46 protein-coding genes (2 of these 46 running past the window's edge) are annotated in these 57,671 nt (G+C 64.7%); 23 read left to right on the top strand and 23 right to left on the bottom strand.

Annotated elements, in window-relative coordinates:
• Positions 1-547: the 5' portion of an aminotransferase class IV family protein gene (locus EYF70_RS25725; protein WP_218943727.1), read on the bottom strand. Its footprint begins 263 nt before the window's first position; 547 of the gene's 810 nt are visible here — the first part of the coding sequence; the start codon lies at positions 545-547; the stop codon falls past the left edge of the window.
• Between the two features lie 94 nt (positions 548-641).
• On the opposite strand from EYF70_RS25725, the gene EYF70_RS25720 reads away from it, so the two are divergent.
• Positions 642-1,580, top strand: coding sequence for a LysR substrate-binding domain-containing protein (locus EYF70_RS25720; protein ID WP_131147924.1), 939 nt, complete (start codon positions 642-644; stop codon positions 1,578-1,580).
• Here the strand turns inward: EYF70_RS25720 and EYF70_RS25715 are convergent.
• Positions 1,567-2,004 (bottom strand): DUF2141 domain-containing protein, encoded by a 438-nt coding sequence (locus tag EYF70_RS25715; protein ID WP_131147923.1) that lies wholly within the window; start codon positions 2,002-2,004, stop codon positions 1,567-1,569. The two genes, EYF70_RS25720 and EYF70_RS25715, sit on opposite strands and share 14 nt — an antisense overlap.
• A gap of 190 nt (positions 2,005-2,194) precedes the next feature.
• On the opposite strand from EYF70_RS25715, the gene EYF70_RS25710 reads away from it, so the two are divergent.
• Entirely contained in the window at positions 2,195-2,728 is a 534-nt protein-coding gene (locus tag EYF70_RS25710) for a sterol desaturase family protein (RefSeq protein ID WP_218943726.1), read from the top strand.
• Here the strand turns inward: EYF70_RS25710 and crtB are convergent.
• The 7 genes from crtB to EYF70_RS25675 all read right to left on the bottom strand — a co-directional run bounded on the left by crtB (position 2,625) and on the right by EYF70_RS25675 (position 10,894).
• Entirely contained in the window at positions 2,625-3,617 is a 993-nt protein-coding gene (gene crtB, locus EYF70_RS25705) for a 15-cis-phytoene synthase CrtB (protein ID WP_131147921.1), read from the bottom strand. The genes EYF70_RS25710 and crtB overlap by 104 nt on opposite strands.
• Positions 3,614-5,104 (bottom strand): phytoene desaturase, encoded by a 1,491-nt coding sequence (locus tag EYF70_RS25700; RefSeq protein WP_131147920.1) that lies wholly within the window; start codon positions 5,102-5,104, stop codon positions 3,614-3,616. The genes crtB and EYF70_RS25700 overlap by 4 nt, the downstream gene beginning before the upstream one ends.
• Positions 5,101-6,294, bottom strand: a complete 1,194-nt coding sequence (gene crtY / locus EYF70_RS25695) for a lycopene beta-cyclase CrtY (RefSeq protein ID WP_131147919.1) — start codon at positions 6,292-6,294, stop codon at positions 5,101-5,103. Before crtY ends, EYF70_RS25700 begins: the two co-directional genes overlap by 4 nt.
• A complete protein-coding gene (locus EYF70_RS25690) occupies positions 6,291-7,595 on the bottom strand; it encodes a glycosyltransferase (protein WP_131147918.1) in 1,305 nt (434 codons plus the stop codon). The genes crtY and EYF70_RS25690 overlap by 4 nt, the downstream gene beginning before the upstream one ends.
• Positions 7,596-7,614: 19 nt before the next feature.
• On the bottom strand, positions 7,615-8,643 hold the full coding sequence (locus EYF70_RS25685) for a polyprenyl synthetase family protein (RefSeq protein WP_131147917.1): 1,029 nt from the start codon (positions 8,641-8,643) through the stop codon (positions 7,615-7,617).
• A 196-nt stretch (positions 8,644-8,839) separates the two neighbouring features.
• Entirely contained in the window at positions 8,840-9,751 is a 912-nt protein-coding gene (locus EYF70_RS25680) for a flagellin N-terminal helical domain-containing protein (protein ID WP_229420559.1), read from the bottom strand.
• A 189-nt stretch (positions 9,752-9,940) separates the two neighbouring features.
• Positions 9,941-10,894, bottom strand: coding sequence for an IS1595 family transposase (locus tag EYF70_RS25675; RefSeq protein WP_229420558.1), 954 nt, complete (start codon positions 10,892-10,894; stop codon positions 9,941-9,943).
• 152 nt (positions 10,895-11,046) lie between these two features.
• Between EYF70_RS25675 and EYF70_RS25670 the strand changes: the two genes are divergently transcribed.
• Both EYF70_RS25670 and EYF70_RS25665 read left to right on the top strand, forming a co-directional pair.
• On the top strand, positions 11,047-11,580 hold the full coding sequence (locus EYF70_RS25670; RefSeq protein ID WP_131147916.1) for a GbsR/MarR family transcriptional regulator: 534 nt from the start codon (positions 11,047-11,049) through the stop codon (positions 11,578-11,580).
• Positions 11,581-11,658: 78 nt separating this feature from the next.
• Complete coding sequence (locus tag EYF70_RS25665; RefSeq protein ID WP_131147915.1) at positions 11,659-12,603, top strand: TIGR01777 family oxidoreductase; 945 nt, start codon at positions 11,659-11,661, stop codon at positions 12,601-12,603.
• Between the two features lie 40 nt (positions 12,604-12,643).
• On the opposite strand, the gene EYF70_RS25660 is transcribed toward EYF70_RS25665, so the two are convergent.
• Positions 12,644-13,564 (bottom strand): hypothetical protein, encoded by a 921-nt coding sequence (locus EYF70_RS25660; protein WP_131147914.1) that lies wholly within the window; start codon positions 13,562-13,564, stop codon positions 12,644-12,646.
• Positions 13,561-14,085 (bottom strand): CcdC protein domain-containing protein, encoded by a 525-nt coding sequence (locus tag EYF70_RS25655; protein ID WP_131147913.1) that lies wholly within the window; start codon positions 14,083-14,085, stop codon positions 13,561-13,563. Before EYF70_RS25655 ends, EYF70_RS25660 begins: the two co-directional genes overlap by 4 nt.
• A 92-nt stretch (positions 14,086-14,177) precedes the next feature.
• Between EYF70_RS25655 and EYF70_RS31190 the strand changes: the two genes are divergently transcribed.
• Positions 14,178-14,345, top strand: a complete 168-nt coding sequence (locus tag EYF70_RS31190; RefSeq protein WP_165497535.1) for a hypothetical protein — start codon at positions 14,178-14,180, stop codon at positions 14,343-14,345.
• A gap of 207 nt (positions 14,346-14,552) precedes the next feature.
• Here EYF70_RS31190 and EYF70_RS25650 read toward each other — a convergent pair whose 3' ends face one another.
• A complete protein-coding gene (locus tag EYF70_RS25650) occupies positions 14,553-19,004 on the bottom strand; it encodes a translocation/assembly module TamB domain-containing protein (protein WP_131147912.1) in 4,452 nt (1,483 codons plus the stop codon).
• Positions 19,004-20,797: an autotransporter assembly complex protein TamA gene (locus EYF70_RS25645; protein ID WP_131147911.1), complete on the bottom strand. Its 1,794-nt coding sequence runs from the start codon at positions 20,795-20,797 to the stop codon at positions 19,004-19,006. The genes EYF70_RS25650 and EYF70_RS25645 overlap by 1 nt, the downstream gene beginning before the upstream one ends.
• 174 nt (positions 20,798-20,971) lie before the next feature.
• Between EYF70_RS25645 and queC the strand changes: the two genes are divergently transcribed.
• Positions 20,972-21,682, top strand: coding sequence for a 7-cyano-7-deazaguanine synthase QueC (gene queC, locus EYF70_RS25640; RefSeq protein WP_131147910.1), 711 nt, complete (start codon positions 20,972-20,974; stop codon positions 21,680-21,682).
• Between the two features lie 290 nt (positions 21,683-21,972).
• Here the strand turns inward: queC and EYF70_RS25635 are convergent, their stop codons facing one another.
• Positions 21,973-22,359, bottom strand: coding sequence for a hypothetical protein (locus tag EYF70_RS25635; protein WP_229420557.1), 387 nt, complete (start codon positions 22,357-22,359; stop codon positions 21,973-21,975).
• Between the two features lie 298 nt (positions 22,360-22,657).
• Positions 22,658-23,725 (bottom strand): porin, encoded by a 1,068-nt coding sequence (locus EYF70_RS25630; protein ID WP_174800430.1) that lies wholly within the window; start codon positions 23,723-23,725, stop codon positions 22,658-22,660.
• A gap of 326 nt (positions 23,726-24,051) precedes the next feature.
• On the opposite strand from EYF70_RS25630, the gene EYF70_RS25625 reads away from it, so the two are divergent.
• Together EYF70_RS25625 and EYF70_RS25620 are read left to right on the top strand one after the other, a co-directional pair.
• A complete protein-coding gene (locus EYF70_RS25625) occupies positions 24,052-24,573 on the top strand; it encodes a hypothetical protein (protein ID WP_131149344.1) in 522 nt (173 codons plus the stop codon).
• Positions 24,574-24,665: 92 nt separating this feature from the next.
• A complete protein-coding gene (locus tag EYF70_RS25620) occupies positions 24,666-26,075 on the top strand; it encodes a GAF domain-containing sensor histidine kinase (protein WP_131147907.1) in 1,410 nt (469 codons plus the stop codon).
• 88 nt (positions 26,076-26,163) lie between these two features.
• On the opposite strand, the gene EYF70_RS25615 is transcribed toward EYF70_RS25620, so the two are convergent.
• The 3 genes from EYF70_RS25615 to EYF70_RS25605 all read right to left on the bottom strand — a co-directional run bounded on the left by EYF70_RS25615 (position 26,164) and on the right by EYF70_RS25605 (position 29,768).
• The gene (locus EYF70_RS25615) at positions 26,164-27,177 is read right to left on the bottom strand and encodes an IS110 family RNA-guided transposase (protein WP_131147433.1); all 1,014 of its coding nucleotides are present in this window, start codon (positions 27,175-27,177) and stop codon (positions 26,164-26,166) included.
• A 229-nt stretch (positions 27,178-27,406) separates the two neighbouring features.
• Positions 27,407-28,906 (bottom strand): response regulator, encoded by a 1,500-nt coding sequence (locus EYF70_RS25610; protein ID WP_131147906.1) that lies wholly within the window; start codon positions 28,904-28,906, stop codon positions 27,407-27,409.
• Positions 28,907-29,018: 112 nt separating this feature from the next.
• Positions 29,019-29,768: a DNA-formamidopyrimidine glycosylase family protein gene (locus EYF70_RS25605; RefSeq protein ID WP_131147905.1), complete on the bottom strand. Its 750-nt coding sequence runs from the start codon at positions 29,766-29,768 to the stop codon at positions 29,019-29,021.
• Positions 29,769-30,370: 602 nt separating this feature from the next.
• On the opposite strand from EYF70_RS25605, the gene EYF70_RS25600 reads away from it, so the two are divergent.
• A complete protein-coding gene (locus EYF70_RS25600; protein WP_131147904.1) occupies positions 30,371-30,865 on the top strand; it encodes a DUF3016 domain-containing protein in 495 nt (164 codons plus the stop codon).
• A 124-nt stretch (positions 30,866-30,989) separates the two neighbouring features.
• Here EYF70_RS25600 and EYF70_RS25595 read toward each other — a convergent pair whose 3' ends face one another.
• Positions 30,990-31,433, bottom strand: a complete 444-nt coding sequence (locus EYF70_RS25595) for a thioesterase family protein (protein WP_131147903.1) — start codon at positions 31,431-31,433, stop codon at positions 30,990-30,992.
• A 67-nt stretch (positions 31,434-31,500) separates the two neighbouring features.
• Positions 31,501-32,196: a dienelactone hydrolase family protein gene (locus EYF70_RS25590; RefSeq protein ID WP_131147902.1), complete on the bottom strand. Its 696-nt coding sequence runs from the start codon at positions 32,194-32,196 to the stop codon at positions 31,501-31,503.
• 285 nt (positions 32,197-32,481) lie between these two features.
• Between EYF70_RS25590 and EYF70_RS25585 the strand changes: the two genes are divergently transcribed.
• A complete protein-coding gene (locus tag EYF70_RS25585; protein WP_131147901.1) occupies positions 32,482-35,283 on the top strand; it encodes a bifunctional diguanylate cyclase/phosphodiesterase in 2,802 nt (933 codons plus the stop codon).
• Positions 35,284-35,554: 271 nt separating this feature from the next.
• Here the strand turns inward: EYF70_RS25585 and EYF70_RS25580 are convergent, their stop codons facing one another.
• A complete protein-coding gene (locus tag EYF70_RS25580; protein ID WP_131147900.1) occupies positions 35,555-36,568 on the bottom strand; it encodes an alpha/beta fold hydrolase in 1,014 nt (337 codons plus the stop codon).
• Between the two features lie 227 nt (positions 36,569-36,795).
• Between EYF70_RS25580 and EYF70_RS25575 the strand changes: the two genes are divergently transcribed.
• The 7 genes from EYF70_RS25575 (at position 36,796) to EYF70_RS25545 (ending at position 47,459) form a co-directional block, all read left to right on the top strand.
• Positions 36,796-39,018, top strand: coding sequence for a DEAD/DEAH box helicase (locus tag EYF70_RS25575; RefSeq protein WP_131147899.1), 2,223 nt, complete (start codon positions 36,796-36,798; stop codon positions 39,016-39,018).
• 186 nt (positions 39,019-39,204) lie between these two features.
• Positions 39,205-41,019, top strand: a complete 1,815-nt coding sequence (locus EYF70_RS25570; protein WP_131147898.1) for a TnsB C-terminal domain-containing protein — start codon at positions 39,205-39,207, stop codon at positions 41,017-41,019.
• Between the two features lie 312 nt (positions 41,020-41,331).
• On the top strand, positions 41,332-42,921 hold the full coding sequence (locus tag EYF70_RS25565; protein WP_131147897.1) for a flavin monoamine oxidase family protein: 1,590 nt from the start codon (positions 41,332-41,334) through the stop codon (positions 42,919-42,921).
• On the top strand, positions 42,918-43,319 hold the full coding sequence (locus EYF70_RS25560; protein WP_131147896.1) for a c-type cytochrome: 402 nt from the start codon (positions 42,918-42,920) through the stop codon (positions 43,317-43,319). The genes EYF70_RS25565 and EYF70_RS25560 overlap by 4 nt, the downstream gene beginning before the upstream one ends.
• 12 nt (positions 43,320-43,331) lie before the next feature.
• A complete protein-coding gene (locus tag EYF70_RS25555) occupies positions 43,332-43,826 on the top strand; it encodes a RidA family protein (protein ID WP_131147895.1) in 495 nt (164 codons plus the stop codon).
• Positions 43,827-44,054: 228 nt separating this feature from the next.
• Complete coding sequence (locus tag EYF70_RS25550) at positions 44,055-46,526, top strand: TonB-dependent receptor plug domain-containing protein (protein ID WP_131147894.1); 2,472 nt, start codon at positions 44,055-44,057, stop codon at positions 46,524-46,526.
• Between the two features lie 105 nt (positions 46,527-46,631).
• On the top strand, positions 46,632-47,459 hold the full coding sequence (locus EYF70_RS25545; RefSeq protein WP_229420556.1) for an alpha/beta hydrolase family protein: 828 nt from the start codon (positions 46,632-46,634) through the stop codon (positions 47,457-47,459).
• 3 nt (positions 47,460-47,462) lie between these two features.
• On the opposite strand, the gene tssK is transcribed toward EYF70_RS25545, so the two are convergent.
• Complete coding sequence (tssK, locus tag EYF70_RS25540; protein WP_229420555.1) at positions 47,463-48,740, bottom strand: type VI secretion system baseplate subunit TssK; 1,278 nt, start codon at positions 48,738-48,740, stop codon at positions 47,463-47,465.
• A gap of 182 nt (positions 48,741-48,922) precedes the next feature.
• Between tssK and tssF the strand changes: the two genes are divergently transcribed.
• The 6 genes from tssF (at position 48,923) to EYF70_RS32030 (ending at position 57,478) form a co-directional block, all read left to right on the top strand.
• Entirely contained in the window at positions 48,923-50,725 is a 1,803-nt protein-coding gene (gene tssF, locus EYF70_RS25535) for a type VI secretion system baseplate subunit TssF (RefSeq protein ID WP_131147892.1), read from the top strand.
• Positions 50,689-51,705, top strand: coding sequence for a type VI secretion system baseplate subunit TssG (gene tssG, locus EYF70_RS25530; protein WP_131147891.1), 1,017 nt, complete (start codon positions 50,689-50,691; stop codon positions 51,703-51,705). The genes tssF and tssG overlap by 37 nt, the downstream gene beginning before the upstream one ends.
• Positions 51,696-54,485, top strand: coding sequence for a type VI secretion system Vgr family protein (locus EYF70_RS25525; protein ID WP_229420554.1), 2,790 nt, complete (start codon positions 51,696-51,698; stop codon positions 54,483-54,485). The genes tssG and EYF70_RS25525 overlap by 10 nt, the downstream gene beginning before the upstream one ends.
• A gap of 173 nt (positions 54,486-54,658) precedes the next feature.
• Positions 54,659-56,455, top strand: a complete 1,797-nt coding sequence (locus tag EYF70_RS25520) for a phospholipase D-like domain-containing protein (protein WP_229420553.1) — start codon at positions 54,659-54,661, stop codon at positions 56,453-56,455.
• A complete protein-coding gene (locus EYF70_RS25515; RefSeq protein ID WP_131147890.1) occupies positions 56,421-57,293 on the top strand; it encodes a tetratricopeptide repeat protein in 873 nt (290 codons plus the stop codon). The genes EYF70_RS25520 and EYF70_RS25515 overlap by 35 nt, the downstream gene beginning before the upstream one ends.
• A complete protein-coding gene (locus tag EYF70_RS32030) occupies positions 57,209-57,478 on the top strand; it encodes a DUF6396 domain-containing protein (protein ID WP_371861746.1) in 270 nt (89 codons plus the stop codon). The genes EYF70_RS25515 and EYF70_RS32030 overlap by 85 nt, the downstream gene beginning before the upstream one ends.
• A gap of 26 nt (positions 57,479-57,504) precedes the next feature.
• Here EYF70_RS32030 and EYF70_RS25510 read toward each other — a convergent pair whose 3' ends face one another.
• Positions 57,505-57,671, bottom strand: the 3' end of a protein-coding gene (locus EYF70_RS25510; RefSeq protein ID WP_131149340.1) for a nucleotide pyrophosphohydrolase. Its footprint extends 202 nt past the window's final position; only the last 167 of its 369 coding nucleotides appear in the window; the start codon falls outside the window, past its right edge — the gene reads right to left on this strand; its stop codon occupies positions 57,505-57,507.

The following is a 57,671-nucleotide window of genomic DNA, read 5'->3' as shown; positions in this document are numbered from 1 at the left end:
AGTCGCCATCCCAGAATGCCAGGTTCCAGATACTCGCTTCGCTGAGATGGCCATGCCGGTCCGTGAATGCGGCATCGTCATGACCCTGCGTCGCGGCCTCGCGCAGGTACCAGGTCTTGGCGACTTCGCCGACGTGCTTGATATGCGGGAGCATGCGTTCATGTCCGAACACGGCCAGGGACAGCGGGCCTGCCGGGCCGGCCGACGGCGCGGCGGTTCGCACCAGCACATGCGGTGCCTGCGCGGCCGCGGTGAATTCGCCCGCGGCGCCGTACACGGTGGCGACCAGCGACACGTCGTCCGCTGCTTCGCGCAGCGCGGCGCGCAGCAATGCGCGGATCCGTTCATCGGGCAAGGCCTGCCCGAACAGTTCGTGGGAAGCGTTGCGCAGCCTGTCCAGGTGCAGGTCGAGGCCCCGCACCCGGCCGCCGCGCACCTGCATCGCGGTGAAGTGCGCATAGCCGGCAAAGGCGAGCGGCGCCAGCGTGTCCCGGTCCGCCGGTTCGCCGTCGCGCTGCACGGTGTGGTAAGTCCCTGTCATCGTCATTCCTCGTCGTCGGTGAAAGCGCCACTATCGCGAATTGACGGCCGGCTGTGAAACGCGTAGTTTTTGACGGATCATCAAATCCTGCTTGAAGATCATGAAACGAGTATTGCCCGGCACCCGCGCCCTGCGCACGTTCGAGGCGGCGGCCCGCCACCTCAACTTCACCCGCGCGGCCGACGAGGTGGGGCTGAGCGCCGCCGCGGTCAGCCACCAGATCAGGGAAATGGAAGACCAGCTGGACATCGTGCTGTTCGCGCGCACCAGCCGGTCGATGCGGCTGACGCCGGCGGGCGAACGGCTCTACCAGGCTACCAGCGCCGCGCTCGAATCGCTGCACCGCGCGGCTGGCGAGGCACGCCGGCTGCAAGGCGGCGCGGGGCCGCTGCGCCTGACGCTGGGGCCGCGTTTCGCCACCAACTGGCTGCTGCCGCGACTGCCCGCATTCCAGGCCGGGCATCCCGGCGTGCGGCTGTCGTTCGACGTCACGGACGAGCTGCGCGACCTCGACGCCGATGAAGCCGACGTTGCCATCCGCTTCGGCGCCGGCCGCTATCGCGGCACCGAATCGGTACGGCTGTTCGGCACCGAACTCGTCGCCGTGTGCCACCCATCGCTGGCTGCCGGCGGCGCGCTGCGCGAGCCGCGCGACCTGCAAGGTTTCACGCTCTGCCACGTGGCATGCGAGACCGGCGGACGGGCATGGCCGCGCTGGCGCGACTGGATGGCCGCGGCAGGCATCGCCGGTTTCGACGACGCCGGCTGCATGAGCTTCGAAGAGTCGAGCCATGTCGTGCAGGCCGCCATGGATGGCGGCGCCATCGGCCTGGTCGAGCTGCCGATGGTCGCCAGGGAACTGGACGAGGGCAGGCTGGTGCGCCTGTTCGGCGTGGCGGTGCCGGTCACGGACGATTTCGCGTACCACCTGGTTCATCCGGCCGGCGCCGGACAGGATCCACGCATCGCCGCGCTGCGCGACTGGCTGCAGTCGCAGGTGCGGGCGGCGATGCCGCCGGACACACTCAGCGCAGCTTGATGTCCACCACCGTCGGATCATCCTTCACCTCGATCGCCGCATCCTCGAACTTCGGCGGCCCGAACATGACGGCGGGGTCGCGCGACATGCCCCAGCTTTCGTTCGGGATGCCCAGCACGCGGTCGAGTTCACCATTGTCGTTGGCGTCCTCGTAGGCCAGCACGGCGAAGGTTCCTGGCGGGACGTCGGGCACGGTCACCTTCGTCGTGCCGGCTGCGGCGGGCACCGAGGCGGTGTACGCGCACTGCTTCAAGTAGCGCTCGCGGTCGCATACCGCGACGCTGACCTTGCCCTTGCCGGCCACGTTTTCCACCTTGATGTCGACAGTGGCCGCGGCGGCCGGCGCGGCATGCAGCAGCGCGGCGCAGCCCAGTGCAGCCAGCGGGAGGAAGGCGCGCCGGGCGCGCCCGTTCAGCAACGTCATGTGAAATCCTTTCGTCAATGCTTGGTCATCAATGCGTGATAGTCAATGCGTGATAGTCAATGCGTGATAGTCAATGCGTGATAGTCAATGCGTGATTCAGAAGACCCGTTCGAAGGGCCCGTTCGCGGCGCTGCCGCAAGGGCCGTTGTGGTAGTCTCGACAACTCCGAATCCCGAGAATCCACATCCCCATGCTGTTCAATGCGCTCATCGTCGTCGTCACCGTCATCGGGATGGAACTGTTCTCCATCCTTGCGCACAAGTACGTCATGCACGGCTTCGGCTGGGGGTGGCACAAGTCCCACCATGAACCGCGCACGGGCTGGTTCGAGAAGAACGACCTGTATGCCGTATTCTTCGCCGGCATCGCCATCGCCCTGATCTATGCCGGCACGCGCGGCCACCATCCGCTGGAATGGATCGGCGCGGGCATGACGGTCTACGGCTTGCTGTACTTCGTCGCCCACGACGGCCTGGTGCACCAGCGATGGCCGTTCAAATACGTGCCGCGCCGCGGCTACCTGAAGCGTCTGTACCAGGCCCACCGCATGCACCACGCCGTGCAGGGCAAGGAAGGCACCGTGTCGTTCGGTTTCCTGTACGCGCCGCCAGTGGATCGGCTCAAGCGGCAGTTGCACGCGCTGCATCAAGGCCGGCCGCAAAGGCGCGCGGCCGCTGCCACAACGCTGCCGGACGAGCCGCCGGCCGCCGGAGAACGGGGCTGAAGCGGGAGCCGAGCGCCAGCGCGCCGCCCTTCACCAGCAGCCACAGCTTGGTCGCCTTCGACGTGCCCACCCGTTCATCCCAGGCGCGCGCGCCGCGCCGTTTCACCTCGATGCCGATCTGCCGGTACACATAGCGCGCCGTGGCGATCGCCCAGGCCGAGCGCAGCGGCAGTGCCGCGAGGCCGGCGGCTGCCGAGTCGTAATACGGTTCCGCATGGTCGACCAACCGGGCCGCCACCTTCGCCAGCGCGGCGCGATGCCGCGGCAGCGCGATTTCCTCGATGGGAATGCCCGCCTCGCGCAGCCATTGCGCCGGCACGTAGACACGGCCGACCGCCGCATCGTCGACGATATCGCGGGCGATGTTGGTCAGCTGGAATGCCAGGCCCAGGTCGCAGGCGCGGTCCAGCACCGCTTCGCTCTTCACGCCCATGATCGACGCCATCATCAGGCCCACCACGCCGGCCACGTGGTAGCAATAGCGCAGCGTATCGTCGAGCGATTCGTAGCGCTCGCCGTGCACGTCCATCGCGAAGCCGGCCAGGTGGTCGAAGGCGAAGCGCGGTTCGATCGCGTGGCGCAGCGCCACTTCCTGGAACGCGGCGAACGCCGGGTCGTGCATCGTCTCGCGCTGGCAGGCGCGCTGGGTCAGTTCTTCCAGCATGGCCAGCTGCCGCGCCGCCTCCTCCGGCGACGGGGCGGCGCTGCCGAAGCCGAGTTCCTGGCCGTCGACCACGTCGTCGCAGTGCCGGCACCATGCATACAGCATCAGTACGCTGCGGCGCGTGGCCGGGTCGAACAGCCGCGCCGCGGCGGCAAAGCTCTTCGAACCCACGTTGATGGTGTTGGTCGCATGGTCCAGCAATGCGCCATCGTCGCGCGCGCTCATGCCGCCACTCCTTCCAGCATCAGCCCCGCGGTGGCCTTGGCCGAGCCGATCACGCCCGGCACGCCGGCGCCCGGGTGGGTGCCCGCGCCGACCAGGTACAGGTTGGCCAGTTCGGCATCGCGGTTGTGCGGCCGGAACCAGGCGCTTTGCGTGAGGATGGGTTCCAGCGAGAAGGCCGAGCCCACGTGGGCATTGAGCTCGTCGCGGAAGTCGAGCGGCGTGAAGATGCGGCTGGTGACCAGCTGGCTGCGCAGGCCCGGCATGTAGTGCCGCTCGAGGTAATCGAAGATGCGGTCGCGGTAGCGTGGCCCTTCCACCGTCCAGTCGATCGGCGCGTTGCCCAGGTGGGGCACCGGCGCCAGCACGTAGTGGCTGCCGCAGCCGGGCGGCGCCAGCGAAGGATCGGTGACGCACGGCGCGTGCAGGTACAGGGAGAAATCGTCGGCCAGTTCCGAACCGCCGAAGATCTCCTGGATCAGTTCCTTGTAGCGCGGGCCGAAGCACACGGTATGGTGCTGCAGTTGGGCGTGATGCTTGTTCAGCCCGAAGTACAGCACGAACAGCGAATTGGAGAAGCGCTTCTTCTTCAGCGCATCGGCGTGCGCCGGGCCGCGCGGGTGCTGGCCGAGCAGCGAGGCGTAGGTATGGACCACGTCCGCGTTGGACGCCACCGCATCGGCGGGGAAGAAGCGGCCATCCTCGAGCCGCACGCCGCTGGCGCGCGCGCCGGAGGTTTCGATCTGCGCCACCGGCGCATTCAGCTCGATGCGCCCGCCGATATCCTCGAACAGCTTCACCAGCCCGTTCACGAGCGCACCGGTGCCGCCGCGCGGGAACCACACGCCCCATTGCCGCTCCAGCGCGTGGATCAGCGTGTAGATCGACGACGTGGCGAACGGATTGCCGCCCACCAGCAGCGAGTGGAACGAGAAGGCCTGGCGCAGGTGCTCGTCCTGGATGAAGCGCGACACCAGGCTGTACACGCTGCGCCAGGCCTGTAGCTTGGCCAGCTGCGGGCCGGCCTGGATCATCGAACGGAACGACAGGAACGGCACGGCACCCAGCTTGATGTAACCCTCTTCGAAGGTGGCTTTCGAATAAGCCAGGAAGCGTCGATAACCCTGCACGTCGGCCGGGTTGCGGGCGTGGATCTGCCGGTCCAGCGCTTCCTGGTCGTTGGCATAGTCGAACTGGCTGCCGTCTTCCCAGCACAGCCGGTAGAACGGCGCCACCGGCAGCATCTCCACGTAGTCGGCCATCTTCCTGCCGGCGGCGGCGAACAGTTCCTCGATGGCGGAAGGATCGGTGATCACGGTGGGCCCGGCGTCGAAGACGAAGCCCTGGTCTTCGTACACGTAGGCGCGGCCGCCTGGCTTGTCGCGCTTTTCCAGCAGCGTGGTCTGGATGCCGCTGGCCTGCAGGCGGATGGCCAGCGCCAGGCCGCCAAAGCCGGCGCCCACGACCACGGCGGTTTTTGATCGGTTCATGCGGGTGTCCTGATGGTTCGGTTGATGCGGGAATGGATCTGGCTCGGATGGACGCGCAGGGCGGCATCGACCGCCGCGCCGACGGGGACCGGCGGCTTGCCCGTCAACACGCGGGCCATGTCGGCCAGCGTGGGCCGGCCGGCGTAGAACCGGGCGATGAGGCCAGGCGGCAGCGTGTAGAAACGCTGCATCACGCGCCAGCGCCGATCGGGTTCGCCGGCCAGGAACAGCATGCGGTTCAGCAGCCGGAAGAAGCGCTGGCCGCGCCATGCCGCCTGCGCCTCGTGCCGTATCGTGGCGAACAGCGCCGGCGCATCGAAGTCCGGCAACTGCGCGATGCGTTCGGCCAGCCGCACCGCGTGTGGCAGCGAATAGCCGGTGGTGGGGTGGAACAGCCCCGCGCGCAAGCCCGTGCAGGGCTGGCCGGCCAGATCGTTCCAGTAGCCGTCCACGTCGCCCGCCAGCACGATCGGCAGCGAGCCATGTTCTTCGCGCAGCACTTCAGCGATGCGCCAGCCGTGCGCCGCCGCGTAGGCCGCGATGTTGGCGCGCAGCCGCTCGGGTTCCCAGGCGGCGGTGTCCACGTAATGGGTATCCTCGATCAGCAGCCGGTCCGGCCCGAACGGCAGCAGGTAGACGAAGCGGTAGCCGCCCTGCTGGGCCACGGCGGCATCCATGATCACGGGATGCGCCAGGCCATGCGGCGCATGCAGCCGCACTTCCTGCCCGAGGAAGGTCTGGTAGCCGAGCGCCAGCCGCGCGCTGGTGCGCATGCCGCGGCCGTCGATCACGGCGCTTGCCCGCAGCGTTTCGCCACCGGCCAGGCGCACGGATGTCGGCGTTACTTCCTCGATCCGCGTACCGAGCCGCAGGGCAGGGCCCAGCGCGGGCTCGATCACGCGGGCGAAATCGGCCGAGGCGATGCTGGCATAACCGCTGTCCAGCGCGCGGGAATAGCCGGGGAAGCGCACGTCGTAGCCGGGCCAGCTCGCGCTGATCAACGGCGCGATCCATGCCCGCTGGGCCGCATCCAGATCGCCATCGTGGAACGACCACGTGTGGTTGCCGCCCAGCGCTTCTCCCTGCTCGAGCAGCAGGATGCGCAACTCGGGGCGGTGGGTGCGCAGGCGCCAGGCCAGCAGGCCGTTGGCCAGGCCGCCGCCGGCCAGGATGATGTCGTAGGGATTCATGCCGAACGCGCCAGCAGCGGATCCGGTGCCTGCAGGCCGCCGAAGCCAAGCGAGGTTTCGATGATGTCCACGGCGCGCCGCGTACCGCCCGCGCGTGCCACGTTCGCGGCCAGGGCGTCCAGCCGGGGAGCGAACGAGTCGTCCTCCAGCAGCTGGCGCAATTGCCGGGACAGGTGCGCGGCGCTGGCGAAGCGGGGCGAGGCCAGCAGGCCGATGCCGGCATGGCGCACCCGCGCCGCCGAACCCGGGTGGTCGAACGCGACCGGCAGCGCCAGGATCGGCGTGCGCGCCTCGATCGCATCGAGCACGGTGTTGACGCCGGCATGCGAGATCACGGCATCGGCCCGCGCCAGCGCTTCGCGTTGCGGGGCGAAAGCACAGACCCAGGTGGCGCCCGCCCGTTCCAGTTCACGCGCCTGGCGTTCGTCCAGGCCGCCGCAGTGCGCCGCCAGCAGTTGCACGTTCGCGGCGCGGCATGCCTTGGCGATGCGTAGGAACAGCCGGAGGCGGTGGCCCTGCATCGTGCCGAGCGAGGCGAAGACGAACGGCTTGCCCGGGGCGATCGGCGGCAGCGGTTGCTGCACGACTTCCTTGCGGGCCGCGGACCGGAACGGCCCCACGTGGTGGAAATGGGCCGGCAAGGCGCGGCGCGGGAAGTCGTAGCCCTCGACCGTCTGGCTGACCTGCGCCAGCGGCGACAGGCATTCATGCAGGCCGTCGCGCGCCGGCAGGCCGAAGCCGCGCGCATGGCGCTCGATGGTGCGCCGGTGCGGCGTCATCATCCAGTCGTAGACGCGGGTGCTGCCTTCGTACATGCGCAGCGACCGTTCATCGGTGCCATACGCGAACGGCATCACCGGCAGCGGGATGCCCGGCTCGCGGTTGACGGGCAGGGCGCAGGCCACGGACACGAACGGCATGCCGAGCGCTTCGGCCACCAGGCCGCCGGCCGCTTCCATCTGGTCGCACAGCAGCGCGTCGACGCGCTCCGCCTCGAGCGCGGCCGGCAGTTCGCGGCACAGCATGTCCGTGCTGCGGGCCATGTCGTCGATCACGCGGCGCAAGCCCAGCGGGCTGCCCGGGTTGGCGGCGCGGCGCATCACGGCGGCCAGCGTTCCCGGCGGATGGCTGCCGGCCCCCAGCGCACGGAAGCCGAGCCGGCTGTCGCCCAGGTGGGCGCCGGCGTCGGCCTGCTGGAAGTACGTGACGCGGTGGCCGCGCGCGACCAGCTCCAGCGCCAGCGCGGCCAGCGCGTTGAAGTGGCTGTAGAAGGCCGGTGCCACCACGCCGAAATGTGCCATCGTGTGCTCCGTGTGCGGGTCAGCCGGCGCGGCTGTCGAACCCGGCCTGCACCGCGCCGTTCATCGTGGAAGAGGCGTAGCGGTGCGGCAGCGCGTGATCGTCGCCCAGGCGCCAGGATTGCGGCGCGTTGGCGGCAAACATGCGCTGCACGAAGCGGCGCGTGCGCTGCGCACCGGCCAGCGCTTCGCCGAGATGGCGCTCCACGTCGCTCAGGTGGGCGGCCAGGCGGCGCTGCGCCTCGTCGGCGCCGAAGGTGTTGAGCAGCGTGGCCTTGCCCAGATCGAGGCCGGTGTCCTTGCCCGTGATGGCGCTGTCGGTGCCGGGCAGGTCCTGGAAATCGTCGCGGATCTGGAAGGCATGGCCGGCGGCCAGCGCAAAGGCGCGCAGCGAGCGGGCCACGCACTCGTCGACTTCGGCCAGCACGGCGGCCATGTCGACGGCGGCGCCCAGCAGCAGGCCGGTCTTGCGTTCGTTGGTGGTGGCGATCGCTTCGGCGGAGCGGCCGGCGCCGCCGTGCAGGTCTTCGTACTGGCCGCGCACCAGGCCTTGCGCGCCCACGGTGTCTGCCAGCGTGGCCACCAGCCGGGCACGGGTGACGGACGGGATGCCCGGGGCCGAGGCCAGGATGCCGAACGCGCGGCTCAGCAGGGCGACCGACGCCAGGATGGCGACATCCTCGCCGAACTGCCGGTGGATGGTCGGCACGCCGCGGCGCAAGGTAGCGTTATCCATGCAGGGCATGTCATCGAGGATCAGCGAGGCGGCATGCACGATCTCGACGGCGCAGGCCACGTCGATCACGGCCGGCGATGCGCAGTTCAGGTCCGCCGCCACCAGCATCAGCAGCAATGGCCGCATGCGCTTGCCGGAACCCAGCACCGCGGCGCGCATGGCGGCGGCCAGGCGGTCGTTGCGATCGCCCTCCTTCGCCAGCAACTGGCCCAGGCGTTCGTCGAGCGCATGGCGCATCGCGTCGAGTTCCGCGGCGGAATGCTCGTGGCCGGCCTCTTGTTCCGGCGCGGCGAACCGTCTTTTCTGGCTTGTCATGCCCGCTTCCTTCCGTCATGTCCCGATGGGCCATCATAGCGGAAAGACAATAAATGTCAGGCAACTAATTCAATCGTGCGTGCGTCCTGGACAATAGCGGGTCAATAGTGACACATCGAGGCCTCGCCCGACCGCCGCGCCAGCGCCTGTCCAGCGCCGCTTATTCGGCCACTTATTCGGCCGCTTATTCGGCCGCTTATTCGATCAGGGACATCACCAGCCGGCTCATGCTGCTGGTCTGCTTCAGCATCGCCGTACCCGATTGCGTCAGCATCTGGCTGGTGGTCATCGCCGCGACTTCGGTGGCGAAGTCGGCATCGGCGATCTGGCCGGCCGCCGCATCGGTATTGAGTTTCGTCTGGGCGAGGTTGTCGTAGGCGGCCTCGAAGCGGTTGCCGAGCGCGCCCAGGGTGGACCGCAGGTCCAGCACGGATTGCTGGGCTTCCACCAGTTTGCCCACCATCAGGTTGGCCGCTTCGGCGGAGAGCAGTTCGGTATCGGGCCCGTCCTGCGGATGGTCGTGCAGGTTGCCGTTGTCGATCGCGTAGTACAGCGCCGTGTTGATGCGGCCCAGCGGGTTGCGGAAGTCGACCGTGACGCTTTCTTCCGTGCTGCTGCCGATCTGGAACGTCACCGGGCCCACCCCGAACGTGCCCGGTCCGTCCGGGCCCGGCGGGGCCACCACGTAGCGGAACAGGTAGGTGCCGGCATAGCGCGATTCGTTCATCACATCCAGCACCTGCTCGCTCAGGCCCACGTATTCGGCGTGCATGGCTTCCCGGTCGGCCTGCGTAAACGAGCCGTCCGCCGCCTGGATCGCCAGGTCGCTCATGCGGGTGAGGAGATTGCCGATCTCGCCCAGCAGCGCGTCGCCGGTCTGCAGCATGGAAGTACTGTTCTGCAGGTTGCGCATCGCGGCCGCCATGCCGCTCGATTGCGTTTTCAGGCGGGTGGCAACTTGCAGGCCTGCCGCATCGTCGCGGGCCGAATTGATGCGCTTGCCCGTTCCCAGACGGTCCTGGGCGGTGGCCAGGCTTTGAGCGGATTTGCGCAAGCCGTTCAGCGCGGCGTTCGAGGCGGGGTTGGTATGGAGACTAAGCACGATCACATGTTTTTTCGTATTTGAAGAGACATGGCGACCGGCGGTGCCGACCGGTTAATAGTGTTAGAAGATGCACTCTAGAAATTCTTAGATGGGAGCACTGATCGAAAAAGTTTGGCGCTGTTCGCGTTGGATGGCATTGCCGTTGAGCACGGAACTTTCTTGCATGCCGAGCGCGACAAAAGAGCTGATCAGCTAGTCTGACGCTACGGCAATGTGCAACCATTGGCGCGGCGCCGTCAGCACGTCGGCATCGAGCACACCTCGCCAGCCGGTGTAATTTTCCAGGTAGCGGCTGGCAACACCATTGAATCGCCGTAGCCAGGACTTGAAGCGGCCATGCCATCCATTGACACCCTGGATATGGAGTGCGCCGCGTGCACGGATGCCGGCACGCACGTTGATCGCTTCGTGCGTGATACCGGCCTGCTTCGCAAATGCCTGGTACGCCTTGGCGGCATCGGTCACGAGCAGCACATCGGGCAGCAGCACCGGCTTCAGGTGCTTCATCAACTGGCCGGCGCTGACCGGGCCGCGGCCCGTCACGAAATCACAGGTTTGACGGTTGCGGTCACGAGCCACGAGGATGCAGTCCAGCTCGCTGCTGATGCCGCGCCGGCTGGCTTTGCCGCCGCGTTTGCGGGGCGGACGGTCCAGGTGGCGCGAGCCTTTTTGTGATTCCAGAAGGTAGGTCTCGTCGGCCTCAACGATGCCAGACAACTGCGGACGGGGCGCCCGGAGCAACGCGGCGTTAAACCGGTGACGCCATCGAAAGCTGGTCGACTTGGCCACCGCGACGCGCATGGCTGCAGACCGCACGGGAGTCGACTCGATCAGGCATTGCAGGTATTGCAGCCACTTGTCGCGCAGGCGCAGACGGGCAAGCGGTGTGCCGGTCAGGGCATTGAAGCTGCGCCGGCATGTTACACAGCGATAGCGCTGCAAGCCACTGGCCTGTCCGCAACGGTGAGACTTCTCGCAGCCGCAATGGGGACACGGCGGTTTTCCAGCGGCTTCCTCGATCAGGCGAAGGCACTGCCCTGGTTGCTCGACGCTGGCCACGAAGCGCTGCAGCAACGCGACCTGGTCTTCTGAAAGCTGTCGCTGGATCAACGCTTCGATCAATACCTGAACATCCGCTGCGCCCATGTCGCCTCCTGATATACATGAAGTATCTCAACAAGAGGTAAGACAATGCTTCCGGCGGGAAGTTCCCCCAACTAGCGCGAACAGCGCCAAAAGTTTGACACGGTCTCCGGAATATCCTGTAATTTCTGTATTAACAGAAATTAGAGAACATCATGGACCTGAGCCCCACCGAACAGAAATACATCCTCCATTGGAGAGAGATGGGCACTCGTTGGGGCGTCAACCGCACGGTGGCACAGATCCACGCGCTGCTGTTCCTCGCCAGCGAGCCGTTGCACGCGGAGGAGATCGCCGACACACTGGCCGTGGCGCGCTCGAATGTCAGCAACAGCCTGAAGGAGCTGCAGAGCTGGGGGCTGGTCAAGGTGGCGCACGTGATGGGCGACCGGCGCGACCATTTCGTGGCGCTGCAGGACGTGTGGGAAATCTTCCGCGTCATCGTCGAGGAAAGGAAGCGGCGCGAGATCGATCCCACGCTGTCCGTGCTGCGCCAGTGCGCGATCGAGGCGGAAGACGACCGGGGCATGCAGCCGGCCACGCGCGAACGGATGGCGCAGGTACTTGATTTCCTCGAACTGCTGGCCGGCAGCTACGACGATTACCGGCACCTGCCGCCGGCCACGCTGAAGCGCTTCATCACGATGGGCGGCAAGGTGGCGAAAATGCTGGGAAAGGATGAACGATGAACGCACCGCGACTGACGATCTACTTCGACGGCGACTGCCCGTTCCGCCCCGGCGGTCCCTGGCTGAAGGAGCCCCGCGATGGACGCTGAGCCGCTGCGCTTCGGCAAGCCCGGCCAGACCGTGCTCGTTACCGGCGCGACCGGCTTCGTGGGCCGCCAGCTGGTGGCGGCGCTGCTGGCCGACGGGCAGCACGTGATCGCCATGAGCCGCGACACGGCGCGCGCGGCACGCGAGCTGGGCGCCGGTGTGCGCTGCGTGATGACGGCCGCCGAACTGGCGCCCGCCGAACGGATCGACATCGTGGTCAACCTGGCCGGCGCGCGCATCCTCGGTCCGCGCTGGACCAGGAAGCGGCAGGCGGCATTGCGCGCCAGCCGCGTGGCGCTGACGCATCGCGTGGTGGACTGGATCGCCGGGGCGCACCACAAGCCGCGGCTGATGCTGTCCGCCTCCGCCATCGGCTACTACGGCGTGCAGCCGCACGGTGTGCTGGTGCCGCTGGCGGAAGAGAGCCCGCCGCAGCCGGTGTTCATGTCGCAGCTGTGCCAGGAATGGGAAGCGGCGGCACGGCGCGCGGCGCAGTCCGGCGTGCAGGTGGCGGCCACGCGGTTCGGGCTGGTGCTGGGCCATGGCGGTGCGTTGCCGGCCATGCTGATGCCGGTGAAACTGGGGGCCGGCGGCCCGATGGGGGGAGGCAGGCAGGCATTGTCATGGATTCACGTCGAGGACTTGCTGCGCGGGCTGGCATGGCTGGCGCAGCGCAGCGAAGAGGGCGACGTGGACGGTGCCTGGAATTTCACCGCGCCACAGTGCGTGACGCAGCGCGAGTTCATCGCCACCGCGGCGCGGCTGCTGCATCGCCCGGCATTCCTGCCGACGCCGGCGTGGCCGGTGCGCCTGCTGCTGGGCGAACAGGCCGACCTGCTGCTGGAAGGGCAGTGCGTGGTGCCGGCCAGGCTGCAGCGCGAGGGTTTCGCATTCCGTTATCCGGGGCTGGAGGACGCCCTGGCAAACCTGCTGTAACGGCGCGGCGGGAAGCGGCCGACCGCTTGCGCGGCGATCGTCAGGCGGCGCGCTGCTGCGAGACGGCGACCTGCAGCGTGGCCAGCAGGCTGTTCGCCTTGCCCAGCAATTCGAGCGCGCGCACGTGGCCCAGGTCGCCCGCGCGGCGGTGCCCGTCGCGATAGCGTGCGCACAGGGCCAGGCCGTCGCGCTGGCCCTGCACCGTGTCGGCGGCCGTGGCGATGTCCGCCTTGCCCAGCGTGTCGGCGATCAGGCGGAACAGGTCGGGCGGCATGGCCGGGCCTTTCAGCGCTTCCGCGCTCGACGTGAAGCCGCTCGCCAGCGCCAGTTCATGCATGTAGGCGGCATCGGATTCGATCCGCACCGAGCCGCCCGGCACCAGCACGATCAGCGGCGCATACGGCGCTGCTGTCGGCAGCACGTGGTTCGGGTACACCGTGGCGTGCAAGGCGCTCCTGGCCAGCAGCGCGTAATGGCGGTGGTCGCGCACCGGCGTGAAGCGCGCCTGGCGGAACGGCACGATGCCGACCTTGCCACCGCCGCCGGCGATCGCGTCGGCCGCCACGTCGACCAGCAAGGTGCCGAACAGGAATGCATGGTGGAAGTGCGTGCCGCGCAGCGCGCCCCACACATGGCGCAGGCTGCCGCCATGGGCGTGGAAGGCGGCCAGCGCCGCGAAACCGTCGGCGGCGCGGGGCGGCAGGGTGCCGGCGTCGACCCGGCGTATCGCCTCGTGCACCGCCTGGGTGATGTGCAGTCCCTGGCTGCGCGGGTAGGGCTGGCCCAGCCTGGCGGGCACGCGCGCGGACAGCACCGGGTCGACCCGGGCGCGCAGTTCTTCCAGCAGGGCCCGCAGGCCCGGCAGCGCCGGCAGCAGGAAACGTTCGGTCAGGGTGTGCTGGAGCGGGTCGGCGATGCGGGGCTCGTTCGGCAGCAGGGTATCGGACAGCAGGGGATTCATTCGAGCTCCGGCAGTGGCGGCTGTGCGCGGCGCCAGCGCAGCATGCCGATCGAAAAAGTGGCGAGGTAGCCGGCCAGCAGGCCGAACGCGACGCAGGACAATGGGTGGTGCAGCACCATTTCGCGGGTGATCATTTGCGGGAATTCGGACTGGCGGTTCATGTACAGTTCGACGCCGATCTGCAGCACGCGCGCGGCGAACAGCATGCAGACGAGGATGCCGAAGCGCTCGTAGGGCTTGAAGTAGTAGCGCCGGCCGATCGTCTCGAAGCGGGTTTTCTTCAGCGTGAAAAAGCCCAGCCAGGCACCGCCCAGCGCGCCCGCGCCCAGCGACGACAGGGCCAGCACGTCCGCCAGCAGCGAGACCGCCGCCGCCAGCAGCAGCAGCGGGAACAGCACGGCTCCGGTCCAGTGCTTCCACATCAGCGATTCCTGCCGGGCGAAGAATGGCCGCAGGCGCAGGTAGACCCGCCAGATCAGCAGCGGGATCAGGATCAGCAGGGCCAGTGTGGTCAGTTGCATGGAGAGAGATCGTCGGGAAAAGCAAAATTGTAACGCTGCGGCGCGATTCCGGGGGGCGTGGTACGGTGATTGTCCAGACGACAGGAGGAATCATGGACCCATTCATGGAACGTTCGGCCCTGCCGATCCACGCGCACCGGGCACCGGACCTGCCGGTACCGGTCGACGAACCGATGCCCGATCCGCAACCGAACCACCCGCATCACCCGGATGCGCCGGTGGAGCAGGACGATCCGGTGCCGGACCGGAATCCGGAGTAGGTTGCGCTGACGGTGTCAGACCTGATGCCGCTTGGTCAAGCGTTACAGGACACATTGCAAGACACATTGCAAGCGCATGCATTCACCCCAACAGCGAAGGGCAGGGGTCAGACCCGTCGGGTCTGACCCCGGAACTTGCACCTGGGGTGGGCTTAGCTAAGTTAAGCGACATTAGTGCCAGATTCGGTGGCTCCACCACCCCCCGCTTCAATCGAACGCCCACGTGTACAGCACATCCAGCGCGTTGTTCGTGCCGGTCTGGAACTGCAGGGTGATCCGCTGGTTCAGCTTGTAACGCAGCTTGACCAGCGAGGTGGCGCTGCCGGCGCCCTGCTCGAAGCCCAGGTAGGCGCGCGAGGACAGTTTCTTGCCGACCGTGACCACGGTGTTTTCCAGCCCCGTGGCATTGCCGCTGCCCTGCGAGACGCCCAGTTCGTCCAGCCCGATCTTGTTGGCGAAGCTGCCGCCGCCCTTGCCGCCGAACAGCGCGCCGGCGGCGGTGCCGAGCAGGCCCATCTCGTTGCCCTGCATGTCGTCCATGCCATGCCCCAGTACCAGCCAGGACAGCTTCTCGCTGTCCGGCACGGAAGGCGTGGAGACCAGCCGCGCGGTGGGTGCCAGCGCCGTGCCGCGCACTTCGACACCGGCTTCCACGTTGGTGTCGGACAGTTCGGAGCCTTCCGGGCGCTTGCGCACGGCGAGGATGTTCAGGCCGGGGTTGTCGTAGGCGCCCGTGAAGTTGATCACGCCGCGCTCGATCGCCAGCTTCTGGCCATAGGCCGCATAAGTGCCGCTGGCAACCCGGATGCTGCCATTGATGCGCGGCGCGCGCCGGTCGGCGACCCGCACGTGCACGCCGCCTTCCAGGTAGGCATCGAGGCCCTTGCCCTTCAGGCGGAAATCCTTGCCCAGGTCCGCTTCCAGGTCCACGTTCAGCGGCATCGCCTGCGCGGTTTCCTTGATCGTGGGCTTGGTGCGGCCGAGGATCACCACGTCGTCGCTGATGGTCGGCGAATTCTCGTCGGGCAGTTCGATGTCGGCCCGGTCGGCGCGGAACTTGCCGTTCAGCTGGAAGCGCTTCGCGTCGCGTATCACCTCGCTGGAGCCGGACAGCACCAGCGTGCGGTCCGGGCGGGACAGTGCTTCGAGCTTGTCGGCCGTCAGCTTCAGGTTCATCGTCATTTCATTGCCGGCCAGGCGCGCCCAGCCTTCCGCATCGGCACGGCCGGTGCGGCCTTCCAGGTGCAGCTTCTGCAAGGTCAGCCGGTCGCCTTCCACGCGCGCCTGCAACTGGCCATTGCGCAGGCGGACGCCCTGGTCGGCCAGGTTGATCACGAGGCCGTTGCCCGATACTTCCCCGTTCAAGGCCGGATTGGCCACGGTGCCGCTGCCGGCGATCGCGGCCTTCAGCGCGCCTTCCAGCTCCAGGCCTTCCACGCCGGTCAGCGGCGACATCCAGGCGATCGACGGCACGTCCACGCTGGCCGTCACGGCCAGCGGGCTGTCGCCGGGGATGCGGCCGTCGCGCAGCTGGGCCGTGGCGTCCAGCGCGATACGGCCGGCGCGGGTGCCGACCATGCCGGCCTGCACCTTCAGCGTATTGCCCGAGACGTTGACGCCGGCCTGCAATTGCGACAGCCCGAGCGGCAGCGGCGCGGCACCGCCGGTCACGGTGATGTCGCCTTTTTCGCGGAATACGCGCACCGCGCCATTGAGGGCAGGAGCCGAAGGAGTAGCGCCGGCGCCACCAGCAGGCAGCGTCATGTCGAGGCCCCAGTTGGCGCCCAGCGTCAGGTCGCTGACGACGCGGCCGCGCCAGGCATCGGACAGTTGCGCGAGGTACGTGGCCGGCACGCCGGCCGCCGTGCCGCGGCTGCGCCAGCGTGGCCCATTCTTTTCCAGGTTTTCCACGCGCAGGCTGCCTTCCGGCAGGCCGATCACGGCACTGGATAACGCGATGCGCTCCGGTTTCGCCAGGCCCGCCACGCCGCTGCCTTTCGGCGCCGCGATGGTCAGCGGGGCAGGCGCTTGCAGGGTCAGCGCGAAGCGGCCACGGTTCTGCAGCGTGTCGATGGTGCCGGTCCACGTGTCGTTGGCCCAGCCGCCCTTGATGCGCAGCGCCGCGTCGAAGTCCGGATTCGCGGCGGACAGGGCGATGGAGTGCGCCGCGCCGGTGCCGCTCGATTGCAGGCGGGCGCGGTCGATCGAGATCGCCGGCGAGCTGTAGCCGGTCACGTTCACGTCCGCCACCAGCGCATCGACATTGCCGAGCGTGCCGGTGGCCTTGATGGCGCGCACCTGGTGCTGCGTCATCAGCCGCAGCGAGTTGCCTTCGATGCCGAACGACAGCGTGGGTTTCTGCATGGTGCCGCCCAGCGTGCCGGTACCGCGCAGCACGCCGCCGAAACCGGCGCCCAGGCTGGAAAGCTGGGGCGCATCGAGTTTCCAGTTCAGCCGGTCCGCCGGGGCGCCGAACGCCCCCTTGGCCTGCAGGCTGTTCGGGCCCAGGCGCAGGTCCACGTCGGCATTGTCCACGTGGCGGTGATCGGCCGTCAGTTTCGCGTGGCCGGTCAGCGGCGCGTCGACCAGCGTCGATGGCGCGACGTCCAGGTTCATGTTGGCGCGCCAGTCGGCCGCCAGGCGCGCATTGCCGGAGAACGTGGCGTTCAGGTTGCCCGCCGGCGCGGATGCGGCGAAGGCGGCCGGGTTCACGCGCCGCGCGCTGCCGGACAGGGTGACTTCCGGCGACTTGTCCTTGCCGGCCAGCGCGAACTGGCCGGAGGCGCGGATCACGCTGTCCAGCGCGCGCACTTTCGCGCCGGTGAGGCCGATGCCGCGCGCCTCGACATCGAAGCTGGTGCGCGGCGCGGCATAGCCGCCGGTGGCAACGCCGCTGCCGGCGACCGAGCCGGCCAGGTCGCCGCGCAGTGCCGCCAGGTCTTTCGCGTCGACCTTCCAGTTCAGTTTCTCCGCCGGCAGGCCGAAGTCGCCGCGCGCCTCGATGGTGTTGCTGCCCATCGCCACGCTGGCAGCAATGTTCGTCAGGTGCCGCGCATCGGCATTCAGCTTGCCGCTGCCGGACAGCTTCTGGCCGGCGAAGGTCGATGGCCGGATCGTGAAGCCGACAGCGGCGTTCGGTTCCGGCACCAGCTTGCCGGCCACGTTGGCGACGGCGTTCAGGTCCGCCTTCGGGAAGTTGCCCAGCGCGGCGGGGTCGAAGTGGTCCACCGTGGCCGCCGCCTTGAAGGCGCGGTCGCCGGCCAGGCTGGCCTGGCCCGTCACGCCGATGCTACCGCGGCCGGCCTGCAGCCGGGCGCGCTCGATCGTCACCAGCGTGTCCTTCAGGTTCGCATGGGCATCCAGGCGCATGTTCTTTTCGGCCAGCGCCACGTCGAAGGTCTGCACGGTGCCGGTGCCGCTTCCGGTACTTTTCGCCGAGATGTCGCCGGCGATCGCCGTGGCGTTGGCGGCGCCGTGGATGTGGCGCAGGTCGATGCGGTCCGTGTGCAGCCGGATATCGGCCGTTTCGATGCCGCCGTCCGGCCCGGTGCGCTCGACGCGGCCGGTGCCGGTGAAGCGGCCGGCGTTGCCCAGGTCGATCAGCAGCTTGTCCAGCGTGGCCACCGTGAGGTTGCCGCCCAGGCGCGCCGTGACCGCCTTCAGCGGCAGCAGTTGCTGGTCGATCGGGCCGGGCGCGGCCGTGTTGACCAGTTCCAGCACGCCGCTCACCTGCTGCCGCGTGCCGATGTCGGCCTTCACGCGCAGGTCCAGGCTGGCCTTTGGCCACGCCGACTGGAAGCGCGAGGGATCGACGCCGTAGGCGCGGATATCCGCCGCGCGCAGAGGGATCTTCTCGAAGGGCACCAGCGTGACCGTGCCGTCGCCGTTGGCATTCGGCGAGGTGCCCTTGATCCCCAGCGTCATCAGCGACAGGTTGCCGGTGGCGGCCACCGCCAGCTGCGCGGAAGGCTGCCCCGGAGCGATGTGCACCTCGGTCAGCGCGGCCTTGGCCTGCAGCTTGAACGGTTTTTGCGCGCCGATCGTGCCATCCGCGGCCACGCGGCCGATCGGCGTGATGGCGCTGGCGCTGGTGAGCTGCCATTGCGTCTTGTCGCCATACAGCCTGGCGCGGATATCGGTGACTTCGTTGCGGGTGCCGGTCAGGCCCACCATGGTCAGCTTCAGCAGCCGCGCGTCGCCGACCGAGATGCGGAACGGCGGCGCGAGCGTGGCGGGAACGGTCAGCGGCTCGTCGTCCTCGGCGGTGGTCTGCATCAGCACCGACTGCACGCGCAGCTCGCTGATCTCGATGCCGGACGAGAAGAACTGCAGCGGCGACCAGTCGATGTCGATATTGTCGGCCGTGATCGTGCTGGTCTTGCCCTTGTAGACCACGCGGCCGATGTGCATGTGGTTGTACAGCGAACCGGTAACGCCGGTGATCGTGATCGCGCCGCCGCTGGCCCGCGCCACGCGCTCGGCGATCTGCTGCAGCGTGGTTTCCCGGCCCAGCAGCCAGATCGCGCCGCCCAGGACGACGACCGTGATGCCGGTGCCGATCAGCGTGCGGCGCAGCCAGCGGCGCTCCTTGCGCGGCAGGGGCGCGTTGTCGCCATCCTGGCCGGCCGGGGTGTCGGGGGTGTTGGTATCGTCGGCCATCAGAACGTGAATCCCAGTGAGAAGTGCAGGCGCGCCTTGCGCGTCGCGTGGCCGAAGGCCACGTCGACATTGATCGGACCCACCGGGCTCTTGTAGCGGGCACCGACGCCGTAGCCCGATTTCGGATGGATCTCCGACAGCGAATCGGCGGCGTTGCCGGCATCGTAGAACACCGCGGCGCCCCAGGTGGGGCGGAACCAGTACTGGTATTCGGCGCTGGCGGTGGCCAGGTAGCGGCCGCCCACGGTGGCATCGCCTTCCTGCACGCCCAGCTCTTGGTAGGCATAGCCGCGCACCGAATTGTCGCCGCCGGCGCGGAACAGGTAGGTGGCCGGCACGCCTTCCTTGCTGCCCGAGCGCAGCGCGCCGATCTCGCCGCGGAAGATCAGCAGGTTTTTCGGATCGATGGGCCGGTAGGTGATGCCGCGCGCCGTGACGCGGATGAATTTCTCGTCGGTGAGGATCGGCAGCAGCGCGCCGCCGGCCGTGGCGTTCAGCACATAGCCCCGGGTGGGGAAGACCAGGTTATCCAGCTTGCGCCACGTGACGGCATAGGTGATCGGCAGGCTCATCGCATGGGTCGATGACGTTTCCGATGTCGCCCCGGCGATCGTGCGGCTCTCGTTCAGGTACTCGGCCGAGATGCTGCGTTCCAGCAGCGGCGTGCCCCAGGCCCGCTTGGCGTAGACCGAGGCGGTGCGCGTGACTTCGCCTTCGATGTCGTTGCGCTCCAGCGCGGCGCCGAAGCTGTCGTTGTAGCCATCGGCCGTGGTGGGGAAGTAGAAGTCGCCGCGTGCCGACTGCTTCTTCTGTTCCACCGTCAGCGCGCTTTTCAGGCGCAGGCCCCACACGGCCAGGTCGTCGTAGGCAACCGAGGCGCGGCCGCCTGTGTTGGTGGAAAAGCCGATACCCACGCTGGCGTTCTTGCGCTTGTTTTCCACCACGTGCACCAGCAGCGGCACCGGCGGCAGCGTGGCCGGCTGCGGCGCGCCGGCGCTCTGTTCGGCCTGCGCTTCCTGCCGTTCGCCGATCAGGGTGTTCAGGTCCGCCGTCACTTCCACGTACGAGAAGTAGCCGGTGTCCTGCAGCTTCGACTGGAACGCCTGCAATTCCGCTTCGCTGTACAAGTCGCCCGGCTTGATCTTGTTGAGGTTCAGGATGATCTCTTCCGGATAGCGCTTCAGGCCTTCGATCCGGATGGCGCCGAAGCGCATCTCGGGGCCGCTGTCCAGCGCCACGCGCAGCAATGCGCGCTTGGTGTCGGGGTCGACGGTGGCCACGCTTTCCGTCATCTGCGCGCGCGGGTAGCGGGTCTGCACCACGGCGCGCAGGATCGCGCGTTTGGCGCCTTCCCAGTCCGCCTGGCGGAATACCTGGCCCTCCGCCAAAGGCCAGCTGGCTTTCAGCGCTTCCTTGTCGAACGGCGATTCCGGATTGGAGGCAAAGCCGTTCAGCACGATTTCAACGGCGCCCACCAGCACCGGATCGCCGGGCGTCACGTCGACGGTCACCTGCGGCGACGTGCCGCTCTCGTCCAGCCGCACGTTGACGGTGGGCGAGTAGTAGCCTTCGGTGGCGAGCAGCGTGTTGGCCTGCGCCGGCGCCGTGCGCACCATGCGGCGCAGCTGTTCGATGTCGGTACGGGGATTGCCGCGGTACTTCAGGAGATCGAGGTTTTCTTCAAGCAGATCGTCGAGGTCGCCTGGGGCGTTGATCCGGACGTTGTACTGCAGCCCCTCCGCCGCATGGAGCGCCAGCGGCGCCGCCAGCACCACCACGCAGGCCAGCCGCATTACATTTGTGACGAGTTGTGCCAAAATTCGTGATCCCCGGTGGACGATGTGATTGTTATCGGCGCGATGTTACCGGATTGGTAAAAAAGATGGCGTACTAATAAGATTCAGGTTTCGGGTTTGTTGTTCGAGTTTTTTTAAAAGTTTGTTTCGAGTTGTTTTGACGAGGATGCGATGATGACACGCGATGCCGCCCTGGTGCTGTTCTCCGGCGGACAGGATTCCACCACCTGCCTGGCCTGGGCGCTGGACCGCTACGAACGGGTCGAGACGATCGGCTTCGACTATGGCCAGCGCCACGCGATCGAGCTGGCGATGCGTCCGCAATTGCTGGCGAAGCTGCGCGTGCTGCGGCCCGACTGGGACGCCAGGCTGGGCGAGGACCACATGATCGATCTGGGGCTGATTTCCCAGCTGTCGCACACGGCGATGACGGAGGAGATCGAGATCACCATGCAGGCCAACGGCCTGCCGAATACCTTCGTCCCCGGCCGCAACCTGATGTTCATGATGGTGGCGGCCACGCTGGCCTACCGGCGCGGCATGAACGTGCTGGTGGGCGGCATGTGCGAAACCGATTTCTCCGGCTACCCGGACTGCCGCGACGACACGATGAAGGCGCTGCAGGTGGCGCTGAACCTGGGCATGGATACGCGCAGCAAGGTGGAAACACCGCTGATGTGGCTGGACAAGGCGCAAACCTGGGAACTGGCCGAAAACCTCGGCGGCCAGCCGCTGGTCGACCTGATCCGCGCCGATACGCACACCTGCTACAAGGGCGAGCGGGGCGCCCTGCACGACTGGGGCTACGGTTGCGGCGAGTGCCCGGCCTGCGCGCTGCGGGCGCGGGGCTACCAGAACTACGTGGCCGGGAAGGCTGCATAAAATGAAAAGGGCCGCGCTTGCGGCCCTTTCTGTTTTTACTTGCTGCGTTTTTGGCTTTCTTACACAAGCCGGTCTCAGACGGTAACGCCGCTAAGTTGAGCGTTACCCGATACGTGGAAGCACATGCATTCACCCCAACAGCGAAGGGCTGGGGTCAGGAAGGAATGCTGGCATGCATGCCAGCATCGTTCCGCAGGCGCGAAGCATGCTTCGCGAAACCCCTGCTTCACCCCGCCGGGTCTGACCCCGGGCTTTGCATTTGGGGTGGACTTATCTAAGCGGCATCAGTTTCAGACGGCCGCTTCCTTCATGGCCGCCGCGCGGCGCTTGTCGCGGCGGCTGAAATACCACACCAGCCCGATGACGATCGCCAGCGGCAGCAGCAGCGGCGACAGCGCGGCGGCGATCGCCACGCCCAGCGCGGCCAGCCCGAACACCACGAGTACGCCCAGCCCGGCAAACAGCAGGCCCACCAGGATCGCCACGCAGACCACCACGATGGCGCCGATCAGCAAGCCGCCACCGGCCAGCAGCACGCCCAGCACCCAGCCGAACGGCCCGTCGAATTCCTCGCCATCGACATTGACGTGGAAGTCATGGCCCCACGGGGAATCGAAGGCATTGCACGCCGCGATGAACAGCAGCACGACGATGGTGACGGCGAGAAGTTTTTTCATGATGTGCTCCAGGGAGTGGCAGTGGCGATGAGTGGACTTTACGCGGCCATCCCTGGAGATGCGGGGTGAAAGCGACGAACGGTTGGATTTGCGGGGTGAACGGGAAAGAAGCGGGGGCCGGTTACTGACACCAGAACCGGTGACAGGCTCCGATTATTTCGAAAGCGATGTGAAACCGGTGACAGGCTCCGATTGTTTTCGAAAGCGATGCGAAACCAGTGAGAAAAACCGGTGACAGGCTCCGATTATTCTCATAATCGGAGCCTGTCACCGGTTTTCTGCTGTGCCGCCGTTCTTTCTAGAAACTGTGGCGCAGTCCGAACGAGGTGGCGGAGATGTGCGCGCCGGCCAGCGAATCGGTGAATCCCTTCACGCCGTTGATCGGGAAGTCATACGCCGCGTTGCCGTCGTTATGCAGCCGCGTGTGGTACGCGTACACCGTGGTGCGGGGCGAGAACAGGTACTCGTAGCCGGCGGTCGCATGCACGGCGCCGGTATCGGCCCCGCCGCGCACGAAACCGACTGTGCCGCCGCCATGGCCATCGCCCGCCTTGCCGATGCTGGCACGCAAGCCATGCCGCCCGGCCTGGTGGCTCAGCGATACGTACAGCGCGTTGCGGGCGAGCCGCCCGGCGGGCAGCTGGTAGGCGAGGCGCTCGGCGACGACGGCCAGCCGCGTGGTGCCGGACAGGTAGCCGATGGCGGCCTTGCTGCCCGTGTCGGCGGTGCCGGGCCCATGGTACTCATGGTGGCGTTCGTGGGCCAGCGCCAGGTACAGCGGCCCCGCGTCGTGGATCAGCGCCAGCGACAGCAGCGAAGGTTTCGCGCCGCCGGCCGGCCGCTCTTCCGGCAGGCCGTGCGTGGCCCGCAGCGTCCAGCCGCGCCAGCGGGGCGACCACCAGTGCACGCTGTTGGCCTGGCGCCGGTCGAACGAGGCCACGTCGGCGACGTTGTCGGTGGACGCCGCCGCCCCGTTGGCGAGGATGCTCATGTAGCCGGCCGTGGTCGGATAGAACGGGTCCAGGCTGGACGTGGCGCCGTTGTAGGCCGTGCTCCAGTGGCCGGCGAACACCGTGCCGAACGCGCCTTCCAGCCCGACGCGCGTATCGCGGCGGGCGATTTCCCCGGCACCGCTATCGGGCGCCAGCGTGCCCTCGATCTGGAACAATGCCTTCAGGCCGCCGCCCAGGTCTTCGCTGCCCCTGAAGCCCAGCACCGAGCGGTTGTTGACCATGCGTTCGGCGTGCACGCCCGGCGCCCGGGCCGCTTCCAGCGAAACGTTGAGGCGGCCGTAGACCTGCACCTGCTGGGCATGGGCGAACGGCGCCGCCGCGGCGCAAGCGGCAGGGAGGAGGAAGCGTGGCAAAAATTGGAGCAAGAGTCGGAGCAAGAGTCGGGGCAAGCGTCGGGGCAAGAGTCGGGGCAAGCGCGATGGCAAAGACGGTGGCGAGAAAGGGGACCAAAGCGGGGACAAAAGCGGTGGCAAAAGCGAGGACAAAAGCGCGGACAAAAGCGGGGGCAGGGAAGGCGTTCTCATGCTCGCCATTGTCCGGTTGCACCGCACAGGGTGGCATCCCCCATACGAGGCGTCGGGGAGACTCCCATTTTTCCCTCTGAAGCTGCTATAGTACTGGGTATTCATACAGTAATTTGCCGAGAGGACCCATGGAAGATCTGATCGAGGAAACGTTGATGGAACAAGCCGAACAAGCGGAACAGCAGGGGCAGCATGACGACCACGAAGAGCCCGAGGATGCGCTGATCCAGGAAGACCGCGTCTGGCAGGGCCAGGGCTGGACCGCCCGCGTCATCAAGAACGAGGACGACGACGGCTGGGCCGTGGCGATGATCAAGGATGGCGAACCGGAGCCGGCGCTGGTCGGGCCATGGACGATGGGCCGCGACAAGAAAAATCCCAAGCCCCTGGATATCTCGGCTTTCCACACGCTGGTCAAGACGGCCAACGAAGTCATCCGCCGCCACGAACAGCAGCTGCATGCGCGGCTGCACAAATCGGTGCGCGTGGTAACGGACGAAGGCGCGGCAATCACCGTCAAGATGGTCATCACGCCGGACGAGGACGAGCCCTATGCCACGCTGACCGCCGTCGACGAATATGGCGACGAACTGGCGTCGGTGCGCACGCGGCCGGACTTCCGCCTGTCCGCCACCAGCGCCACCGAGTGGATCGAAGGCGGCTACCGGAAGCCGTAACGCCAATCTGTTGCATTTTTGTAGTGGCGCTGGCCCTCGGCGTGGGCGCCTGTTATATTTCCTGACTGCATTTATTTACTACGGGAAATTCGATGGAAGATCGCCTCCGCCGTCTCGAAGCCGTCCAGGCCGTGCTGCTGGAAATCGGCCAGCTGTCCACGCGCTGCACCGACATCGTCGGGTTCCTGCGCGCCGTGCACGGTGCGCTGGGCCGCATCATGTATGCGGCCAATTTCTACGTGGCCCTGAACGACCGCGACGGCGCACCGAACGCGGTACGCTTCGTCTATTACGTCGATGAAGCCGATACGCCGCCCGATCCGGATGAAGTGACGCATCTGGCGTCGCCGGACGAGTCGCCCACCGCGTGGGTGATCCTGAACCGCCGCTGCCTCGTGATGACGGCGGACGAGCATCTCTCCCGCAAGAAGATCGCCGCCTTCGGCGTGGGCACGATCGCCGAGCACTGGATCGGCTGCCCGCTGATGGACCAGAACCAGCAGCCGCTGGGCGCCATCGTCATCCAGAGCTACGACAAGGCGCATACCTACAGCGAGGAAGACCAGGCGCTGTTCGCCCTGATCGCCAGCCAGGTTTCGTCCGCGCTGCAAGGCTTGCAAAGCATGGACCGGCTGGAGCGCGCCGTGCAGGAGCGTACGGTGCGGCTCGATTCCGCGAGAGCCGCGCTGGAGCGGCAGAACGAAGCGCTCAACAACGCGCTGACGCAGCTGCAGGATGCGCAGTCGGAACTGGTGCGGCAGGAAAAGCTGGCATCGCTGGGGCGCCTGGTCGCCGGCGTGGCGCACGAGATCAACACGCCGCTGGGCATCTGCGTGACCGCCACCTCGCACCTGGTGCAGGAACTGAAACTGACGCGGGAAGACCTGGCCGAGGGCCGGCTGGACGAAGAAGGCCTGGCCATGTTCTTCGATACCGTCGACCAGTCGCTGCGCATCATGACGACCAACACCCAGCGCGCCGCCGCGCTGGTGCGCAGCTTCAAGCAGGTGGCGGTGGACCAGTCGTCGGAAAACATTCGCCACTTCAACCTGGCGAAATACCTGGCCGAGGTGCTGCTGTCGCTGCAGCCGAAGCTGAAGGGCAATCCCGTCAAGGTGCAGGTGGACTGCCCGCCGGATATCCACCTGGACAGCTTCCCGGGCGCGGTATCGCAGATCGTCACCAACATGATCGAGAATTCGCTGGTGCACGGTTTCGAGGACGACCAGGCCGGCACCATCCGCATCAGCGGCCGCCTCGATGGCGAGCACGTGCTGCTCGACTACAGCGACGATGGCATGGGCATGGACCAGGGCCTGCTGGGCCAGCTGTTCGACCCGTTCTTCACCACCAAGCGGGGCAGCGGTGGTTCCGGGCTGGGCGCGCACATCCTGTACAACCTGGTCACCGGCCCGCTGGGCGGCACCATCAAGGTCAGCAGTGCGCCGGGCATGGGCTTGCATTACAAGCTGCGTTTTCCCAGGGATCAGCGCAAGCGCTGAAGGGGCAGTATCGAAGAGGCAGGAGTCGAAGGTCAGGTGTCTGACACCATTTCCGGCGATTCACCGGAAATGGTGTCAATGGCAGGTGTCAGATACCGTGTTGGAGCTCAAGCTGTTTGTTCAGATGGTTCGGATCAAATGGCTTGCCCGAGCGGACAACGCCGTACATTTGGTGCACGAGTTTGCGCATGACGGCAGCGATCACCGCCATCTTTGCCATGCCAGAAGATTCCAGCCGGTTGGCAAACTCACTTAGCAGTGGATTCTTCCTAATCGCGGTCATTGCTGGCATGTAGAGAGCCGCTCGCAGGTCTCGGCACCCCATTCGACTGATCGTAGTTCTGCCTCTGATCGAGCTGCCAGATTGCCTTTGGCGTGGCGTTACACCGATGTAGGCAGCCAATTCTTTGGCGCTTCCAAAGCGTCGTAGGTCACCCACACGACCGAGTACCTTGGCCGCGGTACCGCGGCCAAGGCCTGGAATGGATTCGATCAACTCGGCGTCGCGTTGCAGATCGGGGTGGCGATCGATGTGATCATCGATGTCGTTCTCGAGCTGCTTGATTTCCTTGTCTAGCCATTTCAAATGCGTCTTCGCATGAGCTGCGACCTCGCCTTGGTTAGCGAACTCGAGCGCTTCAATACGATTGGCCTGTTGCTGTCGAATGTCCTTCAACGACGCCAGGTGTTCGTTCCACGCTCTCAACTGCCGCTGCTCAGGCGACGGGGCCTGCCACAGCGCTGGCTGTATCGCTGCACAATAACGCGCAATAACAGCAGCATCGGCTTTGTCGTTTTTGTTCCGGATGATCAAACTCTGGCCAAATCCCTTGACGCTGGCCGGGTTGACCACGCTGACCTTCAGCCCCAAGTCTACTAGCGCTAGTGCGGCTGGCTCGCTGTACACTCCCGTCGACTCCATGCAAACATGGACCAAATCCAGCGTAACACCCTGATTCTTCAGCCATTTTCCTAGCTCTGCATAACCATCCCGGCTGTTCGGGAATACCTTGCTTTTGAGCTTTCCATTCACCAGCAATGCAATATCAAGCTTGCTTTTGCTGACATCAATTCCTACAACTGGCGTACCTACCTCATTCATTTGTCGACCACCCTCGTATGCAGGCTCGAAGCCTAAGATACCGTCCGGACTTAACAATGAAAAACAGGCAGAGGCGCCAATCTGACACACAGGCTCGGGGCCTCAGACACCATCGACGTCACTCTGCCTGGCCGTTTCCTTCAGCGGTAATTTTGCCAAAGAATCGACAGGGACATCATACGAGACATCGGTTTCAGGAAGGCCGCCGATTCAGGAGACCCAGCCGTCGTCAGTCCGGCAGCCGCTTCGTGATCGCCAGCGCTTCGTCCACGTTCTGGATCAACAGCTCGACGAAGCGCGGGTCCAGGTGCTTGCCGGCGACTTCGCGCAGGTAGTCGATCACGCGGTCGACCGGCCAGGCATCCTTGTACACGCGCTTGTGCATCAGCGCGTCGAACACGTCGGCCACGGCCACGATGCGGGCATACAGGTGGATGTCTTCGCCCTTCAGGCCCTGCGGGTAGCCGGTACCGTCGTATTTCTCGTGGTGCTGGTGGGCGATGACGGCGGCCGCCTTCAGGATCGGGCGCTGCGAGCCGTCGAGGATCGAGGCGCCCACGGCCGGGTGCTGCTTCATGATTTCCCACTCTTCCGGGGTGAGCTTGCCGGGTTTCAGCAGCACCGCGTCGGGCGTGGCGATCTTGCCGATATCGTGCATCGGCGCGGCATGCTTCAGCACCGCCGTTTCCTCGTGCGGCAGGCCGGCCGCCGTGGCCAGCAGGTGGCACACCTCGGCCATGCGGCGTACGTGGTTGCCGGCTTCGTTCGAGCGCGACTCGACCACGTCGCCCAGGCGCATGATCAGCTCGGCCTGGGTATCGGTGATTTCCTGGTTCAGCAGGATATTGTCGAAGGCGATCGCCACGTCGCTGCAGAAGATTTCCAGCAGCTTGGTATCGATCTCGGAAATTTCATCCACGCCTTTCAACACCAGCAGCGAAGCCTTGCCGCTGTGGTTCGGGAAGTAGCCGACATAGGTGTCGCCTTCCAGCCTGGAAATACGGTTGCGTTCGGCTGCCTGCAGCTGGGCGATCAGTTCCGGCGTCAGCAGCGTTTCCTCGCCGATCTGCGCCAGCACTTCGAAATCGCCTTCGCCGGCGATCGCGGTGGCGCCGCGCAGGCGCAGCAGCATGCTGTGCTCCAGCCGCAGGAGCGCGACCACCTGCTGCAGCAGGCCACTGGCGAAGTCCTTCAGGTTGCGCTGCTGGAAGATGTGCGTGGAAGCCGCGATCACCCGCTCGAGCCCTTCCCGGTAGTGCACCTGCTGCTGGCGTGCTTCCTCGACTTTCATGATGTCGCGGTAGGCGCGCAGCGCGGCGAACGTGGTCGTGAACAGCTTGGTGCGGTCCAGCTCGGTCTTTTCCTTGTAGTCGTTGATGTCGTAGTCGACGATCACGCGTTCTTCCGGCGCCTGGCCCGGCTGGCCGGTGCGCAGCACGATGCGGGTGAACTGGTTGTCCAGGTCGTGCCGCATCCAGCGCGCCACTTCCAGGCCGCTGTCTTCGCGTTCCATCACCACGTCCAGGAAGACCAGGGCGATGTCCGTTTCGCGGGACAGGATTTCCTTGGCTTCCTGGCCGCTGTAGGCATGCAGGAAGCTCAGGCCGCGGCCATCGAGCCGGAAACGGGCCAGTGTCAGCTTGGTGATGTCATGGATATCGGGCTCGTCGTCGACCAGCAGGATTTTCCAGGGTGGCAGCTTGGGCGATGTTGAAGACAGAAAGGACATGGAGCGCTTCATGATTGGGAACAGGAAACCGGGCATTTTCCGGGCGCGGTCATGCCGATTGTATGCGCCAGTTCCATTATTAACAACAGGAAAGAATTTTTGCGCTACGGCTTTACAACACCGGACCGTAGCGTTTCTGGCACCGTTCGCACCAGAAGGTGCGCCGTTTGGTCTTGCCCAGGTGGGCCTTGTGCAATGCAATATTGCAGCGCGGGCAAATCCGCTTGGTGTGAGCGAGCCAGTGCTGTTTCAGCACGAACGCCTTCTTCCATTCGAGGAATTCGAAGCTGTATTGCCGGGCGTGCTTCACGAGTTCCCGCAGCTTCGCGGCAGGCAGCGCGCCGACCGTCGAGGCCGGATGAATCTTCAGGCGGAACAGCACTTCATTCTTGATGATGTTGCCGACGCCGGAAAAGATCTCCTGGTCGAGCAGCGCATCGCACACCAGCGTGTCGGGCTTCGCCCGCAGTTTCTTCAGCGCGGCCGCGGGTTTCCAGGCATCCGCCATCACATCGGCCTGCCATTCGTACGCCGCGTCGAGGTCGCCCTCGAGCAGCTTGACCGCGCAAGTGTAGAAGTTCAGCTCGCCGCCTTCCTCGAAGGCCAGGCCCAGGCGTTCCGGGCTGTTCTCCTTGCGCTCGTCGATCCGGTAACTGCCGAACATCAGGAAATGGATGCGGATTGTATATAGCGGCAATTCGATCAGGAAGTGCTTGCCCCAGGTGCGCAGCGACAGGATCGGCTGGCCAGGCAATTCATCGAACGGCACGGCCTTGCTGTTGCCATGCGCCGCCGCGATCGTGCGGCCTTCGAACGGCCGCGCCAGTTCTTTGAGGATGACGAGGGAAGGGCCTTCGGGCATGCTGCGCTCCACCTTGGATTGAAGAACACAGTCTGGCCCGGCCGCCACGCAGCGGCCGTTAGCACACGCACAAAAAGCCGCCGAAAAAACCGGTGACAGGCTCCAATTCTTTTGCAATGTTTCCGGAAAAACGGTGACAGTCACCATTTCTTTTGCAACATTTCCGGAAAAACGGTGACAGTCACCATTTCTTTTGCAATGTTTCCGGAAAATTGGTGACTGTCACCGTTTTTCTGTCACCGGCTTTGCAACATTTCCGGAAACCGGGGTCAGACCCCGAATCTGTGAAACATTTCCGGAAACCGGGGTCAGACCCCGAATCTGGGCAACAAAAATCCTGGCAACAAAAAAAAACCGCACCCGGCGTGAGCGGGGTGCGGCGAAGGATAGCGCCGTGAGCACGACGCATCAGGACTCCGTTTTGCGGGCTTGCCGCCCGCGGGCCTCTGTCTAGAGACATTTCCGGACGGCCACCGTCCGGCAAGATGGGAGCATGGTAGTTGCGATCTGTTACATCATCGTGACAGCGGAAATGATCCTTTCACGTGTTCGGCGTATATTCAAAGGCTGATCACAGGACAAAACCGAGGAAAGGAAACATCATGCGACTGCAACCACGCTCCTGGCTGGCCGCGGCGCTGCTGGCGGCGACAGGTGCCGCAAGCGCCGGCGTCACCGTCGACTACGTCAAGCCGGATGAATTCATCGACATGCCCCACTCGCTGCACGACCGCGACCGGGTGCTGAAGGAAGTGACGCGGCATTTCAATGACCTGGCCAAGGACTTGCCGGCCGGGCAAAACCTGAAAGTGACCGTGACCGACATCGACCTGGCGGGCCGCGAAGAGCCGCGCCGCTGGGCGACCAACGATATCCGCATCATGCGCGGCGGCGCCGACTGGCCCACCATGAAGCTCAGCTATACGCTGGAGCAGGATGGCCAGGTCCTGCGCAGCGGCGAGGACACATTGAAGAACATGATGTACCAGCAGCGTATCAACCGGTACACGTCGGGTGATCCGCTGCGCTATGAAAAGCAGATGGTGGACGACTGGTTCCAGAAGACGATCCTGGGCAGCCAGGTGAGCCGGAAGTAAGCGCCTGAACGCGGCGTGAAGAAAAGGAACTGGTGAGCTGAAGCGGAAGAGGCTGATACCTCCTCTCCCGCACGCAGCTCCCGCCGGGCAGCCGATGCAGCCGCCCGGCCAGCCGGTCACACCCTCAATCGACCCAGTTCACCCGCGGGAATTTCGCGCGGAAATCATCCGGCATCGGCACCACTTCCTTCAACCGGTAGTTGAAGAACACAAAGCCGTACTTGGCCATCGCCACCAGCGTGCCATCGGCCGGGCGGGTGATGCGGAAGATGATGTCGCCGCCGTACTTGTTGAAGTCCATCACGCCCACTTCGAACAGCAGCTGGTCGCGCGCATGGGCTTCGGCGCGGTAGGTGGTGGCCAGGTCGGTCACGATGATCCCGCTGCCGTCGCTTTCCGTCTCACGCACCCCGTACTCGTAGAGGAACCGGGCGCGCGCCTCGGAAATCATCGAGATCATCGAGTCGTTGGACAGGTGGTTGCCGTGGTTGATATCGGTGACGCGTACCGACATCTGTGTTGAAAAAACGAACTGGTCTTCGGGGAATGCGAGCTTGAGTCTGGCCATGGCTGGAGCGGCGCCCGCGCGGGGCGCCGGGGATTAAAAATCCATTGTAGCGCGCCCGTGCGCGGGCTTACAGGTTCTCGGAAAGGAACAGCAGCGTGTTGCCGCGTGCCTCGACGGACGAGCGCTGGTGGTAGCTGCCCCGGTGCGAGCAGTTGAAACCGTGTTCCGCTTCCGGGTAGACATGGATTTCCACGTTGTCGCGGTCGCCGAACCGTTCGGCGATGCTTTTCACGGCATCGGCGGGAATATGGCTGTCCTTGCCGCCGAAGTGCATCAGGAGCGGCACCGTCACGCTGCCGGCCTTGTCCAGCTGATTCTGGATGCCGCCGCCGTAGTAGGCCACCGCCGCATCGACATTGCCGGCGGCCGCGGTCAGGTAGGACAGCAAGCCACCGAAGCAATAGCCGATCGATGCGATTTTCTCGCCGCCGACGATGCCCCGCAGCGCGCGGATCGTAGCGGCCACATCGGCCACTGCCTGTTGCGTGTCCGTCGCGCCTTTCAATGCCACGGCTTTCTTCCAGTCCGTTTCGTCGTACGTGAGTTCGATGTGGGGGCCCTGGCGCCAGAACAGGTCCGGGGCCAGCACGACGTAGCCATCCGCCGCGTACTGCTCGGCCACGCTGCGGATATGCGCATTGACGCCGAAGATTTCCTGGATCAGCACGATGCCCGGACCCTTGCCGCCGCGCGGCAACGCCTGGTAAGCCTGGAACGTGCCGTCGTCACCCTGTATGTCGATCCATCTCGTATCGCTGTCCAATATCTTCTCCTGGGTAAGGTTCAACTGCTGCGAACGGCCAGCCGCGGCCGGCTGCGTATCATAGGTTAGTCATTCGGCCAGTTATATTCGGCTAGTTACATACAGCTGATAAGTATAAGCCGGCAACATTTTGCCTGGCGCGCTACAGCAGGGCGGGGACTTGGCTTGCAACCATGCTACCCTGACGACCCGTCCAACCTGATTTGCGAGGTGGCCCGAATTCGTGACAGGACTGTTCTTGCGCGGGCCAAGAATGCACGGCAACATGCGCCAGCACTGCTGGCGTTGCTGTGTGGACTCGGCCTGACGGCCCTGCTGTTTGCCGGCATTTGCCGCCTGGAGCAGGACCGCATCGTGCTCACGTTCACGCAACGCGCGCACGTGAGGGTGTTCGCCTTGTCTGAAGGCATCAACAACGTTATCGACAGCCTGCGCAGCGTCAACCAGCTGTATGTCAGCCAGCCATCCGTTTCCCGCGAGGAATTCCGCCGCTTTGTCGAACCGCTGACGGTGCGCTATCCGTTCGTGGTGGGGATCAGCTACCTGCGTTTCGTCGACGATGCCGACCGTCCCGCCATGGAAGCGGCGTTGCGCCAGGTGCTGCCCGGCGCCCGGATCACGGAATTGCACGGCAATATGCTGATGCCGGCCGCGCGGCGGCCCCGCTACCGGGTCATCGAATACGTGGAGCCGTTCGCCGCCAATGCGGCCACGCTGGGCCTGGACACGATGTTTTCCGGGGACGAGGCCAACCGCCAGCGCGCCTACGACACCGGCCAGCCGGCGGGCAGCAGCCTGACGCCGCTGGCGCAGTTGCCGGAAACGCTGTCCGGCATGGTGGTGTCGATGCCCGTGTACCGCTTCGGCGCACCGCTGGGCAGCGTGGCCGAGCGGCGTGCCGCGCTGGTGGGGGAAACCTCGGTCGCCATCGATCCCGGCGCCATGGTGGAGCACGTGCTGCAGCCTTCCGGCTTGCCGCACACGCCGCAGGCGCGCGGCAAGCGGCTGCAGCGCGTCGGACTGCACGTGTATGCCGACGTGCCCGACATTCCCAGGAACCTGGTCTACTACACGCCGCCGCCGGAACTCGACCAGCGCGCCGTGCCGCCGCCCCTGTCATGGCTGTATCCGCGCCCGCCCGCGCCGCTGAAGGTCTCGATCGACGTGGCCGGCCGGCCCTGGCACGTGGTGGCCGAGATGGATGACGCGGTGGGGCTGTCCGACCATCTCGCTTCGCTGTCGGCGCTGGTGCTGGGCCTGGTGATGACGCTGCTGGGCGCGGCCTGGGTGCGCACGCTGGCCACGCGCAACCGCACGATCCGGGACCAGGTGGAAGAGCGCACCGCCCAGCTGGCCGAAGCCAACCGCTCGCTGCTGCTGCGCGACCGGGCCATCGAATCGTCGACCAACACGATCATGATCGTGGAAGCGGGGCCCGGCAATCCGATCGTTTACGTGAACCCCGCGTTCGAGCATCAGACCGGCTACACCCGCGACGAAGTGCTGGGCAAGAGCCCGCGCCTGCTGTACCGCGACGACGTGGGCCAGGCCGGCGCGCAGACGATCCGCGCCGCCGTCCGCGAACAGCGCGACGGCCACGCGGTACTGCGCAATTACCGCAAGGATGGCACGCTGTTCTGGGTCGAGACCTATGTGTCGCCGGTGCGGGACGAGCGCGGCGTGGTGACCCATTTCGTGTCGGTCCACTACGACATCACGGCGATGAAGGCCTATGAAACGGAGCTGCACCACCAGTCCACGCACGATGCGCTGACCGGCTTGCCGAACCGGCAGCTGCTGCACGAACGCCTGCACGAAGCGATCAGCCGGTCGATGCAGGATGGCCATGGCCTGTGGGTCGTGTCGCTGGACCTGGACCGCTTCAAGTTCACCAACAGCCGCGTGGGCCACCGGGGCGGCGACCGCCTGCTGCAGATCGTGGCGGACCGGTTGCAGGAAGCGTTGCCGCCGGGCGGCGCGCTGGCGCGGCTGGGCGGCGACGAATTCGCGCTGACGCTGCTGCCCGACCCGGGCGCGCGCCAGCCCCGCCCCGAACAGGTGCAGCGGCTGCTGGCCGCGCTGGCCGCGCCGCTGGTACTGGACGACAAGGAGCAGTTCATATCCGGCAGCGCCGGCGTGGCCGTGTGCCCGGACGATGGCACCGACGCCGCCGTGCTGATGGAACGCGCCGACATCGCCATGTTCCGCGCCAAGGAAATGGGCGGCAACAATTACCAGTTCTATACCAGCGCGATGCGCGAACGGCTGGGCGAACGGGTGCAGATGGAAACGGCGATGCGCCGCGCCCTCGATCGCCGCGAATTCGTGCTGTATTACCAGCCGCAGGTGGATATCGCCAGCGGTCGCATCGTGGCCATGGAAGCGCTGGTGCGCTGGCAGCACCCGGAAATGGGCATGGTGGCGCCGGCCCGCTTCATCCCGCTGGCCGAGGAAACCGGCATGATCCTGCCACTGGGCGCATGGGTGCTGGAAAGCGCCTGCCGGCAGCTGGTCGAATGGCAGCGCGAAGGGCGCGACTACCTGCGGGTGGCCGTCAACGTGTCGGCGCGGCAGATGGCGGAGCAGGATTTCGTGCAGAGCGTGGCGCGCGTGCTCGATGAAACAGGTCTCGATCCCGCCTCGCTGGAACTGGAACTGACGGAAAGCGCCGTGATGAACGACGTGGAACACGCGATCGAGGTGATGAGCGATTTGAAGGCGCTGGGCGTGAAGCTGGCCATCGACGATTTCGGCACCGGCTATTCCAGCCTGGCCCACCTGAAGCGTTTCGCGGTGGACGTGCTGAAGATCGACCAGGCCTTCGTGCGCGACCTGACGATCGACCCGGACGACGCGGCGATCGTCACCACCATCATCGCGCTGGCGGCGAACCTGAACCTGCAGGTGATTTCGGAAGGGGTGGAAACGCTGGACCAGCTGTCGTTCCTGCGCGAGCACGGCTGCTCGCAGATGCAGGGCTACTACTTCAGCAGGCCGGTACCGGCCACCGCCATCGCCACCGTGCTGGAAGAGAACGAGGCGCAGGTGGTGGCCGGCAATGGCGCGCCGCTGGGGGTGGGTACGTGATGGTCAAGGAGCGCGTGCATGGCCGGTTGCTGCAACCGGCAGCTGTTGGCAGCCTACCCCAAGTGCAAATTCCGGGGTCAGGAAGGAATGCCGGCATGCATGCCGGCATCGTTCCGCAGGCGCGAAGCATGCTTCGCGAAACCCCTGCTACACCCCGGCGGGTCTGACCCCAGCCCTTCGCTGTTGGGGTGAATGCATGCGCTTTCGATGTGTAGGCTAAGATTAACTTAGCGACATCGGGGGCGCCCCTGCTTTTCGGGCAACTTCTCGTTTACTGCCCCAGCGCCCCCAGCAGCGCCTTGTGGAACCCGGCCGGATCCTCGATCTGCGGCGCATGCCCCATGCCCGGGAATTCGATCAGCTTCGCATTCGGGATGCGCTTGACGGTTTCCTTGCCCAGCACTTTATAGTTGCCGATCTTCGCCTTCACTTCCGGCGGCGCGATGTCGCTGCCGATCGCGGTGGTGTCGCCGTCGCCGTTCATCAGGATGACGGGCACCTTCAGTTGCGGGAACTCGTGCACCACCGGCTGGGTGTAGATCATGTCGTAGATCAGCGCCGAGTTCCACGCCACCAGGCGCTGGCCGGAGCCGGCATTCAGCCCGGCCAGCATGTCCACCCACTTTTCATATTCGGGCTTCCAGCGGCCCATGTAATAGGTGTTCTTCTCGTAGGTGCGCACACCCTCGGCGGTCAGCTTCAGTTCGCGCTCGAACCACTGGTCCACCGTGCGGTACGGCACGCCGAGCTGCTTCCAGTCCTCCAGGCCGATCGGATTCACCATGACCAGGTGCGACACGTTTTGCGGGTACATCAGCGCGAAGCGGGTGGCCAGCATGCCGCCGGTCGAGTGGCCCACCAGCACCACCTTGTCGACATTGGCCTTCTTCAGCAGCTCCATCGTGTTGGCGGCCAGCTGCTGGAAACTGTACTGGTAGTGGGGCGGCTTGGTGGAGGCGCAGAAGCCCACCTGGTCCGGCACCACGACGCGGTAGCCGGCCTGCGACAGCGCGGCGATGGTGCTTTCCCAGGTGGCGCCGCAGAAGTTCTTGCCATGCATGAGCACCGCCGTGCGGCCGTTCGCCTTGCCGGACGGCTTCACGTCCATGTAGGCCATCTGCATCGTCTGGCCCTGGGAATTGAAGCGGAAGTGCTGCACCGGGTAAGGATAGCGGAAGCCCTGCAGTTCGGGGCCGTAGGCGGCGCCCGCGGCGCTGGCGGTACCGGATGCGATGCCGGCGCCAAGTGCCAGCGCCAGGAGGATCGAAGTCGACAGTTTGGGCATGGGTGATTTCCTGCGAAAGGTCTGCGAAAGGTCTGCAAAATAAAGATTGCTCGGAGCCTTGCCCCGTACCTCGGCAGGGGCCGGCAACCGGCCAATATAGCGGAAAAACGGCTGAGCTGACGCCGGCCCGCCGCCTGTCGTGAGACGCCCACTGCGCGGACAGGGTAAACTACGCCCTTTCCTGTCGCATTGGGCGATTCGAACAATAACTTATCGCGAGTGCCGCAATGACTGCCACACCCCTTCTGTTTTCCGATCTGAACCTGTCCGCTCCGCTGCTCAAAGTCTTGAGCGACGTAGGCTATGAGGCGCCTTCGCCGATCCAGGCGCAGACGATTCCCCACCTGATGGCCAACCGCGACGTGCTCGGCACGGCGCAAACCGGCACCGGCAAGACCGCCGCGTTCGCGCTGCCGATCCTGTCGCGGCTCGACATCCGCCAGAACACGCCGCAGGCCCTGGTGCTGGCACCGACCCGCGAACTGGCGATCCAGGTGGCCGAAGCATTCCAGCGCTATGCCGCCAACATCCCGAATTTCCACGTGCTGCCGATCTACGGCGGGCAAAGCTACGGTCCGCAGCTGTCCGCGCTGCGCCGCGGCGTGCACGTCGTCGTCGGCACGCCGGGGCGCGTGATCGATCACCTGGATAAAGGCTCGCTGGACCTGTCGAAGCTGAAAACGCTGGTGCTCGACGAGGCCGACGAGATGCTGCGCATGGGCTTCATCGACGACGTCGAGCGCATCCTGAAGGAAACGCCGGGGTCGCGCCAGACCGCGCTGTTCTCGGCCACGATGCCTTCGCCGATCCGCCGCATCGCCAACACCTACCTGCGCGACCCGGCCGAAATCACGGTGGCCGCGAAGACCACCACCTCCGAGAACATCACCCAGCGCTACTGGCTGGTGTCCGGCATGCACAAGCTCGACGCGCTGACCCGCATCCTGGAAGCGGAGCCGTTCGACGGCATGATCATCTTCAACCGTACCAAGCTGGGCACCGAAGAACTGGCCGAGCGCCTGTGCGCCCGCGGCTTCTCGGCCGCCGCCATCAATGGCGACATGCAGCAGGCCGCGCGCGAGCGCACCATCGGCCAGCTCAAGGAAGGCAAGATCGACATCCTGGTGGCCACCGACGTGGCCGCGCGCGGGCTGGACGTGGAGCGTATCAGCCACGTCGTCAACTACGACGTGCCGTACGACGCCGAAAGCTACACCCACCGGATCGGCCGTACCGGCCGCGCCGGCCGCAGCGGCGAGGCGATCCTGTTCATCACGCCGCGCGAGCGCAACCTGCTGAAGACCATCGAACGCGCCACGCGCCAGCCGATCAAGCAGATGGAGCTGCCCACGCTGCAGGCCGTAAACGACGTGCGCATCGCGCGCTTCAAGGACCAGATCACGGAAACGCTGGCCGCCGGCGGCCTGGAGCAGTTCCAGTCGCTGGTCGAGGAATACGAGCGCGAGCACGACGTGCCGGCCAGTGAAATCGCCGCCGCGCTGGCGATGATGGCGCGCGGGAATGCGCCGCTGCTGCTCGACAAGAAGGCCGAGAAGGGCTGGCACGAGGATGGCCGTCCGGCCGCTCCGCAGCGCGAGGAGCGCAGCCCACGCGGCGACCGCGGCGACCGCTTCGAGCGGCCCGAACGTGGCGAGCGCCCGGCGTATCCGAAGAAGGAGCGCATCGCCCGCGAGCCGGAGCCGGGCATGGCCACGTACCGCATCGAAGTGGGCTACGAGGATGGCGTCAAGCCGGGCAACATCGTGGGCGCGATCGCCAACGAAGGCGGCGTCGACTCCAAGTTCATCGGCCGCATCGAGATCTTCGAGGATTACACGGTGCTCGACATGCCCGCCGACCTGGCACCGGACGTGCTGGATACCCTGACCCAGGTGCGCGTGGCGGGCCGGCCGATGCGCATCCGCCGCGATGGCGAGCCTGCCGCGGCACCGGCCCAGGCTGCCGCCCCGGCAGCGAAACCCGCGCCCAAAGCGAAAGCGGAGCGCGAGGAGCGGCCGGCGGCACCGAAGGCCCCGCGCGAGGAACGGGCTGCCGCACCGAAAGGCCTGGATGCGGTGGTGGCCGATGCCGTCAGCGAGGACGAAGCCCCGAAGAAAAAGAAACGCGAGCGGGCGCAGGACGGCCTGGCCATGCGCGCCTACCGGATCGAGGTCGGCACGAAACATGAAGCCACGCCGTCGAACATCGTCGGCGCGATCGCCAATGAAAGCGGGCTGGAAGCGCGCTACATCGGCCGCATCGAGATCTTCGAAGACCACACCGTGCTGGAAATGCCGGACGGGATGCCGGACGAGATCTTCAAGCACCTGGGCAAGGTCTGGGTCGGCGGCCAGCAGCTGAAGATCAGCAAGGCCGATGCGATGCCGCCGCTGTCCGGCAAGCACACCCCGCCGAAAAAGCCGGCCGCCAAGCCAAAAGCGAAGCGCTGAGCCACCGCTTCGGTGCCGCGGCGTGCCCTGTGCACGGCCGCGGTGCCCTGGTTGCACCACAATAAGGCCCGCCGCGGCCGCCGGCAGGCATTTCAGCCCTGAAATGCCTGTGGGCCACCCTCAGGAAGGGCTGGCCCGGTAATTGCATATACATCTGTATTTACTTCTCTTCAGCGGGGAGGACGGATGTTGTTGCATACCTTACTGCGAAACGATTTACTCCAATACGGCACGCCGCGGCGGCGCACGGTCCGCGTCTTGTGGATCGACCCGGCGCGCACGCTGGCCTGGCTGTTCGACATGGACGGCAAAGGCTGCGACGTGGAGCCGGCACGGCTGGCCGACCTGGAAGCCGACCTGGCCGCCGGCCGCGCCCGGCGCCTGGCAGACGACCCATGGCTGGTGGTGGCCGACCAGGAAACCACCAAGCCCAGTCACATCGCACTGCGCGAGCGGGCCTGGACCATCGTCGCGGCACTGACCGCCGACGAACCGGGCATCTACGAATCGCGCCGGCGCGGCCAGATGATCGCCGAGTACACAGCGCGCCATGGCGTGTCGCACCCCACGATCTACCGCTACCTGCGCCGCTACTGGCAGCGCGGGCAGACGCCGAATGCGCTGCTGCCGGATTACTCGAACAGCGGCGCGCGCGGCAAGACACGCTCCTCCACCGCCGGCATCAAGCGCGGGCGCCCGCGCCGCGAAGGCGCGCCGCAGGGCATCAATGTCGACGAGCCGATGCGCCGGGTCTTCCGCGTGGCCGCGGCCACGTACACGGGCCTGCGCTTTTCGCGGCGCGGTGCCTACGAGGCCATGCTGCGCGAGTTCTTCTGCGAACGCCGCGTGATGCCCGAGACGCTGCAGGTGGTGCGGGGTGCCGGCAGCGACGAGGTGCCCAGCTTCGGGCAGTTCAGCTACTGGCTCGACCAGGGCCGTATCCTGCGGCCCGCGCCGCGCCCGCTGCCGCTGGCACCGCATGCGCAGGTGGAAGCCGAAGGGCGGCCCGGTGCCGCCTTCCAGGTTGCCGCCGTGCGGGCCGACGTGCAGCTGCTGGGTGGTGGCGAACGCCGCCGGCTGGCTGGCCGGCCCGTCATCTATCTGGTCAGCGACATGTTCTCCGGCATGGTCACGGGGTTCCACGTCAGCCTGGAAGCGCCGGCATGGCGCCATGCGCTGATGGCGCTGGCCAACTGCGCAGCCGACAAGCCGCGCCAGGCATTGCGCCATGGCCGCGTGATCGCCACGCAGGACTGGCCATGCCGCCACCTGCCGGAGCGGCTGCTGGTGCCCGGTGCGCTGGCCGGCGGCGACGGCGGCCGCGCGCTGCAGGACAATTTCGGCGTGCGCTGCGTAACCGGGATTCCGGCCGAGGTGCCGGCGCGGGCCGCGCTGGAGCGCCGCTTCGCGCTGTTGCGTGCGGACGCGCCGGCCATGGCGCCCGCGCTGTCTTCCGAACTGGGCCCGCTGGACGGCGCACTCGACCTCCAGCAATTCCGCCGCCTCGTGATCGACGCCATCCTGGAACACAACCTGCAAGGAATAGGTAACGGCAGCGGCAATGGCGTGGGCCCGGCACCGCTGCAGCTGTGGGACTGGGGCGTGCGCGAACGGGGCGCCGCGCTGAAGCAGTATGCGGAAGACCTGGTGCACTGCGCGCTGCTGCCGCTGCACGATGCGCTGGTGACGGAGGAGGGCATCAGCCTGGGTGGCCAGCTGTACACCTGCGCCAAGGCGGTGGAAGAACGCTGGTTCGAGCGGGCGCGCCAGCGCGGCCGCTGGGTCGTGCGCGTGGCGCATGACGAACATGGCGAATCTCCGGGCGACGGCGTCTACCTGCCCGACCCGGCCGCGCCGATGCGCTTCCATCCCTGCCAGCCGGTGCAGCGCGGCATCGCGGCGGCCCAACCGTTCACCCGCCCGGAAACCCCGCTCCGGCGCGCGCCGGCCGCCGGGCAGCATCCCAGCTTCGAGCGCATCGTCGCCGGTTTCGTCGGCTGATTTCCTTCACCCTCGTTGTATTTTCAGCGCGCCGCCCGGCGCGCTTTTTTTTCGTGCGCCGCACTGGTGCACTGCGCAATGCCGCAGCGACTTTGATGCCGCACCCTGCGCCAAACAATGTCTGGACGCTGGCAGGGCTGCGATTGCTTGCTGCCACCGATGGCGGTCGCCGATGCGTGCGCGCGCCGGCCTCCACGCGCGAAACCACTTCATTCGCCTCGTCAAAAAGAGTGCTTACCGAACAGGCAGTGGCATACCGATTGCTTAGATACCCATGTGCAAGCATGTTCACCTACACAAGAAGGGGCAGCGATGAAACAAGGGTTGATGAAGGCGGTAACACGGCGCGATTTCCTGTACCGTGCCGCCGCGGTGGGCGGTACCGGGCTGCTGCTCAATGCGATGAACGCCTGGGGCATGGGCATCGCATCGACGATGTCCGGCCCACCGGCGCTGACCGGCAGCGGCAAGGGCAAGTCGGTGGTGATCCTGGGCGCCGGGCTGGCCGGCATGACGGCCGCCTACGAGATGGCCAAGCTGGGCTACCGCGTGCAGGTACTGGAAGCGCGCGGTTTCGCCGGAGGCCGCTGCCAGACCGCGCGCAACGGTTTCGAGCTGACCGAACTGGGTGGCGAAACGCAGCGCTGCGCTTTCGAGAAAGGCGAATACATCAACCACGGCCCCTGGCGTATCCCGCTGCACCACCAGTCCACGCTGCACTACACGCGCCTGTTCGAGGTGCCGCTGGAAGTGATGGTCAACGATAACGATCACTCCTTCGTCTACCTGGAAAACGGCGGCCCGCTGTCGAAGCAGCGCCTGCGCCCCGCGCAGATCAAGGCGGACATGCGCGGCCACGTGGCCGAACTGCTGGCCAAGTCGGTGCAGGACCACCAGCTCGACAAGGCGCTCTCCGGCGACGACCAGCGTGCACTGCTCGACTACCTGAAGCACGAAGGCCACCTCGCGGCGGGCGACCTCAGTTACAAGGGCCGCAGCGGCCGCGGCTTCGCCGTCAATCCAGGCGCCGGGGTAAGCCCCGGGCCGGGCGCCTTCTCCGACCCGCTGGCCTTCCATGACCTGCTGGCTTCCGGCGTGGGCAAGATCTACAGCGCGGTGCAGGACTACCCGATGCAGAACACGATGTTCCAGCCGGTGGGCGGCATGGACGCGATCGCCAAGGCGTTCGAGAAGCGCGTGGGCCGCCATATCCGCTACAACGCCGAAGTGCGCAAGATCAGCCACGGCGAGAACAGCGTGACGGTGGCCTTCAAGGATACCAAATCGGGCAAGGAAAGCGCCGTCACGGCCGACTTCTGCCTGTGCACGATGCCGCTCTCCACGCTGCGCATGGTCGATACCGATTTCTCGGACGGCTTCAAGACCGCCATCAAGTCGGTGGCCTACGCGCCGGTCGGAAAGATCGGCCTGCAGATGAAGCGCCGCTTCTGGGAAGAGGATGACCATATCTACGGCGGCCACGTGCTGACCGACATGAAGGGCATCAACACGATCTCGCTGCCGTCGACCAGCTGGCAGAAGAAGAAGGGCGTGGTGCTGGGCTACTACAACTACCAGACCGCGGCGATCGAAGTCAGCGGCCTGACCCCCGCCGAGCGGGCCGAGTTCGCGCTGGCCGCCGGCGAAAAGATCTTCCCGGCCTACCGCGATGCGTTCGACAACGCATTCTCGGTGGCCTGGCACCGCGTGCAGTACAACCTGGGCGGCTGGGCCGAGTGGAACGACGAAAGCCGCAAGAACGCTTATCCGGCGCTGCTGGAAGGCGAAGGCCGCGTGCTGCTGGCGGGTGAACACCTGTCGTACCTGACGGGCTGGCAGGCCGGCGCGATCGAATCGGCGTGGCAGCAGATGGCGCGCATCCATGAAAGGGCGATGGCATGAAGCATAACGTCACCGCACTGATGGCGCTCGTCGGCTTCACTGCCGCCACGCCGCTGCACGCGAGCGCCGCCGACGGCAAGGCGGTCTACCAGAAGAATTGCGCGGCCTGCCACATGCCCACCGGCCAGGGCATTCCCGGCGCCTTCCCCGCGCTGGCCGGCAACGCGTTCGTTCAGGGGCCGGCGAAGGACCCCGCGACCGTGCTGCTCAAGGGCCGCGGCGGCATGCCCGATTTTTCGCAGAACCTGACCGATGGCGACATCGCGGCCGTGCTGACCTATGCACGCTCCAGCTGGGGCAACCAGGCGCCAGGCATTCCCGAAGGGGACGTCGCCGCGCTGCGCACCGAAATTTCGGCCGGGGTGGTCTCGGCCGGACAGATGTCCAACAAACACTGAAAGAGAGGCTTCATGAAACAGCATATCGCCGCCACCCTGCTGATGGCCGCCGCCGTCGTTACCGCTTCGGCCACGGCGCAGGACATCGTCCGCCACAAGATTCCCGGTTCGGATTTCCCGATCGCGCAGGCGGTCACGATTCCACCGAACGCCACGATCCACTTCATCAGCGGCCAGGTACCGCCGATGATCGACAAGGCCGCCAACCCCGACACGATCGCCGCCTATGGCGACACGAAGACGCAGACCGTGGGCGTGCTGAAGAAGATCGAGGAAATCCTGAAGGGCATGAACCTGACGATGGGCGACGTGGTGAAGATGCAGGTATTCCTGGTGGGCGACCCGTCGAAGGGCGGCCGTGGCGACGTCAAGGGCTTCATGGAAGGCTACACGCAATTCTTCGGCGGCCCGCAGCCGAACCTGCCGGCCCGCGCGGTCATGACGGTGGCCGGGCTGAACTCCGCCGGCTGGCTGGTCGAGATCGAGGTCGTCGCCGCCAAAAAATAATTGGCTTCATGAGCTGACTTCATGAAATGAGTTCATGAGCTGATTTCATGGGCTGAGTTCATGAGCTGACTTCATGGGCTGAGTTCATGGACTGACTACGTCAGCTGACGCTTCAAGGGCCGTCAAGGTCCGGGGAAACTGCCGGCATCCGCGCCGGCAGGAGGACCCTTTACGCCCGTTTTTCGCTGCACCCGTTTTTCCATCTCCAATAAAAGAAAAGGAATCACCATGCACAAGGCCATCATCACCACGGGCGCCGCCGCCATGCTGCTGCATACCGGATTGTCGCTCGCCGCCGAACCGGGCGGCGCACCGGAGCCCGAACCGCAAGCGGAAAACGTGGCCGGTGCCGCCGGCGCACCGGTTTCGATGGGCGCCGTGATCGTTACCGGCACCCGGGCCAGCGGATTGAAAGCGGAAAACAGCGCCTCGCCGATCCAGGTGCTGGACGCGGCCTCGCTGCAGCGCACCGGCCAGCCGGACCTGATCCAGGCCATCGCACAGAACATCCCGTCGTTCACCGCCCAGGCCTTCGGCGGCGACACGGCGAACCTCACGCTGTCGGCGCGGCTGCGCGGCCTGTCGCCGAACAACACGCTGGTGCTGGTGAACGGCAAGCGCCGCCACGGCACCGCCAACCTGGCCGTGCTGGGCGGCCCGTACCAGGGTGGCGCGGCGGCTGACCTGAACTACATTCCCGTGGCCGCGATCGACCACATCGAGGTGCTGCAGGATGGCGCCGCCGCGCAATATGGCACCGACGCCATCGCCGGCGTGGTCAACATCATCCTGAAGTCGAACAACCAGGGCCTGTCCGGCAACGTGAACGGCGGCGCCTACGTCGACGGCGGCGGCCACACGGGCGACGGCACCGCCAACATCGGCTTCCGGCTGACGGACAAGGGCTTCCTCAGCCTCACGGGCGAATCGCGCTACCACGGCTACAGCGACCGCGGCAACATCGACCCGCGCGTGACGGCCCCGCAGAACATCGCCAGCATGCCGCTGCTGCAGGCACCCGGCTATCCGCACCTGAACAAGATCGCCGGCGATGCGCAGTATCACCTGAATACGCTGGCGCTGAACGCCGGCTACGACATCGACGACGACACCTCGCTGTACGCTTTCGCCACGTGGGGCAAGAAGGAAGCGCGCGCCTACGAGAACTACCGCATGCCGAACCGCCTGCCGGAAGTCTATCCGCTCGGCTTCAGCCCGAAGGAGACGATGAAGGAGATCGACTACGCGTTCACGGCCGGCGCGCGCGGCAAGTTCGGCGGCGCATGGAACTGGGAGCTGTCGACCACGTATGGCCGCGACAAGGCGGAAATCGGCGTGGTCGATTCGGCCAACGTGTCGCTGTACCGCGATACCGGTTTCACGCCGACCGTATTCCATGCCGGGACGTTCATCGCCAGCCAGTGGACCAACAACTTCGACATGTCGACCGAAATGGACATGGGCTGGGCGAAACCGTCGACGTTCGCGCTGGGCCTCGAGCACCGCGTCGACGAATATGAAATCCAGGCCGGCGACGAGTTCTCGCGCTACAAGGAAGGCTCGCAATCGTACCCCGGCTTCTCGCTGACGGACGCCGGCAAGCATGACCGCAACAACAAGGCGGTCTACGCGAACTTCATCATGTTCCCGATCGCCGGCCTGACGGTCGACCTGGCGGCGCGTTACGAACACTTCTCCGACTTCGGCAATGCCAAGGTAGGCAAGCTGACCAGCCGCTACGATTTCACGCCGACCTTCGCGCTGCGCGGCACGTACTCGAACGGCTTCCGCGCACCCACGCTGGCCGAGTCGTACTACTCCGCCACCAACGTGGGCCCCACCAGCGCATTCGTGCAGCTGGCGCCGAATTCGGCGGGCGCGAAGCTGGTCGGCATCGACGGCCTGAAGCCGGAAGCCTCGACCAACCTGTCGGCCGGCATCGTGCTGAACCCCGCCAACAACGTGTCGGTCACGCTGGATGCCTACCAGATCAAGATCCGCGACCGCATCGTGGGTTCCGGTTCCGTGTACGGCTCGGGCGGCGCGGTGAACTCGCCGGCGGTGGTGGCAGCGATCCTCGCCAACGGCAACATCCTCGATCCGACGGTCAGCGAAACGGGCATCAACATCTTCACCAACGCCGTCAACACCCGTTCGCGCGGCCTGGAACTGGTGGCCACGCTGAACAGCAACTATGGCCAGTACGGCCGCGTGGACTGGTCGCTGGCGGCCAACTGGAACCAGGTGCGCGTCACCAAGATCAACCAGGCACCGGCACAGCTGCAGCCGCAGACGCTGCTGGACCGCACGGCGATCTCGAACCTGGAAACCGCGTCGCCGAAAACCCGCGTCAACATCGGTGCGCTGTGGCGCGCCGGTGCCTGGACCGTCAACCTGCGCGAGGCGATCTACGGCAAGTCCCATACGTGGGATTCGCCGAACGGCGGCACGTACTACAAGAACGAGATCGGCACCACGGCGATCACGGATCTTGAAGTGAGCTACAAGCTGAACCCGAACTGGACGCTGTCGGCCGGTGCCAACAACCTGTTCAACCAGTATCCGGACGAGGTAAATGCGGAGCTGATGGCCGTGTACCGCGCGAACCTGGACAACGCGGGCGTGACGAAGTACCCGTCGTTCTCGCCGTTCGGCATCAATGGCGGCTATTACTACGCGCGCGCCAGCTTCAAGTTCTAAGTTCAAGTTCTAAGGGGGCATGAGGGAGCGTAAGGCGGCAGCAGGAAACTGACGCGGCGGGGCAGGGCGCTATACTGCGCACTGCCCCGTTTTTCATTGGCCGCCATGACTTCTCCGATGACCTTGCAGGACTATCTTGCGCTGGCCGGCCCCGCGCCGGACACGCGCATCGTGTACGGCCCCGCGCCGTCGCAATTCGTCGAGCTGTTCCTGCCTGCCGGTGACGGGCCGTTTCCCGTGGCGGTACTGGTGCACGGCGGCTGCTGGACCGTGCAATACGGCGGCATCACGCAGATGCGCGCCATGGCCGGTGTACTGGCCGCGCAAGGCATCGCAGTGTGGAACGTCGAATACCGCCGGCATGACGAGGAGGGCGGCGGCTATCCCGGGATGTACCAGGACATGGCCCGCGCCGTCGACCTGCTGCGCGCCCAGCCGGCACTCGACCTGGAACGCATCGTCATCGTCGGCCACTCCGCGGGCGGGCACCTGGCGCAATGGGCCGCGTCGCGCCACAAGCTGCCTCGATGGAGTCCGGCCTGGGTGGCGGATCCGGTGCCCATTCCCGCGGTGGTCAGCCTGGGTGGCCTGGCCGACCTGCGCCTGCAGGCATCGCTGATCCGCTCCAGCTGCGAGCGCGAGACGGCGCAACTGGCCGGAGTGCCGAGCCGCGAGCGGCCCGACGTGTTTGCCGACACTTCCCCGGCGGAGATGCTGCCGGCCGGGATCCGCACGGTACTGATCCACGGCGAGCTCGATAGTATTTCGCCGCCCTCGGTCGCCGAAGCTTATGCGCACCGCGCTCGCGCCGCCGGCGACCCCGCCGACGTCATCGTGCTGCCGGGCGCCAGCCATTACGACGAAGTGGCGGCCAGCTCGCCTTGCTGGCCGCTTGTCGAACGCGCCATCCGCGACGCACTAGGATTGCCGTAAACCCTACGGCGCGATGCCGAACAACTCCATCCGCAAGCCCTTCATGCCGCTGGGCGCATAGATCGCCATCGCCTGCGCCTTCAGCATGTTTTCATACAGGCTGCCTTTTGCCGTGAGCGAGAAGTAGTACGTATTCGGCCGCACCGGTACTTCGCCGGGCACCTGCGCCATGTGCACCAGTTCGACGCCCGGCAAGGCCGCGCCGATCATGTGCTCCACGTCGTCCGGCGCGCCGATCTTGAAGCGCACCGGCACGGCTGCCACCAGTTCCAGCGCCGGCATGTCCGCACTCACCGCCAGGCAAAGCTCGGTGCGCCGTTCCACGCGCGCCGGATCGAGCACACCGTGGTGGTGCGTGATCCGGACGGGATCCGGCGTCAGCGGCACTGTGAAGTAGCGGGACGAGATCACGGTGTCGATCAGGTCGCGGATCATCGCGTCGAGCCGGTAGAAGCCGGGGCCGGGATCGTCGTGCTGGTACGACGGCAGGTCGGACAGCGCATATTTCGGCGAGAACGTCATCAAGCCGCCGGCCAGCGCGGTCAGCCTGTCGAACACGTATTCCGGATGGTGCTGGCGATAGCGCGCCACATGCGTAAGTGGGGCCGCCGCCGTGCAGATCACGTTGAGCATCCAGAACGACGCGGCATCGCCGCCGTGGACTTCGAAGGCCTGGCGCCCGTTCAGGCGGTGGCGTTCGTACAGCGCCGCGATCTTGGCGTTCAGCTTGGCCAGCAGCGCATCGAGCATGCCGGGCAGGCCGGCCGCCGTGGCCAGCGTGACCGACGGGGGCATGAAGGTGGGATCGAGTTCGAAGCCGCCGGTGGGGGAGCGCTTGATGCGGACGATGGGGAAGGATACATAGCCCGTGCGTGCCATGGATTCCGGCAGCAGGCAGACTCGTTTCTTCAGGTAGGCCACGTCGAGTGCCAGGCCTCCCGAATAAAGGTCGGCAGTGGTGGCGTCCTCGCGTGCATAGCGTGCTTCGTGGGCCATATTGCCACCGTGCATGTTCAACATCGGCAGCGCCGCGAAGTATGTGAACGTGGACTGTTCAGCCGGCAGGTTTGACAGATCTACTGCCTGCGGCGGCGTATCCGACACGGGAGCGTCGTAGATCTCGCCATCGGGAAACAGCAGCGACAGCGCTTCCGTATGCAGCATATTGTTGGCCAGCTCGTCGGTTTCCCAGACTGCCCGCCGAACACCCCACAGGCTTGGGTTGATCGTCATGGCCGTCTGCTGCAGGCGCACTTCGTGATAGCGGTCCTGCTGTTGCATTTGCTGGGGGCCGATTGGAAGGCCTCTCGCCCATAGTAATTTCGAAGGAATGCTCATGATTCTCCTTTCGCGTGAAGTGAGCCATAGCATGATGTTTCCATGTGGAATTTCATTGATGGCGCGCAACTTGACTGGTGACAGGTCACCGAATAATGGGGTTCCATCGTTCCAGGACGGGCTCCATGAAAGACTTGCTGATCCATTTCGAACGCAACCTGATGTTCCTGAGACGCTATGGCGCCGAGTTTTCAGCCCGTTTCCCACGCGTCGCCGGCGGCATTCGTATTCCGGCGGACGATCCGCAAGCTGAACGCGTGTTGCAAGGCACGGCATTGCTCGCGGCGCGCATCGACAAGCGACTCGAAGACGGCTACACGCAATTCACGGAGGGACTGCTCGAAGCGCTATATCCGCATGCGTTGCGGCCGTTTCCGTCTTGCGCGGTCGCCGCGTTCGATGTGGACGCAGCGAACGTGCCTCGGGTGATCCCGCGTGGCACGGAACTGAAAGCAAAGCAGGTGGTGGCAGGTGTGCAATGCCGCTTCCGCACGACAGCGGACCTGTCGCTGGCGCCGATTGCGATCGTGGCCGCATCGTTCGATCCATTGATCAGGGCACCCGCAGGGACCAGGCTGGCGACACATGCAACCGCGGCGTTGTCGATCACCATCGCATCGATCTCCGGGCGAATTCCATTGAGGGATCTGCTGCTGGATAAGCTCAGCGTATTCATCGATGGCGATCCTTCGCTGCATGCAGCCCTGCGCGACGCACTGTTCATTCATACGGGCAGCGCTTTCGTCGAAGCGGCCGATGGCCGGTGGCTACCATTGGCGAGTGTGCCGGTAAGCCCGGCTGGCTTCAGCGAAGGCGAGGCGCTGATCCCGTTCGGCAAGCGTTCGCATCCGGCATGGCGCGTGCTGGCGGAATACTTTTGCTTCTCCGACAAATTCCGCTTTGTCGATATCGATCTTGCCGCCCTGCGCTCCTTGCTGCCGGCGGGCGCGCATACCGTCACGCTCCATCTCGCGCTGTCGCGCATCCGGCCCGATGGTGCGGCCGCCCGCATACTGCGCACGCTCTTGCCATCGAACCTCCGGCTGAATTGCGTTCCGGTTGTAAACCTGTTCGCGCACCATGCGAGGCCGATCTCGGTTACCGGTACCAAGGCCGACTATCCACTGGTACCGGATGCCACGCAGCCGGATCGATACGAGGTCTATACCGTCGACCGTGTCTGCAAGCAGACCAAGGGGACGGAAGGCGTCGTCGAATTCACGCGCCTGCATGCCCGCCGCAATGGCGCTGTCGCGAAAGGGCATCACTGGGCACTGCGCCACGACGACATCCTGGCCGAGATCAGTCCCGGCTTTGAAAAACGCCTGGCGCTGATCGATGCGGATGCGGACTTCGAAGAGCGCAACACGGTCAGCGTCGATATCACGTGCACCAACCGTGATCTGCCCGTTCAGTTGGGATATGGGCTTCCTGGTGGGGACCTGTCGATGTCCGAGACGCCGGATGGAGGACACGTCTCTTTCGTGACCGCCCCGACTCCGGTGTATCGCTTTGCTTCGGGCGAAGCGCACTGGGACCTGATCGGATGCCTGTCATTGAACCACCACGCCCTGATACCCGATGGCCTGCCGGCGCTGACCGAGTTGCTCCAGTTGCACAACCTGCCCCGGTCCGTGGTGGCCGAGCGTCTGATCGCCGGGATCGTTGGCCTCGATCACAAGCAAGCAACCGCCTGGATGCCGCATGCCTGCGGCTCGTCGCTGGTGTATGGCATCGAAGTCCACATCACGGTGGAGGAAGAGGCTTTCACCGGCAGCGGCATTCACCTGTTCGCCCAGGTCATGGACCACTTCCTGGCGCTGTACGTGCAGGTCAACAGCTATGTCGAACTGGTGCTGCTGTCGCAGCGCGACAAAAAGGAGATCCTGCGATGCAAACGGCGCAGCGGATACGCAAGCCCGGCCTGATCGGCCGCATTTTCAACGAACCGTGGCGGTTCGAGTTCATGCCAGCGGTCACGCTGCTGCTGCGCTGGCTCGCCTCGCACCGCGTACCGCACGATGACGCGCTCACCCGCGTGCTGCGCTTCGAGAACAGCCTCTCGCTGGCATTCCCGGCTGCCGAAGTGGAAGCGTTGCGTGCCGAAGAAGCGGATGAAGAGATGCGGATCGCGTTGACGCCGGCCTGTTTCGGCTTGCTGGGAACCGCCGGCACCTTGCCCTTCCATGACACGGACCGCTGTGCCCATGCGGCAGCGGAAGGCAATCCGGCGCCACGTGCCTTCTTCGACATCTATTCGACCCGCATGGTTGGGCAACTATGGCAGGCATGGGCCAAGCCCCGGCTGGAGCTCGCCCCCATCGCCGAGGGCCGCGACGCATCGCGGCGCATGTTGCGAATGCTCGGCGGGAAGTTCGACGTGAAGAGCGAGATCACGCCGTGGTACGCAGGATTGCTGCGCTCGCGCCCGGTTTCTGCAGCGGCGCTCGAACACATCCTTGTTTGCGAACTGGAGCTGCCCGTTGTCGTTGAATCGTATGCCGGGTTCTGGGACGTCATCCCGCCCGAACAGCAATTCATCCTGGGGAGCGAACACTGCATTCTCGGGGCCATCACGCTCGGCCCGGAAGTGTGGCGCGTGGACCGGCGCCTGCGCATCGTCATCGGCCCGCTCACCCGGCCAGATTTCTATCGCCTGCTGCCGGATGGCGCGGGCGCCAGGCTGCTGCATGACCTGCTGGTCCTTGCTACCCCCCAGTCGCGGCTCGAATTCGAGATATGCCTGCTGCCAGGACCGGATTGCATCCAGCCTTGGGTTCTTTCGGACACGCCGGGCGAGATGCGCCGGTTGGGAGAAGACATGTTCCTGGTTGGCGAGGCTGAGTCGCTTGTTGAAATCCGCTATCTGCTGCAACTTGAACCGAGAGGAGTCATTTCATGCCGTTGAATGGTAATGAACTTGCACGCACTGCTGTGATGAAGGTGCTGGAACAGACGGGACGCCTGCTGCGCTCGCATTTTCCTCATAACGACGGGCCGGATGCCGCGCTCGTCGTCAACACGCTATCGGCGCGTGAACAACTGTCGCGCGGCTTCCGCTTCGATGTCGAACTCCTGTCCGACGATGCCGCGATCCCGTTGAAAGACATGATCGGCAAGATGATGACAGTCTCGCTGGTGCGCGACAACGGTACCGAACGTCACTTCAATGGCTTCATCACCCAGTTCCGCTACCTGAAGACCGACGGCGGGTTCGTTTACTATCGCGCGGTGCTGGAACCATGGCTGGCGTTCACGAAGCTTCGCAAGAACTGCACGGCGTTCAAAGGCTGCACCGCCCTTGAAATGACGGAGAAGACTTTCGCGCACTACCTCCAGCGCGACTGGCGAGTTTCCATGAACGCTACGACGCCGGCGATCTCGTACCAGGCTCAATACAACGAAACCGACCACAATCATTTGCATCGGCGCTGGGAAGCCGCTGGCTTCTATTACTGGTATGAACACCGCCTGGACGGTCACACGCTATGGCTGTCGGATGACAGCACGCTGGCTGATGCGATCGATGCCTGTGGCACACGGGAAGTCGAACCGGGCATGATGCAGTACTTCGCTCTCGGCGGATCGGCCGAGAGCGATGGCATCAGCCAATGGCAGGCCGTGCGCCGCATGGGATCGGGTGCGACGGCGCTTGCCAGCTTCGACTACAAGAGGCCGGCGCCATTCGTTGCTGGCCGGGGATCGGAAAACCATCAGGGTGAAGACGTACCGCCATACGAGGTGTATGAAAACCTGGGCGAATACGGGTATCCCGATGGGCACGCGGGCGAGGCCCTGGCGCGGCGGCGGATGGAAGAGGCAGATAAGACCACGCAGTATTTCATGGCAATCGGCAACGATCGCGCAGCGATGCCCGGCCGAAGCTTCGCATTGGCCGATCATCACAGCAGCAAGATGAACTGGCCGGTGCGAAACGTGGCGCTTCGCGATCCGATCGCCAAGCGTGATTACCTGATCACCGCCGTTCGGCACTGGGCCGGCAACAACATCCACTCCGCCAAGCACGAGCCGTCGTACTACCGGAATGAATTCACCTGCCTGCGCAGGACAATCCGATGGCGGCCGGGCCGCAATTTCAACAGCCATCCTTGCCCGGCTCCTAGTGTGCAGACCGCCATCGTAGCCGGGCCACCCGGGGAAGAAATCTACACGGATATTTACGGCCGAGTGAAAGTGCAGTTTCACTGGGACCGCGAGAGCAAGAATGATGACAACAGCTCGGCGTGGGTCCGCGTGGCGATGCCGACGGCTGGCGCACAGTTCGGCCAGATCGGCTTGCCGCGTATCGGGCAGGAAGTGGTCGTGCAATTCCTGGGCGAGAACCCGGACCGGCCCATCATTACTGGCGTCGTCTATAACGAGCGCCATAAGGCCCCCTGGGAATTGCCTGGTCAGCGCGCACTGACAGGCATTCGCTCCAAGGAAATCGCCGGCTTCCGGGGCAACCAACTGGTACTCGACGATACAAAGGACCAGATCCAGGCACAACTACGCAGCGATCACCTGCATAGCCAGCTGTCCCTGGGACAGATTCACCGGCTTGAAAGCATTGCGGGACACAAGGAGAAGCGCGGTGATGGTTTTGAACTGCGCACGGATGGCCATGGTGTCGTACGTGCCGCACAAGGTCTGTTGATGACGACCGAAGCACGGACCGGGGCCACGGGTTCCGTGAAAGCCATGGCGGCTACCGAAATGCGTTTGGCCCAGGCGCACTGGCAGCACGATGCGCTGGCGGAGCTCGCGCAGCAGCATGACGAGAAAAACACCGGAGCGCAAGCCAGGACGGCCAAAGCTTTGGAAAACCAGAACGGCAGCATAAAAGGTGGCAGTGGCGAACTTCCTGAACTGACAGCACCGCACGTGGTCTTGTCCAGTGCTGCAGGGATCGCTGCCACGGCTACCCGTTCGATCCATATCGCAAGTGGCGAACATGTGGCGGTTACGAGCGGCGGAAACCTTTCGGTCGCAACGCAAGACGGACTATTTGCCAGCGTTCGTCAAGGCCTGCGCTTGTTCGTGCATAAGGTCGGAATGCGGTTAATTGCTGCGTCAGGCGATATCGATATTCAGGCGCTTACGAACAGCATCCGTCTCCTGGCCAAGTTGAACATCACTCTGGACGCTGAGCGGATCACGATCACGGCGAAAGAAGAAATCGTGCTGAATGGTGCGGGGAGTTATATGAAGCTCAATGGTGGCGGCATCGAGAAGGGGACCAAAGGGATTATCAGATCGCATGCATCGAAGCACGAGTTCGTGGGGGCGAAAAACCTCGATATCGCAAATGTGATGCCACTGCAGGCGGACTTGAAAGGGAAGGGAATCTTCAACCTGGGGAGCCATGCCGCCGCCGGTGGGCGACCGCAAGCCGGGGTCCCATATAAGCTGTACAAGGATGGCTGTGTGGTCGAACAAGGCAAGGCTGATGACGACGGTAACATCGTCTTCAAGCACGAGATCAATGCAGATGCCAGATACATGGTGGAGCTGCCAAGTGGGGACACTTATGAAATCGACTGCACTGAGGAGCCCGAAGACCATGAGCTGAGTGCGGGCATCGGGCACCACGGCTACCAGTGCGCCGGCCCATCGCTTCTCGAGGAACCCGCATCAATGGAAGAAGACCGTTTGCTGTCAAACCCGGCAATGCGCAACTGGACCTAGGAGGCTGAGATGGGCATGAACGATAACGCCAAGCTCTACAAACAAACTCTCGTGTACCGCAAAGGGCAACCGCCCCAGCAGTGCCTTTCCCAGCCTTGGTGGGTGCGGACCCCTGAGCCTGTTTACCGGCCGATGCACTCGTGTTTTCTCGAACCGATATCGCGGGGGATCTTATGTTCGCCAGCATTGCCGCCGATATCGAATCCGCACAGAGTTCCGTCGATATTATTACTTGGGGTTTCGATCCAGGAATGATACTGGTGAGGGAGGGTTCCGCGCATAAGGGGGAACGTTTTGGCGATCTTTTGAAAAGGGTGGCGTCCCGAGGGAAAGGAGATGTCAAAGTCAGAATACTTGTGTGGCACGATAACGTTATATCGCAGCGTATGATGAAGAATATCCCGGGTCTCTACGGGCAGCGCTATCCGACCGTAGGCTGTGCCGTGTCGGGATACTACAGCACGGAACACCAGAATTACAACGCAAACTGGTTCGATGAAATTATTAATGGTGCCGTGCCGAACATCGATTTTAGGCTCAGGAATTTGTCTGCCCTGTACTTGCCATCTTCCCTGCAAGGAGAGCCGCCAGTTCCAAAAAATGTTATCGGAGGAGTCGCAGCGATTTATGCCACACATCATCAAAAGATGATGTTGATCGACTTTGAAAAACCCGAGGTTGCCAAGGGTTATGTCATGGGCCACAACTGTCTAACGGATTTTTGGGACACGATCGACCATCCTTTTCAAAGCCCGCTTCGTGAAAGGTTTTACCGTGAAGAGCCGGCGGCAGCAGCAAGGCGCTATGAGAGCCCCGAGCCGGCTGACTTTCAGGGCTCTGGCATCTACTCGCCTGGATACCGTTATCCGATCACAAGTGCTGAAGAGCGCCGGATGTCACTGGCAGTCCATCTGGACCGAATCAGCTTTATTGCAAAACCTTATCAGGATGTTTCTTGTCGCGTACGCGGACCCATACTTGCAAACTTGAATCATAATTTCTGCGAAGCATGGTTAGCTTCCAGCCAGCCAAGAGCGTGGGATAAAGATACCCACATGTTATCGATCGACTGGCTTCTGGCCAGTCCAAAAGCTGCTTACCGTACCCTATTTCCTCCCGATTACGACGAGGCTATGGTGAATAGAAGAAAATCAATACCGTCGAAAAGCTTTGTAGTCAAGAATGGAAAGCACAGCGCACAGCTTTTGCGGACGCAACCCGAGCGCGGAGAGAAGAGTGTCAAGGAATGCTACGCAAACCTCACTCGTCAGGCCAGACACTATATTTTTATTCAAAATCAATATGTTCAATATGAGCCTTGGGCAGAGCATTTGCGAGATTGTGTGGCACAGATGCGCAGGTCGGACTATAACGCTGAGATTTATGTATTTATCCTGACTTCAACACCCGAGCGCGACGGGATGGATTTGCATACCTACGGAGTAGCGGAGAGACTCGGTCAAAGTGATTCGATGGTAGTAGAGCATGCAGATGCCGTGCAGAACGCAAAACGCGGTAAATCAGCTATGCCACTTACTCCTGAGCAGCTGAAGAAGCAGGGGATTAATGTTGTGATGGGATCCTTGTGGACATGCGCGGTGAAGCAGGAAGGATGGCCGCTACGCGATGAGGATTACGAGGAAATCTACATTCACGCAAAAGTGGCGATCGTGGATGATGTTGCTTTCACGCTAGGGTCTGGTAACTTGAATATGCGAAGCATGGCAATCGACAGCGAATTAAATATTTTGAGCGACGCGCAGGATGTTGCATATAAATTGCGCTGTGATTTGTTCAGGCAATGTGCTATTGAAGAGGGGCCTTCAGAAAAAGGTTCGATGGTTAAAATTCATGCGAAATGGTCAGAGATAATGAAGGAAAACTTGCGATTAAAGGGAGCTGGTCAATCGCTTCTCTGCCAAATTGTGAATTTTCATGTCGATAGAAAACCTGGCCAACCGCTTATCTGACATGAATAAAAACAAAACAATATGCCTACGGTTGATCATTTTAGTCGCTGCATTTACCGCAGTGTTCTATACTCTTCTAGGAAAAACATCAAATATGGATAAATTGCCTGATGGAATTCGAATTTTCGAGATTCTTGATCCGCCGCCGCGGTGTGGTCAATGGAGAAATCATATGCCGCGTTCGCGCGCTCCAGAGGTTTATGGGGCATATATCGAGGCCCGCAAACTGTGGCGAAGCAAAATCGAATGGAAGCTTTCTAAATCTGAAGCAACGCGAATACTTTCTGATGTCAAGGCTGCGGCGGAAGCAGGCGACTGGGGTGCTCGAGCATTATTAGCAAGCTTTTATCGGGAAGGTCTTGGTCCTCTTCCGGAAAATAATGTATTGTCGCCTGATGCCGATAAGGCTGTTGCCATAACCAGGACGGCAGTGGCAGCGGGCCAGCCCTGGGGTTTCTACGATCTAGGAGTGGCGTACGAATACGGATACGGAGGTGCAAAGCAAAGCGATGTCATTGCTTGGGCATACTATCGTCGGGCTGCCGAGCTGGGAAGTCCAGAGGCGCAAATGGCTCTGGCCGACGCTTATGGTCGAGCAAAGAGACCGCTAGATGAGGAAATGATGCTTCGCTGCGCTTTCGAACAGGGTCATGCTCCCGCAGCGGCTAGTTTAGGTATCATATCGATGGCACGTGGAGCCTACGCCGATGGCATCAAGATCTATCAGCAAGGCGTTCGGCTCGGGTGTGAAAGCTGTGCGTCGGGCATGAGTTTCATATTCGAGGAGGGGGGAGGTTTAGATCCACAAGAGAACACAAGGAAAAATTCGAGCAACTAGGAATCACGATCGATGTTGAACGTTCTCGACGGTATTGGCTTATTTTCGAGGCGTTGAAGGTTAATCCAGACTTGCGATTCCCCGATCTTGATAAAATACTTCCTTTGCCGCCTGCAAAACTACCAGAATGGAACGGCTTCGAAGCTGCCTTTCCCGTGGAGGATCTGGATAACCCGAGCTACTGAGGTATTGAGCATTCAATACGATCAGATCAATACTCATCATACTTCCGCGCATCGCCCCTCACGACAGCGGCTGGATACTTCTCCCCATTCAGCCGCAACTTCTCCAGCGCCGCCGCGCGCAAGTCCACTCCAGTAGCATCGGCCAACTGCACCAGATAAAGCAGCACATCGGCCATCTCATGCCGGATGCCCT

This window comes from Pseudoduganella albidiflava (assembly GCF_004322755.1).
GTDB lineage: Bacteria > Pseudomonadota > Gammaproteobacteria > Burkholderiales > Burkholderiaceae_D > Rugamonas > Rugamonas albidiflava.
Note: the sequence above shows the minus strand (reverse complement) of the source record. Positions and strands in the feature narration are given on the sequence as shown.

Bases quoted from the DNA above. Each gene is read 5' to 3' on its own strand.
- EYF70_RS25720 (WP_131147924.1), top strand. From the start codon at position 642: ATGAAACGAGTATTGCCCGGCACCCGCGCCCTGCGCACGTTCGAGGCG.
- EYF70_RS25715 (WP_131147923.1), bottom strand. From the start codon at position 2,004: ATGACGTTGCTGAACGGGCGCGCCCGGCGCGCCTTCCTCCCGCTGGCT.
- EYF70_RS25710 (WP_218943726.1), top strand. From the start codon at position 2,195: ATGCTGTTCAATGCGCTCATCGTCGTCGTCACCGTCATCGGGATGGAA.
- crtB (WP_131147921.1), bottom strand. From the start codon at position 3,617: ATGAGCGCGCGCGACGATGGCGCATTGCTGGACCATGCGACCAACACC.
- EYF70_RS25700 (WP_131147920.1), bottom strand. From the start codon at position 5,104: ATGAACCGATCAAAAACCGCCGTGGTCGTGGGCGCCGGCTTTGGCGGC.
- crtY (WP_131147919.1), bottom strand. From the start codon at position 6,294: ATGAATCCCTACGACATCATCCTGGCCGGCGGCGGCCTGGCCAACGGC.
- EYF70_RS25690 (WP_131147918.1), bottom strand. From the start codon at position 7,595: ATGGCACATTTCGGCGTGGTGGCACCGGCCTTCTACAGCCACTTCAAC.
- EYF70_RS25685 (WP_131147917.1), bottom strand. From the start codon at position 8,643: ATGACAAGCCAGAAAAGACGGTTCGCCGCGCCGGAACAAGAGGCCGGC.
- EYF70_RS25675 (WP_229420558.1), bottom strand. From the start codon at position 10,894: ATGGGCGCAGCGGATGTTCAGGTATTGATCGAAGCGTTGATCCAGCGA.
- EYF70_RS25670 (WP_131147916.1), top strand. From the start codon at position 11,047: ATGGACCTGAGCCCCACCGAACAGAAATACATCCTCCATTGGAGAGAG.
- EYF70_RS25665 (WP_131147915.1), top strand. From the start codon at position 11,659: ATGGACGCTGAGCCGCTGCGCTTCGGCAAGCCCGGCCAGACCGTGCTC.
- EYF70_RS25660 (WP_131147914.1), bottom strand. From the start codon at position 13,564: ATGAATCCCCTGCTGTCCGATACCCTGCTGCCGAACGAGCCCCGCATC.
- EYF70_RS25655 (WP_131147913.1), bottom strand. From the start codon at position 14,085: ATGCAACTGACCACACTGGCCCTGCTGATCCTGATCCCGCTGCTGATC.
- EYF70_RS31190 (WP_165497535.1), top strand. From the start codon at position 14,178: ATGGACCCATTCATGGAACGTTCGGCCCTGCCGATCCACGCGCACCGG.
- EYF70_RS25650 (WP_131147912.1), bottom strand. From the start codon at position 19,004: ATGGCCGACGATACCAACACCCCCGACACCCCGGCCGGCCAGGATGGC.
- EYF70_RS25645 (WP_131147911.1), bottom strand. From the start codon at position 20,797: ATGCGGCTGGCCTGCGTGGTGGTGCTGGCGGCGCCGCTGGCGCTCCAT.
- queC (WP_131147910.1), top strand. From the start codon at position 20,972: ATGATGACACGCGATGCCGCCCTGGTGCTGTTCTCCGGCGGACAGGAT.
- EYF70_RS25635 (WP_229420557.1), bottom strand. From the start codon at position 22,359: ATGAAAAAACTTCTCGCCGTCACCATCGTCGTGCTGCTGTTCATCGCG.
- EYF70_RS25625 (WP_131149344.1), top strand. From the start codon at position 24,052: ATGGAACAAGCCGAACAAGCGGAACAGCAGGGGCAGCATGACGACCAC.
- EYF70_RS25620 (WP_131147907.1), top strand. From the start codon at position 24,666: ATGGAAGATCGCCTCCGCCGTCTCGAAGCCGTCCAGGCCGTGCTGCTG.
- EYF70_RS25615 (WP_131147433.1), bottom strand. From the start codon at position 27,177: ATGAATGAGGTAGGTACGCCAGTTGTAGGAATTGATGTCAGCAAAAGC.
- EYF70_RS25610 (WP_131147906.1), bottom strand. From the start codon at position 28,906: ATGTCCTTTCTGTCTTCAACATCGCCCAAGCTGCCACCCTGGAAAATC.
- EYF70_RS25605 (WP_131147905.1), bottom strand. From the start codon at position 29,768: ATGCCCGAAGGCCCTTCCCTCGTCATCCTCAAAGAACTGGCGCGGCCG.
- EYF70_RS25600 (WP_131147904.1), top strand. From the start codon at position 30,371: ATGCGACTGCAACCACGCTCCTGGCTGGCCGCGGCGCTGCTGGCGGCG.
- EYF70_RS25595 (WP_131147903.1), bottom strand. From the start codon at position 31,433: ATGGCCAGACTCAAGCTCGCATTCCCCGAAGACCAGTTCGTTTTTTCA.
- EYF70_RS25580 (WP_131147900.1), bottom strand. From the start codon at position 36,568: ATGCCCAAACTGTCGACTTCGATCCTCCTGGCGCTGGCACTTGGCGCC.
- EYF70_RS25575 (WP_131147899.1), top strand. From the start codon at position 36,796: ATGACTGCCACACCCCTTCTGTTTTCCGATCTGAACCTGTCCGCTCCG.
- EYF70_RS25570 (WP_131147898.1), top strand. From the start codon at position 39,205: ATGTTGTTGCATACCTTACTGCGAAACGATTTACTCCAATACGGCACG.
- EYF70_RS25565 (WP_131147897.1), top strand. From the start codon at position 41,332: ATGAAACAAGGGTTGATGAAGGCGGTAACACGGCGCGATTTCCTGTAC.
- EYF70_RS25560 (WP_131147896.1), top strand. From the start codon at position 42,918: ATGAAGCATAACGTCACCGCACTGATGGCGCTCGTCGGCTTCACTGCC.
- EYF70_RS25555 (WP_131147895.1), top strand. From the start codon at position 43,332: ATGAAACAGCATATCGCCGCCACCCTGCTGATGGCCGCCGCCGTCGTT.
- EYF70_RS25550 (WP_131147894.1), top strand. From the start codon at position 44,055: ATGCACAAGGCCATCATCACCACGGGCGCCGCCGCCATGCTGCTGCAT.
- EYF70_RS25545 (WP_229420556.1), top strand. From the start codon at position 46,632: ATGACTTCTCCGATGACCTTGCAGGACTATCTTGCGCTGGCCGGCCCC.
- tssK (WP_229420555.1), bottom strand. From the start codon at position 48,740: ATGCAACAGCAGGACCGCTATCACGAAGTGCGCCTGCAGCAGACGGCC.
- tssF (WP_131147892.1), top strand. From the start codon at position 48,923: ATGAAAGACTTGCTGATCCATTTCGAACGCAACCTGATGTTCCTGAGA.
- tssG (WP_131147891.1), top strand. From the start codon at position 50,689: ATGCAAACGGCGCAGCGGATACGCAAGCCCGGCCTGATCGGCCGCATT.
- EYF70_RS25525 (WP_229420554.1), top strand. From the start codon at position 51,696: ATGCCGTTGAATGGTAATGAACTTGCACGCACTGCTGTGATGAAGGTG.
- EYF70_RS25520 (WP_229420553.1), top strand. From the start codon at position 54,659: ATGTTCGCCAGCATTGCCGCCGATATCGAATCCGCACAGAGTTCCGTC.
- EYF70_RS25515 (WP_131147890.1), top strand. From the start codon at position 56,421: ATGTCGATAGAAAACCTGGCCAACCGCTTATCTGACATGAATAAAAAC.